Annotated in this window: 55 protein-coding genes (2 of these 55 cut by a window edge); 28 read left to right on the top strand and 27 right to left on the bottom strand. The window is 70.9% G+C overall.

Going from position 1 to position 56,551, the window contains the following annotated elements; translation table 11 throughout:
• The 6 genes from yidC to F5972_RS11855 form a co-directional block, all read left to right on the top strand.
• Window positions 1-183 carry the 3' portion of a membrane protein insertase YidC gene (gene yidC / locus F5972_RS11880; protein WP_150933532.1) on the top strand. Its footprint begins 771 nt before the window's first position, so 183 of the gene's 954 nt are visible here — the last part of the coding sequence; its start codon lies beyond the left edge, outside the window; the stop codon is at window positions 181-183.
• An 18-nt stretch (window positions 184-201) separates the two neighbouring features.
• Window positions 202-696: a Jag family protein gene (locus tag F5972_RS11875; protein WP_150933531.1), complete on the top strand. Its 495-nt coding sequence runs from the start codon at window positions 202-204 to the stop codon at window positions 694-696.
• A 304-nt stretch (window positions 697-1,000) separates the two neighbouring features.
• Window positions 1,001-1,681: a 16S rRNA (guanine(527)-N(7))-methyltransferase RsmG gene (gene rsmG / locus F5972_RS11870; RefSeq protein ID WP_150933530.1), complete on the top strand. Its 681-nt coding sequence runs from the start codon at window positions 1,001-1,003 to the stop codon at window positions 1,679-1,681.
• A gap of 320 nt (window positions 1,682-2,001) precedes the next feature.
• A complete protein-coding gene (locus F5972_RS11865; protein WP_150933529.1) occupies window positions 2,002-2,775 on the top strand; it encodes a ParA family protein in 774 nt (257 codons plus the stop codon).
• 225 nt (window positions 2,776-3,000) lie between these two features.
• Window positions 3,001-4,020: a ParB/RepB/Spo0J family partition protein gene (locus tag F5972_RS11860; RefSeq protein ID WP_150933528.1), complete on the top strand. Its 1,020-nt coding sequence runs from the start codon at window positions 3,001-3,003 to the stop codon at window positions 4,018-4,020.
• Between the two features lie 111 nt (window positions 4,021-4,131).
• Window positions 4,132-4,587 carry a VOC family protein gene (locus F5972_RS11855; protein ID WP_150933527.1) on the top strand — a complete coding sequence of 152 codons (456 nt, stop codon included), beginning with the start codon at window positions 4,132-4,134 and terminating at the stop codon, window positions 4,585-4,587.
• Between the two features lie 83 nt (window positions 4,588-4,670).
• Here the strand turns inward: F5972_RS11855 and F5972_RS11850 are convergent, their stop codons facing one another.
• Together F5972_RS11850 and F5972_RS11845 are read right to left on the bottom strand one after the other, a co-directional pair.
• Window positions 4,671-5,621 (bottom strand): D-alanine--D-alanine ligase family protein, encoded by a 951-nt coding sequence (locus F5972_RS11850; RefSeq protein ID WP_150933526.1) that lies wholly within the window; start codon window positions 5,619-5,621, stop codon window positions 4,671-4,673.
• A 410-nt stretch (window positions 5,622-6,031) separates the two neighbouring features.
• Window positions 6,032-7,264 carry an aminotransferase-like domain-containing protein gene (locus tag F5972_RS11845; protein WP_150933920.1) on the bottom strand — a complete coding sequence of 411 codons (1,233 nt, stop codon included), beginning with the start codon at window positions 7,262-7,264 and terminating at the stop codon, window positions 6,032-6,034.
• 352 nt (window positions 7,265-7,616) lie between these two features.
• On the opposite strand from F5972_RS11845, the gene F5972_RS11840 reads away from it, so the two are divergent.
• Window positions 7,617-8,234 carry a GNAT family N-acetyltransferase gene (locus F5972_RS11840; RefSeq protein WP_111700089.1) on the top strand — a complete coding sequence of 206 codons (618 nt, stop codon included), beginning with the start codon at window positions 7,617-7,619 and terminating at the stop codon, window positions 8,232-8,234.
• Between the two features lie 102 nt (window positions 8,235-8,336).
• Here F5972_RS11840 and trxA read toward each other — a convergent pair whose 3' ends face one another.
• From trxA to F5972_RS11800, 8 genes are all read right to left on the bottom strand, one after another.
• Window positions 8,337-8,660 carry a thioredoxin gene (trxA, locus tag F5972_RS11835; protein ID WP_150933525.1) on the bottom strand — a complete coding sequence of 108 codons (324 nt, stop codon included), beginning with the start codon at window positions 8,658-8,660 and terminating at the stop codon, window positions 8,337-8,339.
• A gap of 102 nt (window positions 8,661-8,762) precedes the next feature.
• Window positions 8,763-9,692 (bottom strand): thioredoxin-disulfide reductase, encoded by a 930-nt coding sequence (trxB, locus tag F5972_RS11830; protein WP_150933524.1) that lies wholly within the window; start codon window positions 9,690-9,692, stop codon window positions 8,763-8,765.
• Window positions 9,693-9,903: 211 nt separating this feature from the next.
• Entirely contained in the window at window positions 9,904-10,863 is a 960-nt protein-coding gene (locus F5972_RS11825) for a zf-HC2 domain-containing protein (RefSeq protein ID WP_191910070.1), read from the bottom strand.
• Window positions 10,853-11,506: an RNA polymerase sigma factor SigM gene (sigM, locus tag F5972_RS11820; RefSeq protein WP_150933522.1), complete on the bottom strand. Its 654-nt coding sequence runs from the start codon at window positions 11,504-11,506 to the stop codon at window positions 10,853-10,855. The genes F5972_RS11825 and sigM overlap by 11 nt, the downstream gene beginning before the upstream one ends.
• 9 nt (window positions 11,507-11,515) lie before the next feature.
• Window positions 11,516-13,018, bottom strand: a complete 1,503-nt coding sequence (locus F5972_RS11815) for a protein kinase family protein (RefSeq protein ID WP_150933521.1) — start codon at window positions 13,016-13,018, stop codon at window positions 11,516-11,518.
• Between the two features lie 385 nt (window positions 13,019-13,403).
• Window positions 13,404-15,002, bottom strand: a complete 1,599-nt coding sequence (gene murJ, locus F5972_RS11810; protein ID WP_150933520.1) for a murein biosynthesis integral membrane protein MurJ — start codon at window positions 15,000-15,002, stop codon at window positions 13,404-13,406.
• 73 nt (window positions 15,003-15,075) lie between these two features.
• The gene (locus tag F5972_RS11805; protein ID WP_150933519.1) at window positions 15,076-17,307 is read right to left on the bottom strand and encodes a hypothetical protein; all 2,232 of its coding nucleotides are present in this window, start codon (window positions 17,305-17,307) and stop codon (window positions 15,076-15,078) included.
• Between the two features lie 46 nt (window positions 17,308-17,353).
• Complete coding sequence (locus F5972_RS11800) at window positions 17,354-17,890, bottom strand: aminoacyl-tRNA deacylase (RefSeq protein ID WP_150933518.1); 537 nt, start codon at window positions 17,888-17,890, stop codon at window positions 17,354-17,356.
• Between the two features lie 182 nt (window positions 17,891-18,072).
• On the opposite strand from F5972_RS11800, the gene F5972_RS11795 reads away from it, so the two are divergent.
• Window positions 18,073-19,470: a CCA tRNA nucleotidyltransferase gene (locus F5972_RS11795; protein WP_225311384.1), complete on the top strand. Its 1,398-nt coding sequence runs from the start codon at window positions 18,073-18,075 to the stop codon at window positions 19,468-19,470.
• A gap of 7 nt (window positions 19,471-19,477) precedes the next feature.
• On the opposite strand, the gene F5972_RS11790 is transcribed toward F5972_RS11795, so the two are convergent.
• Both F5972_RS11790 and F5972_RS11785 read right to left on the bottom strand, forming a co-directional pair.
• Window positions 19,478-20,734, bottom strand: a complete 1,257-nt coding sequence (locus tag F5972_RS11790) for an adenosylmethionine--8-amino-7-oxononanoate transaminase (RefSeq protein WP_150933516.1) — start codon at window positions 20,732-20,734, stop codon at window positions 19,478-19,480.
• A gap of 47 nt (window positions 20,735-20,781) precedes the next feature.
• Window positions 20,782-22,080 (bottom strand): MFS transporter, encoded by a 1,299-nt coding sequence (locus F5972_RS11785; protein WP_150933515.1) that lies wholly within the window; start codon window positions 22,078-22,080, stop codon window positions 20,782-20,784.
• A gap of 101 nt (window positions 22,081-22,181) precedes the next feature.
• On the opposite strand from F5972_RS11785, the gene idi reads away from it, so the two are divergent.
• Window positions 22,182-22,772, top strand: coding sequence for an isopentenyl-diphosphate Delta-isomerase (gene idi, locus F5972_RS11780; protein ID WP_150933514.1), 591 nt, complete (start codon window positions 22,182-22,184; stop codon window positions 22,770-22,772).
• 92 nt (window positions 22,773-22,864) lie between these two features.
• Here idi and F5972_RS11775 read toward each other — a convergent pair whose 3' ends face one another.
• Complete coding sequence (locus F5972_RS11775) at window positions 22,865-23,944, bottom strand: inositol-3-phosphate synthase (RefSeq protein WP_150933513.1); 1,080 nt, start codon at window positions 23,942-23,944, stop codon at window positions 22,865-22,867.
• Between the two features lie 13 nt (window positions 23,945-23,957).
• Complete coding sequence (locus F5972_RS11770; protein ID WP_150933512.1) at window positions 23,958-24,596, bottom strand: PadR family transcriptional regulator; 639 nt, start codon at window positions 24,594-24,596, stop codon at window positions 23,958-23,960.
• A gap of 125 nt (window positions 24,597-24,721) precedes the next feature.
• Between F5972_RS11770 and F5972_RS11765 the strand changes: the two genes are divergently transcribed.
• The 4 genes from F5972_RS11765 (at window position 24,722) to F5972_RS11750 (ending at window position 31,135) form a co-directional block, all read left to right on the top strand.
• Window positions 24,722-25,105, top strand: coding sequence for a DUF5318 family protein (locus F5972_RS11765; protein ID WP_150933511.1), 384 nt, complete (start codon window positions 24,722-24,724; stop codon window positions 25,103-25,105).
• Window positions 25,106-25,189: 84 nt separating this feature from the next.
• Window positions 25,190-28,246, top strand: a complete 3,057-nt coding sequence (locus F5972_RS38800) for a transglycosylase domain-containing protein (protein WP_150933510.1) — start codon at window positions 25,190-25,192, stop codon at window positions 28,244-28,246.
• Between the two features lie 128 nt (window positions 28,247-28,374).
• On the top strand, window positions 28,375-29,775 hold the full coding sequence (locus F5972_RS11755; RefSeq protein ID WP_150933509.1) for a glycosyltransferase family 87 protein: 1,401 nt from the start codon (window positions 28,375-28,377) through the stop codon (window positions 29,773-29,775).
• Window positions 29,776-29,899: 124 nt separating this feature from the next.
• Window positions 29,900-31,135, top strand: a complete 1,236-nt coding sequence (locus F5972_RS11750) for a glycosyltransferase family 87 protein (RefSeq protein WP_150933508.1) — start codon at window positions 29,900-29,902, stop codon at window positions 31,133-31,135.
• A gap of 46 nt (window positions 31,136-31,181) precedes the next feature.
• Here F5972_RS11750 and F5972_RS11745 read toward each other — a convergent pair whose 3' ends face one another.
• On the bottom strand, window positions 31,182-31,970 hold the full coding sequence (locus F5972_RS11745) for a deoxyribonuclease IV (RefSeq protein WP_150933507.1): 789 nt from the start codon (window positions 31,968-31,970) through the stop codon (window positions 31,182-31,184).
• A gap of 178 nt (window positions 31,971-32,148) precedes the next feature.
• On the opposite strand from F5972_RS11745, the gene F5972_RS37145 reads away from it, so the two are divergent.
• Window positions 32,149-32,325: a hypothetical protein gene (locus F5972_RS37145; RefSeq protein WP_191910069.1), complete on the top strand. Its 177-nt coding sequence runs from the start codon at window positions 32,149-32,151 to the stop codon at window positions 32,323-32,325.
• A gap of 90 nt (window positions 32,326-32,415) precedes the next feature.
• Here F5972_RS37145 and F5972_RS11740 read toward each other — a convergent pair whose 3' ends face one another.
• A complete protein-coding gene (locus F5972_RS11740; protein WP_150933506.1) occupies window positions 32,416-32,748 on the bottom strand; it encodes a hypothetical protein in 333 nt (110 codons plus the stop codon).
• A gap of 180 nt (window positions 32,749-32,928) precedes the next feature.
• Here F5972_RS11740 and rpsF point away from each other — a divergent pair, with 180 nt between their 5' ends.
• The 7 genes from rpsF (at window position 32,929) to F5972_RS11705 (ending at window position 37,425) form a co-directional block, all read left to right on the top strand.
• On the top strand, window positions 32,929-33,219 hold the full coding sequence (gene rpsF, locus F5972_RS11735) for a 30S ribosomal protein S6 (protein ID WP_117408411.1): 291 nt from the start codon (window positions 32,929-32,931) through the stop codon (window positions 33,217-33,219).
• A 91-nt stretch (window positions 33,220-33,310) separates the two neighbouring features.
• Window positions 33,311-33,853, top strand: a complete 543-nt coding sequence (locus tag F5972_RS11730; RefSeq protein WP_150933505.1) for a single-stranded DNA-binding protein — start codon at window positions 33,311-33,313, stop codon at window positions 33,851-33,853.
• 112 nt (window positions 33,854-33,965) lie between these two features.
• Entirely contained in the window at window positions 33,966-34,202 is a 237-nt protein-coding gene (rpsR, locus tag F5972_RS11725) for a 30S ribosomal protein S18 (protein ID WP_036324737.1), read from the top strand.
• Between the two features lie 17 nt (window positions 34,203-34,219).
• Complete coding sequence (rplI, locus tag F5972_RS11720; protein WP_150933504.1) at window positions 34,220-34,666, top strand: 50S ribosomal protein L9; 447 nt, start codon at window positions 34,220-34,222, stop codon at window positions 34,664-34,666.
• Between the two features lie 184 nt (window positions 34,667-34,850).
• Complete coding sequence (locus F5972_RS11715) at window positions 34,851-35,738, top strand: ABC transporter substrate-binding protein (protein WP_150933503.1); 888 nt, start codon at window positions 34,851-34,853, stop codon at window positions 35,736-35,738.
• Window positions 35,735-36,685 (top strand): amino acid ABC transporter permease, encoded by a 951-nt coding sequence (locus F5972_RS11710; protein ID WP_225311383.1) that lies wholly within the window; start codon window positions 35,735-35,737, stop codon window positions 36,683-36,685. The genes F5972_RS11715 and F5972_RS11710 overlap by 4 nt, the downstream gene beginning before the upstream one ends.
• A complete protein-coding gene (locus tag F5972_RS11705) occupies window positions 36,682-37,425 on the top strand; it encodes an amino acid ABC transporter ATP-binding protein (RefSeq protein WP_150933502.1) in 744 nt (247 codons plus the stop codon). Before F5972_RS11710 ends, F5972_RS11705 begins: the two co-directional genes overlap by 4 nt.
• Before the next feature lies 1 nt (window position 37,426).
• Here F5972_RS11705 and F5972_RS11700 read toward each other — a convergent pair whose 3' ends face one another.
• Window positions 37,427-38,755, bottom strand: a complete 1,329-nt coding sequence (locus F5972_RS11700; RefSeq protein WP_150933501.1) for an MATE family efflux transporter — start codon at window positions 38,753-38,755, stop codon at window positions 37,427-37,429.
• A 392-nt stretch (window positions 38,756-39,147) separates the two neighbouring features.
• On the opposite strand from F5972_RS11700, the gene dnaB reads away from it, so the two are divergent.
• Window positions 39,148-41,916, top strand: coding sequence for a replicative DNA helicase (gene dnaB / locus F5972_RS11695; protein ID WP_150933918.1), 2,769 nt, complete (start codon window positions 39,148-39,150; stop codon window positions 41,914-41,916).
• Window positions 41,917-41,946: 30 nt separating this feature from the next.
• Here the strand turns inward: dnaB and F5972_RS11690 are convergent, their stop codons facing one another.
• A complete protein-coding gene (locus tag F5972_RS11690) occupies window positions 41,947-42,891 on the bottom strand; it encodes an SDR family oxidoreductase (RefSeq protein ID WP_150933500.1) in 945 nt (314 codons plus the stop codon).
• A gap of 173 nt (window positions 42,892-43,064) precedes the next feature.
• On the opposite strand from F5972_RS11690, the gene F5972_RS11685 reads away from it, so the two are divergent.
• Window positions 43,065-43,658 carry a TetR/AcrR family transcriptional regulator gene (locus F5972_RS11685; protein WP_150933499.1) on the top strand — a complete coding sequence of 198 codons (594 nt, stop codon included), beginning with the start codon at window positions 43,065-43,067 and terminating at the stop codon, window positions 43,656-43,658.
• Between the two features lie 51 nt (window positions 43,659-43,709).
• On the opposite strand, the gene F5972_RS11680 is transcribed toward F5972_RS11685, so the two are convergent.
• A complete protein-coding gene (locus F5972_RS11680; protein ID WP_150933498.1) occupies window positions 43,710-44,315 on the bottom strand; it encodes a PadR family transcriptional regulator in 606 nt (201 codons plus the stop codon).
• A gap of 96 nt (window positions 44,316-44,411) precedes the next feature.
• Here F5972_RS11680 and F5972_RS11675 point away from each other — a divergent pair, with 96 nt between their 5' ends.
• The gene (locus F5972_RS11675) at window positions 44,412-44,987 is read left to right on the top strand and encodes a hypothetical protein (RefSeq protein WP_225311381.1); all 576 of its coding nucleotides are present in this window, start codon (window positions 44,412-44,414) and stop codon (window positions 44,985-44,987) included.
• 41 nt (window positions 44,988-45,028) lie between these two features.
• Window positions 45,029-46,327 (top strand): carotenoid oxygenase family protein, encoded by a 1,299-nt coding sequence (locus F5972_RS11670; protein ID WP_150933496.1) that lies wholly within the window; start codon window positions 45,029-45,031, stop codon window positions 46,325-46,327.
• 97 nt (window positions 46,328-46,424) lie between these two features.
• Here F5972_RS11670 and F5972_RS11665 read toward each other — a convergent pair whose 3' ends face one another.
• The 5 genes from F5972_RS11665 to F5972_RS11645 all read right to left on the bottom strand — a co-directional run bounded on the left by F5972_RS11665 (window position 46,425) and on the right by F5972_RS11645 (window position 50,555).
• Window positions 46,425-47,159 (bottom strand): metallophosphoesterase, encoded by a 735-nt coding sequence (locus F5972_RS11665; protein ID WP_150933495.1) that lies wholly within the window; start codon window positions 47,157-47,159, stop codon window positions 46,425-46,427.
• A gap of 166 nt (window positions 47,160-47,325) precedes the next feature.
• Complete coding sequence (locus F5972_RS11660) at window positions 47,326-47,778, bottom strand: SRPBCC family protein (RefSeq protein ID WP_150933494.1); 453 nt, start codon at window positions 47,776-47,778, stop codon at window positions 47,326-47,328.
• A gap of 89 nt (window positions 47,779-47,867) precedes the next feature.
• Window positions 47,868-48,659, bottom strand: a complete 792-nt coding sequence (locus F5972_RS11655; RefSeq protein WP_150933493.1) for a helix-turn-helix domain-containing protein — start codon at window positions 48,657-48,659, stop codon at window positions 47,868-47,870.
• Window positions 48,660-48,840: 181 nt separating this feature from the next.
• Complete coding sequence (locus F5972_RS11650) at window positions 48,841-49,602, bottom strand: ABC transporter permease (protein ID WP_150933492.1); 762 nt, start codon at window positions 49,600-49,602, stop codon at window positions 48,841-48,843.
• Entirely contained in the window at window positions 49,599-50,555 is a 957-nt protein-coding gene (locus F5972_RS11645) for an ABC transporter ATP-binding protein (RefSeq protein ID WP_150933491.1), read from the bottom strand. The genes F5972_RS11650 and F5972_RS11645 overlap by 4 nt, the downstream gene beginning before the upstream one ends.
• Window positions 50,556-50,687: 132 nt before the next feature.
• Here F5972_RS11645 and F5972_RS11640 point away from each other — a divergent pair, with 132 nt between their 5' ends.
• The 3 genes from F5972_RS11640 to dnaN all read left to right on the top strand — a co-directional run bounded on the left by F5972_RS11640 (window position 50,688) and on the right by dnaN (window position 54,037).
• The gene (locus tag F5972_RS11640; protein WP_150933490.1) at window positions 50,688-52,187 is read left to right on the top strand and encodes a sensor histidine kinase; all 1,500 of its coding nucleotides are present in this window, start codon (window positions 50,688-50,690) and stop codon (window positions 52,185-52,187) included.
• The gene (locus tag F5972_RS11635) at window positions 52,178-52,831 is read left to right on the top strand and encodes a response regulator transcription factor (RefSeq protein WP_150933489.1); all 654 of its coding nucleotides are present in this window, start codon (window positions 52,178-52,180) and stop codon (window positions 52,829-52,831) included. The genes F5972_RS11640 and F5972_RS11635 overlap by 10 nt, the downstream gene beginning before the upstream one ends.
• 114 nt (window positions 52,832-52,945) lie before the next feature.
• Window positions 52,946-54,037, top strand: coding sequence for a DNA polymerase III subunit beta (gene dnaN / locus F5972_RS11630; protein WP_150933488.1), 1,092 nt, complete (start codon window positions 52,946-52,948; stop codon window positions 54,035-54,037).
• 35 nt (window positions 54,038-54,072) lie between these two features.
• On the opposite strand, the gene F5972_RS11625 is transcribed toward dnaN, so the two are convergent.
• The 3 genes from F5972_RS11625 to F5972_RS11615 form a co-directional block, all read right to left on the bottom strand.
• Window positions 54,073-54,762 (bottom strand): FadR/GntR family transcriptional regulator, encoded by a 690-nt coding sequence (locus tag F5972_RS11625; protein WP_117408393.1) that lies wholly within the window; start codon window positions 54,760-54,762, stop codon window positions 54,073-54,075.
• A 99-nt stretch (window positions 54,763-54,861) separates the two neighbouring features.
• Window positions 54,862-56,139 (bottom strand): helix-turn-helix domain-containing protein, encoded by a 1,278-nt coding sequence (locus F5972_RS11620; protein ID WP_263641818.1) that lies wholly within the window; start codon window positions 56,137-56,139, stop codon window positions 54,862-54,864.
• Between the two features lie 182 nt (window positions 56,140-56,321).
• A protein-coding gene (locus F5972_RS11615) for a PH domain-containing protein (protein WP_150933486.1) crosses the window boundary here: on the bottom strand, window positions 56,322-56,551 show its 3' end. It continues 301 nt past the right edge of the window; only the last 230 of its 531 coding nucleotides appear in the window; its start codon lies off the right edge, out of view; the stop codon is at window positions 56,322-56,324.

Raw genomic sequence — 56,551 nt, 5'->3', positions numbered from 1 at the left:
CCCGTGGTAGACGAGAAGGGCAACGTCACCACTCCCGAGCCGACGAACGGGATCTTCACCAAGCTGGTGGGGAAGCCCAAGACCACCACCCCTGAGGTCGAGCCCGAGCCCGCCCCCAAGATCGTCCGCCAGCAGCCGGCGCGCCAGCCCCGCAGCAAGCGCACCGGCAGCAAGAAGTCGTAGGAGAAGGAGAGTCCGGACGTGACCGAAGCTGGGGAGACCCTCAAGCCTGCTCCCGACCTCGATGCCCTTGAACAGGAGGGCGAGATCGCGGCGGACTACCTGGAGGGCCTGCTCGACATCGCCGACCTGGACGGCGACATCGACATGGACGTGGAGGGGGACCGCGCCATGGTCTCGATCGTCGGGATCAAGGGCGACGATCTCGTGGGTTCCGGCGGGGAGGTGCTGGAGGCGCTGCAGGAGCTGACGCGTCTCGCCGTGCACCGCCAGACGGGGGAGCGTTCCCGGCTGATGCTCGACGTGGGCGGTTACCGGGAGCGGCGCCGCGCCGAGCTGACGAAGGTGGGCTCCTCGGCGGCCGAGGACGTCAAGCGCACGGGCGAGCCGAAGGCGCTCACCCCGATGACGCCCTTCGAGCGGAAGATCGTGCACGACGCCGTCGCGGCGGCGGGCCTGCGCAGCGAGTCGGAGGGCGAGGAGCCCCGCCGTTTCGTGGTGGTCCTGCCCGCCTGATCGTTCCTCCCGGTTCCGACTCCGCACGACTCCGGTCCCGCGCGGTTCCACGTCCGCACGGTTTCGAGTTCGTACGGATCCGGGACGTACGGGTCGCAAGCTCCGACGTGGGAAGCCGTCGGTCCCGATCTTCGGGGCCGGCGGCTTTTCCCGTCCCGGCGTCCTGCCACGCCGCGGATGAAGTGACTCGCCGCCCCGTGCGGCCGGGAGCGGGCGGACCCGCCGCCCGTATCCGCGGCTGACCATCCCCGGCCGGGGAATGACGACTACCCTTGGCCCCAGAGCGTTCCTGGATGAGTGAGTGATGACGGAGAGCAACGACCTGCCCGAGGCGCCCCCGGTGGCGCGTGAGATCTTCACCGGTGAGGCGCTTGAGAGGGCCCGGGTGTTCGCCGAGTTACTCGCCGGTCCCGGAGTGGTGCGAGGGCTGCTGGGGCCGAGAGAGGTGCCCCGGATCTGGGATCGCCATCTGCTCAACTGCGCCGTGGTCGAGGAGGCGGTTCCGCCGGACTCGACCGTCGTCGACATCGGTTCCGGCGCCGGTCTGCCCGGCCTGGTGCTCGCGATCGTCCGGCCCGACGTGACGGTGACCTTGCTGGAACCACTGCTCCGCCGCACGGTCTTCCTCTCCGAGTGTGTCGAGGCGCTCAAGCTCGACAACGTGGAGGTGTTGCGCGGACGCGCAGAGGAGATCGCGCACAAGAGGATCTTCGATGTCGCGACCGCACGGGCGGTGGCGCCGCTCGACCGCCTGCTCTCATGGTCGATGCCGCTGCTACGGGAAGGCGGCGAACTTCTGGCGATGAAGGGGGAGCGGGCGCAGGAGGAACTGGAGGCCGCCCGTCCCCACCTCCAGTCGTACGGAGTGAGGCACGTCGAACTCGTGACAGTGGGGCACGGTAGGGTCGAGCCGCCCGCGACCCTTGTTCGCGTCGTCGCAGGACGACCCCCGCGAGCGGACACGCGGAGGCGACGGAAGAGGTGAGCCGCGTGGCGGACGCCGGATCAGGCGATGTGAAAGCGGGACTGGGTTGGCCGGAGACCCGGCTCCCCCTACGCTGGGAGATCGCGACAGCAGGCCGGTCCTCCGGGGTTGGCTGGCCTCGTCTCCCTGCTTCGCCGGTCGAAAGGACGACGACCGTATCCCCGAGCCCCCTTAGCCCTGGCGATTCGCCGCTGGTACGAGAGGCACTGAGTTCTGTGGTTTCACGTGAAACAGCCGCGCCCCCGCAGGCGGCTGCGCCTTCCGTCGGTTACTCGACGCGTGACGAGGGGAGCTGGCCCCGGCCTCCTCGCTGTCGGGTGATGACGGTGGCCAACCAGAAGGGTGGCGTGGGCAAGACCACCACGGCCGTCAACCTGGCGGCGGCACTGTCCATGCATGATCAGCGCGTTCTCGTGATGGACCTGGACCCGCAGGGAAACGCGTCGACCGCGCTCGCGACCGAGCACCGGTCGGGGATGCCGTCGGTTTACCAGGTCCTGGTGGACGACATGCCGCTGTCGCAGATCGTGAACCCCGTTCCCGACATGCCGAATCTCTACTGCGCCCCCGCCACCCTCGACCTCGCGGGTGCGGAGATCGAGCTTGTCCCCATGGTCGGCCGTGAGACCCGTCTGCGGAGGGCGCTGGCGGCCTTCGACGCCATGGAGTTCGACTACATCCTCATCGACTGCCCGCCGTCGCTGGGCCTGCTGACGGTGAACGCCATGACAGCGGCGCAGGAGGTGCTGATCCCCATCCAGTGCGAGTACTACGCCCTGGAGGGTCTCACCCAGCTCATGCAGAACGTCGAACTGGTGCGTGCGCACCTGAACCAGACGCTCGCGGTCTCGACCATCCTCCTCACCATGTACGACGGCCGTACCCGCCTGGCGTCTCAGGTGGCGGAAGAGGTGCGGTCCCACTTCGGCGACACGGTGCTCGACGCGGTCATCCCCAGGAGCGTCCGCGTCTCCGAGGCGCCCAGCTATGGCCAGTCGGTCATGACGTACGACCCGGGATCCAGCGGCGCGCTCGCGTACATGGGGGCCGCCAAGGAGATCGCCTATCGTGCGGCGGCCCTCGCCGACGCCTGACAGCCGAGGTCGGAGAGTCCGGGCTGAGGGGACATCCGGCGGCCGGCGGTCTCTTTCCGGGGCAGGGACGGCGGCCCGATCGCGGGTTATGCACAGCTCTATGTCTGAGGACTCGTGCGGAGGCGCCGCAGCGGTACTCTCTCCTGGTGTGTGCGTGCCGGTGCCCAGTGACCCCGAGTCGCTGGGCACCGCCTTCTTTGCGGGTGTGGGTATGAAGGAGCAGCGGTGAGCCAGCAGCGTCGGGGACTTGGCAAGGGTCTTGGGGCACTGATCCCCACGGGACCGATCGTCGATCCGTCGCCTGTGGCGAGCGTGCCGTCCACTGCCGGTCTGCCGTCACCCGCATCGGGTGGCGGCGTGACAAACGGTGGGATGACAGGTGCCGGCGAAACGGGCCTGCGGCCGGTGGAGGGCGCGTACTTCCAGGAGATCGAGGTCGGGTCGATCTCTCCCAACCCCCGCCAGCCGCGAGAGGTGTTCGACGAGGATCGTCTCGACGAACTGTCCGCCTCCATCAAGGAGGTCGGCCTGCTGCAGCCGGTCGTCGTGCGGGCGGTGCCGGACGGCCGCTTCGAGCTCATCATGGGGGAGCGGAGGTGGCGCGCGTCCCAGCTCGCGGGCCTCGACCACATCCCCGCGATCGTCCGCAGCACGCAGGACGACGAGATGCTCCGCGAGGCGCTCATCGAGAACCTCCAGCGCGAGCAGCTGAACGCGCTGGAGGAGGCGGCGGCCTACCAGCAGCTTCTGGACGACTTTGGCGCCACCCACGAGGTGCTCGCCAGGAAGGTGGGGCGGTCCCGCTCGCACATCAGCAACACCCTGCGGCTGCTGAACCTACCGCCGGAGGTGCAGCGCAGGCTGGCGGCGGGGGTCATCAGCGCCGGGCACGCGCGTGCGCTGCTGACGCTCAGCGACCCGGCCGCCCAGGAGCGCCTGGCGAGCCGAATCGTGGCGGAAGGACTGTCGGTCCGGACCGTCGAGGAGATCGTGGCGCTGGGGGAGGCGACTGCGGGTCCGGCTCCCCGCAAGCCGCGGGCGAAGAAGCCGACGGCTCCGGCGCTGCGGGACTTGGCCGACCGGCTCTCCGACCACTTCGAGACGAAGGTGAAGGTCGATCTCGGCAGCCGGAAGGGCCGCATCGTGGTCGAGTTCTCCACCATCGACGATCTGGAGCGCATCATCGACACGATGGCTCCGGAGGCCGCCAACGCGATGCGTGGCGCGGGGATCGCCACCGAGTAGCCCCCACTACCCCCGAAGTAGCCGCTGTTTCACGTGAAACAGTGCCACTGCCGACGCGTGAACCGCCTTCGATGTGCTCAGGGGTAAGCGACGACGAACCGTAGAGGCGAGATGACCGGCGAGGCTCCCTTCCGGGTAGGGCTTCGGGTCGAGGACGTGAGTGCGGCGGCCGCGTTCTACGAGGGGTTGGGGTTCAAGCAGACCGGAATGCTGTCCAGCCCCGACGGCTGGCCAATCATGGCGATCCTGCGGCGCGGCGATCTCCAGCTACTCGTCGACGCCCTGACGGGCATGCCGTTTCCCGACAGCGAGCGTGAACGAGGCACCCTGGCCGGTCCCCGAGGTTTGGGCGTGGTCATCGGTGTCGCGGTGGACGACGTGGGAGCGGCCGTGGACTACTGCCGATCGGCCGGTTGTGAGATCGCTACCGACCCCGTAGACGCCCCGTGGGGGGAGCGGTACGCCGAGGTCGTCGATCCGTACGGTTACGCGTGGAAGTTCTTCCAGGTGCTTCCGGATCCGCCCCACGACAGCTTGGGTAGCGCTTACGACGACTGGTTCGGCTGACCCCGTCGCCTCGGCCGCCGCATGCGTGCCGGTAGACACGCATGCGGGGGACGCTCTGTCGTGTGTTTCACGTGAAACAAGGCTCAGCGGCGAGCCGCGGCGAGCTCCAGGAGTCCCTTGCACAGGGTTCCCAGGTCTCGATGGGCCGCTTCGGCGGCCATCGGCAGCAGGGAGGTCTCCGTCATGCCGGGGGCGACGTTCACCTCAAGGAAGTACGGCTTGCCAGTGGCGTCGACGATGATGTCGGTGCGGGAGACGTCGCGCAGGCCCAGCGCCGTGTGCGCGGCCACGGCCATCCCCGCGCACGCCTCGGTGGCCTCGGGGGAGAGCCGGGCAGGCGCGAAGAACTCCGTCTGGCCGGCCGTGTAGCGGGCGGCGTAGTCGTAGACGCCGCGGTCGGGCACGATCTCCACCGGAGGCAGGGCGACCGGGCCGTCACCGAGATCCACCACGGAGACGGCGACCTCCACGCCCTGCACGTACTGCTCGATCAACGCGGTGTCCCCGTAGGCGAAGCAGCCGACCATCGCGGCGGGCAGCTCCTCGGCGCTGCGGACGATCGACGCGCCGAGCGCGGACCCTCCACGTGAGGGCTTCACGAACAGCGGCAGTCCGAGGCGGTCGACGATGCGGGCGAGCACCGCGGTCGCGCCGAGGTCGTGGAACGTCTCCTTGGGCAGCGCCACCGAGTCGGGGGTGTTGAGCCCCCAGGATCGGACGACCGCCTTGGCCGTGGGCTTGTCGAAGGCGACCCGGCAGGCGTCCGGCGTCGCGCCGACGTAGGGCACGTCGAGCAGCTCCAGGACGGACCGGATGGCCCCGTCCTCCCCGGCGCCGCCGTGCAGGGTGACGAACACCGCGTCCGGCGGGTCCGACAACACGGCGGGCACGAGGGTGGCGTCGGTGTCGCGCGTCTCCACGTCCACGCCGGCCGCCCGCAGCACCTCCGCCACCCGGCGGCCGGAGCGCAGGGAGACCTCACGCTCGTAGGAGAGCCCTCCGGCGAGGACGAGCACGTGACCCAGATCGCTCATGCCGCCTCACCACCGATGCGGGCGAACACGCCGCCAGTCTGGATCAGGTCATCCCGCAACGCACGCGCACGCAGGCCGGGAGACGCCGCGGGGCTCTCGGAGGCACGACCCCCGATCCGCCGGCGATCGGCGTTGCCCGGCCCGAGGCGCGTTCCCCTCCGCGGATGTGCGGGGGGTGATCCTGCGATCATCGTTCGCTCGCTCACGAAGAGGGCCTTTCTCGCGTCGAGGAGTCGGTACGGCCAGCCTGAACAGGCTAGTGCCCCTCCCGCCAATCTTTGCCCCGTCGCGCCGCCGCCCGGGCCTGACCACGACGGGAGGGGCCGAAGGCGACGACGTCCCAGTAGGAGAGGCTACGCCGGTTCAGGCGCGGGCCGTACCGCGCCTGAGCGAGACAGGCCTGGTGCTTCCTAGGCGAGGTCCGGGCCGGGGGTGTCCACGCCCCCCTGCCGCGGGATGGAACCGGTGCCGAACGTGTCCCGCATCCTGAGCTCCTGCTCGATGACGCCGGCGAGGCGGCGTACGCCTTCCTTGATGCGGTCCGGCTCCGGGTAGCAGAACGACAGCCGCATGTTCCGCGTGCCGCCGCCGTCGGAGTAGAAACCGGTGCCGGGCACGAAGGCGACCCGTTCGGCGATGGCGCGAGGGAGGAGGGCCTTCGAATTGAGCCCCTCGGGCAGCGTCATCCAGACGAAGAAGCCGCCGGCCGGGCGGGTCCACGTGCACCCGGGCGGCATGAACACCTCGAGCGCGCTCAGCATCGCGTCACGCCGCTCCCGGTACAGCTCCCGGAACGTCTTGATCTGCTCCCGCCACGGCTGGGTCGTGAGGTACTGTCCCACGGCGAGCTGAGTGAACGTCGAGTGCGACAACACCGCCGACTCCATGGCGAGGACCAGCTTGTCGCGGATCGCGTGAGGGGCGACGGCCCAGCCGACACGGAAGCCCGGGGCCAGGGTCTTGGAGAACGAGCCGAGGTAGACGACACCGTCGGGATCGTCGGCCCGCAAAGCCCGCATCGGCTCTCCGTCGAACCCGAGCAGGCCGTACGGGTTGTCCTCGACGACGAGCACGCCCGCCCGGCGGCAGATCTCCAGCACCTGACGGCGGCGCACCTCGTTCAGCGTCACGCCGGCCGGATTCTGGAAGGTCGGGATCGTGTAGAGGAACTTGATCCGGTTGCCCGCCGCCTGGAGGGCGTAGATGGTCTGCGCGAGCGCCTCGGGGATCAGGCCCTGGTCGTCCATCGCGATGTGGACGACCTTCGCCTGGTAGGCCGCGAACGTGCCGAGGGCCCCGGCGTAGGACGGCCCTTCGGCGAGCACGACGTCACCGGGGTCGATGAAGATGCGGGTGATGAGGTCGAGCGCCTGCTGGGAGCCGACGGTGACCATGATGTCGTCGGCACCGGCTTCGATGCCCTCAAGACGCATGACCTCGCAGATCTGCTCCCGCAGGGCGGGGTCGCCCTGGCCGCCGCCGTACTGCAGGGCGACGGAACCGCGGGTGGCGACCAGATCGGCGACGAGATCGCCCACCACGTCGAGGGGAAGGGCCGTGATGTACGGCATGCCGCTGCCGAGCGAGACCACCTCGGGCCTCGAGGCGACGGCGAAAAGAGCTCGGATCTCGGAGGCGACCATCCCGGCGGCGCGGGCGGCGTACCTGTCGACGTAGGCGTCAATGCGCGACCCGTGAGCCGCGTTCGTCCGACCGTGATCAAACTCATGCGTCACGGTCCACCTCCGATCACATAGCCGAGAAATCCAGAGTACGGTAACGCGCCACGCTGCTCACAACAGGGTATTGACCATCACAGACCCCTTTTCCTGCTTTCCTGTCTCACTGGTTTCACCGTGAGGACGGAAGTAAACGGTCAGCTGTGGCTCTTGTGGCGTACGCGCTCCCGCCCTGCCGCTGAGTTACGATGCGTGCAGTAGACGCCGTATTCGCGCGCTTTTCTGGCGGGACCGCTAGCGGGGATTGGGGCATCACGTGTCGCGTCGGCTGGTCAATGTCACCCTCGACAACCTCGATGACCTGCCGCGCCGGTGCCGGCGATGCGTGTTCTGGGAGCTCGACCCCGTCAGCGGGGAGCGCGCGGTGGAGGCGGGCGACCCCGGCCTGGAGAAGGAGGCGTGGATCTCCGCGACCCTCCTCGAATGGGGGAGCTGCGGCAAGATCGCCTACGTCGACGGCGTGGCGGCCGGCTTCGTGCTCTACGCGCCGCCGCTGTACGTCCCCCGATCGGTGGCGTTCCCGACCTCTCCCGTCAGCTCCGACGCGGTGCTGCTGATGACCGCGCACATCGTGCCGGAGTTCTCCGGAGGCGGGCTCGGCCGGATGCTCGTGCAGGGCGTCGCGAAGGACCTGACCCGCCGCGGCGTACGCGCGATAGAGGCCTTCGGCGACCTCAAGTGGGAGCAGCCCGGCTGCCTGCTCCCGGCGGACTATCTGCTGTCGGTCGGGTTCAAGACCGTCCGCCCGCACCTGCGCTTCCCCCGGCTCCGCCTTGAGCTCAAGACCGCCGTCTCGTGGCGTGAGGACGTCGAGGTGGCGCTGGAGCGCCTACTCGGCTCGATGTCCCCGGAGCGGGCGCTGCGGCCCGTCTGAGACGATCTCAGGCCCACAGCGGGCCTCCCAGGTGATCCCAGGACACGACGGAGCCCCCCACGCGAGGCGTGGGGGGCTCCGGCCGGCTTCGCCCGGGGCGCGTCAGAGGACGCCCTCCAGCTCGCGCAGCAGCATGGCCTTCGGCTTGGCGCCGATGATCTGCTTGACGACCTCGCCGCCCTTGTAGACGTTCATCGTCGGGATCTGCAGCACGCCGTAGTCGCGCGGCGTGGCCGGGTTCTCGTCGATGTTCAGCTTGACGATGGTCAGCTTGTCCGCGTTCTCGGCGGCGATCTCCTCGAGGATGGGCCCGACCTGGCGGCACGGACCGCACCACTCGGCCCAGAAGTCGACGAGAACCGGCTTGTCGCTCTTGAGGACCTCGGCCTCGAAGCTCGCGTCCGTCACGCTCTTGATGGCGCCCAAGGTAACTCTCCCCTTGTGTCTGGTGTGGTGGGTGCAACCGCGGGAACGGTCACCGCATTCCCGCGGTCACCCGGAACTTCCCGCGGCCGCCCGGGAACGGGCTCAGGCGTTCAGCGTCAGCCAGCGCTCGGCGTCGAGCGCCGCGGAGCATCCGGTCCCGGAGGCCGTGATCGCCTGGCGGTAGATGTGGTCGACGACGTCGCCCGCCGCGAACACACCGTCGATGTTGGTCCGGGTCGTCGGCGACTCCACGAGGACGTACCCCTCGTCGTCGAGATCGATCTGGCCCTTCAGCAGTTCCGTACGCGGCTCGTGGCCGATGGCGATGAACAGCCCTCCGACCGGCAGGTCGGTCTCCTCACCGCTCTTGAGGTTGCGCACGCGCACGCCGGAGATCCGGTCCTCGCCGAGCACGTCGACGACCTCGCTGTCCCAGACGAAGCGGATCTTGTCGTTGGCGAACGCCCGGTCCTGCATGATCTTGCTGGCACGCAGCGTGTCCCTGCGGTGGATCACGGTGACGGTACGGGCGAACCGGGTCAGGAAGATGGCCTCCTCCATCGCCGTGTCACCGCCGCCGACGACCACGATCTCCTGGTCGCGGAAGAAGAACCCGTCACAGGTCGCGCACCACGACACGCCCCGGCCGGACAGCCGCTTCTCGTTCTCCAGGCCGAGCTCGCGGTAGCGCGAGCCGGTGGCGATGATCACGGACTTGGCCAGGTAGGTGTCGGTGTACGTCTTGACGACCTTGGGGTCGGCCTTCAGGTCGACCTCCACGACGTCGTCCGCCACCAGTTCGGCGCCGAAGCGCTCGGCCTGCTTGCGGAAGTTGTCCATCAGGTCAGGACCCATGATCCCGTCCGGGAACCCGGGGAAGTTCTCCACGTCGGTGGTGTTCATCAACGCACCACCCGCGGTGACCGAGCCCTCGAAGACGAGCGGCCGCAGGTCCGCCCGCGCGGCATACACGGCCGCCGTGTAGCCGGCGGGGCCCGATCCGATGATGATCACGTTACGGACGTCGCTCAACGGACTCGCCTTCCGATCCCGGTGTGATGTGCAGTCGCGTCAACAGATCCTAGGCCCCGGCGATTCCCGCGGCCGACCCCCGGCACACGAAGCACAGGGAGCCCTTCATACGCGAAGCCCCCCGGAGGTCGCGGGGGGCTTCGTCACTGCCGATGGTACGGCTCGCGCCGTACGCCGTGCGCCGCCGGGTGAGGCCCCGGGCGGCGCCGGGTCACCTCCAGCTGGCCAGGCCCTCCGGCCGCAGGCGGCGGCACTCGGAGTCCACGACGACCACGCGTACGGCGTTGATGTTCTTGTCCTCCCAGAACGCCATGATCGTGGCCTCGTTGCCGTTGTACAGGGCCTTGTCGACCCCGATCGGCGTGCGGTCGAGCTCGGTGGAGAACTGCTTGACGCAGCTGTCGAGACCCTCGTCGCTCGAGGACGCGCCGTCCACGCCGGGGCCGACGCCGAAGTAGCCCAGCAGCGGCCCGCGCAGTTCCCGGCTGGTGTAGTTGTGGCCGCTGGCGTACGTCGAGTAGGTCAGCGCCTGCGCGCGGGTCTTCTCCGGGCTCTGGCTCGCGTCACCCTGGCTCAGCGCGGACTGCGCCTGCGTGCCGCCGCCGGACCAGAGCAGGCCGGTGGCGGCGACCCCTCCCCCGACCACGACGGCCGCCGCTGCAGCAGCGGCCACCGCGGGCATCGCCCACGCACGCCGTCTGGCGGGCCTAAGGCCCCCCGTACGCGTCCGGCGCCCGGCCGGTGTGATCGTCCCGTCGCCGGACACGACGCCCAGCGGCCCGGTCGCCGCGGCGATCGGCGCGAGCTCGGGCTCCGGCGCAGGCTCGGGTACGAGCTCCGGCCGCGGCGCCCCGGCAGGGACGATGGATTCGACCGGAGTCTCGACGGTCTCCCACGGCGCGTTCTCCCAGGGGGAGTCACGCATGACGCGGTCCCAGTCCGGGGCCTCGGCGGCCAGCGCCTGGTCGATGCGCTTGGCGACGCCCAGAGGCATCGCCGGCACCGGCACCGCCGCCAGGACCTCGCGGACCGCGGCCAGGTCGGCGAGGCTCTCCCCGCAGGGGTCGCAGACCGCGAGGTGCTCGCGGACCCGCCGTGCCGTGGTTTCGTCGAGGAGACCCTCCGCAAGTTCGGCGAGAATCTCCAGGTCGTAGTGCGTGTCACCCGTCACGAAGTTCTGCTCCCTTCCCGGATGAGACGCGAGTGAGGTCTGATCGGTTCCGTAGGTGAGAAAGAATCGGGGCGAGTTTGGCGCGGCCCCGCGCACAGCGGCTTTTCACCGTGCCGGGCGGGACGCCCAGGACCGCGGCGGCGTCGTCCACCGCGTAGCCCATCATGTCGACGAGCACGAGCGCGGCCCGCTGGTCGGGCGGCAGCAGCTTGAGGGCCGCCGTCACCTCCAGGGAGACCTCCCGCTCGCTCGACTGGTCGGTGGCCGGAGCCTCCCGCTCGGCGGCCTCGATGAGTTCGTCGTCGGCGACGGGCCGCACCGACTTGCGGCGCATGCGGTCGAGGCAGGCGTTCACCACGATGCGGTGCAGCCACGTCGTGACCGCCGCCTCGCCGCGGAAGCTGTCCGCCTTGCGGTACGCCGAGACGAACGCGTCCTGCACCGCGTCGGCGGCCTCGTCGGGATCGCCCAGCGTACGCAGGGCGACCGCCCACATCCGGTCGCGGTGCCGCCGGACGATCTCGCTGAACGCGTGGGGATCGCCGCCGAGATGGCGGGTCAGCAGATCGGCGTCGGACACAGCGTCGGACACGGCGTGCCGCGCGTGCTCAGCCGTCGGGGGTGTGTCTGGTGGGGAGTTCACAGGTCCCTGCTATGCCGATCCGGGGGAGTGCACCGTTACTTCGTAGATGGTGCCACGATACTTCCCGAGATAGGGCGGAAGCCGGGTGAACCAGATCAAAACGTACTGACCTGTGGTGGCCTTGCTCGGGGTGAGCGTGACCGTGCCCGAGGCGCCCTTCGCCTCCGCGACGGTCTTCAGCGAACCGAGATCCGCCGCGTCGCCCACCTTGAGCTGCACGGTCGCGCCGGCGGAGTCGCCCAGGGAGACGGCCACGTCGGCGATCGGGACCGGCTTGCCCATGTCGAGGACGAGCCCGACCCCGTCCTTGAGCCCGCCCAGGTCCGCGCCGAGGTAGCTGTCGGTGTGCCACTCGGTGGACGGCTTGCCGTCGACGGCGAGGCCGGCGATCTCCGGCTTCTCCGCGCCGTCGCCCAGGGGGTCGAACCCGGTCGCGCTCACCGGCTTGACGGCGACCGGCTTGGCCGTGGGGGACGGCGACTCGGCGACGTCCGGCTGCGTGACCCGGGGGGTGTTGCCGAGGTTCTTGCCCACCGTCCAGGCGCCGACCCCGACGGCCGCCATCACGAGCAGCACGATGACGGTCAGCAGGATCCTGCTCGCCGCGCCGGTCTGCGGACGCGGCGGCTGCTGATGCTGATGCTGCATCGGCCTCTGCGGCGGCATCGTGGTCACGCCCATGCCGAGGCCGTCGGGCGCCTCGGAGCGCAGGTTCAGCGCGGGCGGGGCGGTGTTGACCGGGACCGGCGTCGGACGCGGCACCTCGGCGAGGGCCTCGGCCACCTCGGCCGGGGTCGTCAGCGGAGGCTGGCCCCGCCTCGGCTCCTGCAGCAGGGCCCGGCAGGTGATGGCGTCGAGATAACCCGGCACGCCGGCGGTGACCTGCCGGGGCGTGCAGACCTTGCCGTCGTCGAGGGGCGCGGAGGGCAGGCCGCAGTCGGACTCGCCCGGCCAGTGCCCGGTCAGCGCGGCGTACAGCAGGCGGCCCAGCCCCTCGGCGTCCTCGCGGGCGGGTTCCTCGCTGCGGAGGTCGAGGATCGCGGCGTCGACGGCGAGCCCGAGGAGCTTGACCGTCCCGCCGCTCGTCCAGACCAGGCGGCCAGGGGTGAGATGGAGATGGGTGAGGCCCGCCGCATGGGCGTGCGCCAGCGCCTCGGCGGCCTCGGCCACCAGGGCGGCGCCACGCTCGGGGTCGACCGGCCCGCTCTCCAGCAGGTCGAGCAGCGAATCACCGCTGACCCACTCGCTCACGACGTACGCCGTGCCGTCCTCGTCGGCCGCGTCGAAGACCTGGGTGAGACGCGGGTCGGTCAGCCGGCTCGCCAGCCGGGCGGCCGTGACGACCTCGGTGACCCGCGGGAAGTCCGGCGCGAACGTGTGGACGGCGACCGGCCGGGCGAGGATCTCGTCCAGCGCCTTCCACAGGGTCGCGCCCGCGGACTCGTGGACCCGGTCCTCCAGGCGGAACCGGTCCGCCAGCCGGGTCCCCGGTTCGACCGTGGACATGCTCATGCGGCCGCCCCGCTCCGCGGCCTGTCGGCATGCATCAGCCGATGCCGGGTGGTTCCGCCCACGCCTTCCCGCTTCCGCTCGCCGATCCTGACTCCAGGTCGCGCCCCCGGGATCTCGTGCCTGCCGCGGCACCGGACGGAGCACCGCCGGGCCGGATTTCTCCGGTAGGGCAAGATCCGCGGGACGTTTCGCTGGAAGGTGTATCAAAAGTGATGCCCTGCCGCGCCGAATCCCACCGGATTCCCGCTCGCAACGGACGCCGCTTCATCAACACTCCCTGGCGCACCATGCTAGTGCCGTGCCGCTTGTGCCCGCCTTCCCGATTGAAGACGTCCGAATCGGACTTCTGGGTTACCTTCGAGTTGCCGCTTGGTCGTGAGAACTCCTACCGTCCTACCCTGCCCGCCACGAGTCCAATGATGGAACGGACCTCGGGAACCCGCAGCCGGTGCGCGGCCAGCATGTAGAGCATCAGTCCGGCCCCGCCGCCGATGACGAGCACGACGGCCGAGCTCACCGGCGTGATCGCGGTGAGCTCCCGGGCCAGCCACAGCACCGCCAGCGCGAGCGCGGCGGCCGGGATCGCCGCCGCGTACATCCGGCCCAGGCCGGCGGTGACCTCCCGGCCGGAGAGGCCGCCGATCTTCCGGCTCGCCAGCACCCACGCGACGCCGCAGAGCACGACGTATGTGGCCAGGTAGGCGAAGGCCATGCCGATGACGATGTACCGGTCGGGCAGCGTGAAGTACGCGACCAGGCTGAGCGTCGCGTTGATGGCCACGTTCACCGCCGCCATGATCGCTGGCGTGCGGGTGTCGCCGAAGCTGTAGAAGACCCGCAGCAGGAGCTGGAAGACCGAGAACGGCACCAGCGCCAGGCCGAACACCTGGAGGACATGGCCGATGTAGATCGCGTTCGCCGCCGTCATGTGGCCCCACGAGAAGATCAGCGTGGTGACCGCCGGGCCGAGCACCATCAGCAGCAGGCTCGCCGGGACGATGACGGACGAGACCAGCCGCACCGCCGAGGCGAACTCCGTGCGCACCTCGTCCAGCCTGCCCTCGGCGACGGACCGGCTCATCCGCGGCAGCATCGCCGTGATCACCGACACCGCGATGATCCCGTACGGGAGCTGGAAGAGCTGGAACGCGTACGCCCAGGCGCTGTTGCCGGCGCCCGGCGCCCGGTCGCCCGCACCGGTGGCGAGCTTGGTGGTGACCCAGAACCCGATCTGGGTGATGCCGGTGTAGCCGAACGTCCACACGGCGGCCCTGGCCGCCTCCCCCAGCCCGGTGCCGCGCAGCCCGAAGCGGGGGCGGAACCGGAACCCGGCCCGGTGCAACGCGATCACCAGCACGATCGCCTGGGCCACGATGCCCGTGGTGGTGCCGAGGCCGAGGAGCGTGAGGTCGCGCTCGCTCACCTTCTCGATGTCGGACGACCCGACGGCGTAGTAGGCGGCCAGGACGCCCATGACCACGATGTTGTTCAGCACCGGCGCCCACATCGGGGCGGCGAACCTGTCCCTCGTGTTGAGGATCGCCCCCGCCAGCGAGCCCACCCCGAAGAACGCGATCTGCGGCAGCATGAACCTGGCCAGCGTGGCGGCGACCTCCACCTTGTCCTCGGTCCAGTTCGAGGCGGTGTAGAGCTCCATGATCGGCTTGGCCAGCAGCACGCCGAGCAGCGCGACGGCCGTCAGCACCACCACCGCCAGCGTCATCAGCCGCTGCTCGAACGCCTGACCCCCGTCCGGGTCGCGGTGCTGAGCCCGTACGATCACCGGCACGACCACGCTGCTCAGCACGCCCTGGAGCAACAGGTCGAGCAGGATGTAGGGAATCATGTAGGCCGCGTTGTAGGCGTCGCCGAGGGCGAAGGTGCCGATGGCCGCGGCGAGCATCGCCGTCCGGACGAAGCCGGTGAGCCGCGAGACCATCGTCCCGGCCGCCATGATCGCGCTGGCTCGCAGCATCCTGCTCATGGATGTCCTTCGGGTCACGACGGCCGCGCTCGCACGGCCGCCTCACTCGGGGTGGGCCGGACCAGGGGTCCGCCTACGGTGACTGCGTCCGCTCGGCCGGGACGGCGTCCGGCCGGTCCTCCGGCGGGCCCCCGCCGGCGGTCGTGCCGTCGAACGGGAACGCCCTCCTCGACCTGCGGCGCAGGACGCGCATCACCACGGCGGCGAGCATGATGACCAGGGCCGCCCCGACGATGACGACGGCGATGCCGGTGTAGCCCGTCGCGCGCACGACGACCCGTACGGCGTTGCCGTACGCCACGTCGCCGTCGGTGAGAAGCTGCACCGAGATGCTCGCCTCGCCGCCCCCGCCGCGTACGATCACCGGCACGTTGACGAGCTGGCTCCGGCCGGCGAGGACCCTGGTCGGCTGGGTCCGGTAGGTCCCGTCGGGCGCGTCGATCGCGAGGCGGGACTTGTTCCCCGAGGTGACCCGGATCCTGATCTCGATGTCCTCGTCCAGGTTGTTGGCCACGCTGACCGGCACCTGGCCGTTGCTCCCCGCCACCGAGCGCGGGCTGTCGAGCACGGACACGCCGGTGATGCGCTGGTCGATCGTCTCCTTCACCCGCTGCGCGAAGGAGGCGGCCCGCTTGGCGTCACCCCGGAAGGACGCCGAGGCCAGCCGGAGTATCGCGGCGTGGAAGAGGTCGGTGTGCTCCACCGTGACGGTGGCGGCGGCCTCCGCCTTGCGCTCCAGCTTCCGTACGGTCGCGAGATGGGAGCGGCTCAGCTCCGACTGGCGGTCGCGCTCGGTGTAGGCCAGGTCGTCCCGCGGCGCCTCGCCCCGCCCCGGCGTCACCGAGTCGAGTGAGGTCATGCGCAGCCAGGGGGCGGCCGAGGCGGCCTGGAGAAGGCCGGAGACGAACGCGGGGTCGGGCGTCCAGAGGTGAGAGCCGGGCACCGCGATCACGGTGGGCGACGACGTCTTCGCCGATCCGGTCGATCCGCCCGGCCCGCCCCGCGTTGACCGGTCCGGCAGGCCCGGCTGCGCGGTCGCGCGCTCGAAGGCGATCATCGCGGTCTCGGCGAGGAACCGCTGCCGGGCCAGCATCGCCGCGCCAGGGGCCGAGACGTTTCCGCCGAGGACGGCGCTGAGCGTGGGGTCGGCGAGCAGCGCGGTCAGCGGCTTGTCCGCCACGGAGTAGAGCGTGGTCGCGCCGTCGGGGGTGACCTGAGTGGACGTGAACGCCGCCGGGTCGTCCGGCGCAGGGGCCCTGACCGGCAGCGAGTCCCCGGACAGCAGCACGGACGTCACGCCCGAGATCGCCAGTTCGTCCAGCGTGTCCCGGTCGATCCGGCCGCCGGCCGGCCAGGCCGTGCTGCCGTGGATCTCCCGGCCGAGCACCTCGCTCGCGAGCGCGGCCCCGCGCTGCACCGACGCCGCGGCCTGCTTGTCGAGGCCGAAGTGGACCAGCGCGGTCATGTCCGGATCGGCGTACGGCGTGGCCACGACGGGCTTGCCGGTCAGCGCGCCGCGCAGGCCGTTCAGCCACTGGCCCGCGGCCGGGTCGGCCTCCTTGCGCACGCCGCGCACGCTCCGCGCGCCCGCGGACAGGACGCGGACGTCGTCGAGCAGGGCGGGGTCGACGAACCAGGTGACCTTGTCTCCGGTGTCCTGGGCGGTCTGGAGCAGCGCGGCCAGGCGGCCGGACGCGAGCGACGGGGACAGGTCGTCGTCCATGAACGTCGCGTCGTCGGCGCGGTGCGGCCGGTCCACCAGGGGAAGGGCGAGCGCCAGCTTCACCTTGGGGATCTGCTCGCCCTTAGGGGCGTACGTCAGGAAGGTGCGCTCGATCGCGATCCGCTGACCGGTCGCCGCGTCGGTCACCTCGACCGCGAAGGGGTAGACGCCCGGCCGGGACATCCCCAGGTCCTGGGGCGTCACGGTGAACCGGAAGGGCAGCTTGCCCGCCTGGTCGAGCGGCGTGGCCTGGACCTTGGTGTTGTAGTTGGAGGGGGCGTATCCCTGCTCGGACAGGTAGGCCGCCATCTCGCCCCGCGAGGCGAGCGGCCGGTTCGGCGAGTAGCGCACCACCACCTTCACGTAGGAACCCGGTGCGCCGGCGACGGTTCCCGCGATCGTCACGGGGGCGGCGGCGTCGCGGAGGACCTCCGGCGTGATCTCGTTCACGACCAGCGGATCGGCCGGAGCGGCGGCGGCCGCGACGGGACCCGCCGGTACGGCGGCAGCCGTACCGGCCATGCCCGCGGGGGACGCGAGCAGGGCGGTCAGCAGGGTCAGCAGTGCGGCCTTGCGAATCATGTGCGGGCCAGCGGTGAGGAACGGCGCACGCCCAGAATGCTATGGCCTAAGCGGTCCGCATAGGACTCGCGAGGCTCGCCGCGCCCCTTCGGGGGATCGTCCTGATGTCCACGGCCTTGGCCGCGACCAGGTCGAACAGGTGGATCGCGCGCAGCCGCAACGCGGTGCGGCGCTCGCCGGTCGCAGTGTGGACGACCTCGTCGGGATCGAGGCGGTCCCGCAGTCGCTGGTCCACCAGCACGGTCAGCTCGTCGGGCAGCAGCAACGGGCAGACCAGCCCGTCGGCGTAGTCGGTCGCCGAGTTCACCGTGAAGGACGAGGCGGGGCGTACCCTGGGGGTACGCAGCAGGGAGGCCACCGCCGCGGGCGTGGGAGAGCGGCCGACCGTGCTCACCACGGCCACCGCCTGGGTGCCCGCCCGCGCGGTCACCTCGAACAGCGACACGCACAGGCAGGTCTCGGGGGCCACCCCCAGGACCTCGGGCAGCTCGTCGGCGCAAGTCAACGGACGCGGAAGACGTACGATCTCATGGTGGATCTGGTGGGCGAGGAGCCAGCGGTGAATCGCGAGAGCGTCTTTCATCTCTTGTGCTCCTTGCGTCGTCCAGCGCCCCCGAACCGTCCGTGGCCTGGTGATCGCTAGGCGTGTCTCCCCCTGGGTGACACTCCGGCACCTGGGCCATCGGGGGAGAGTCTCTGTTCCGTGACCGAAGGACCTACCCAGCCTTGTCCGTTTCAAATCTGAGCGACAGCCAGCAGCACGCCGTGAACGAACTGTTCCGCCGGATCGCCCCGGTCGCCGACGAGCTCGGCGAGCTGTTCGCGGCCCGGGGACACGAGCTGGCCCTGGTCGGCGGATCCGTCCGCGACGTCTTCCTGGGCCGCGTGGGCAAGGACATCGACCTGACGACGGACGCCAGGCCCGACCGGGTGCTGGAGATCGTCAAGGACTGGGCGGACGCCGTCTGGACGATCGGGATCGAGTTCGGCACGGTCGGCGTCCGCAAGGGCGGCTGGCTCCTGGAAATCACCACCTACCGCAGCGAGTCGTACGACCCGGCCTCCCGCAAGCCGGACGTGATGTACGGCGACTCGCTCGACGGCGACCTCGCCCGCCGCGACTTCGCGGTCAACGCGATGGCGGTCCGCCTGCCCGGCCACGAGTTCGTCGACCCGTACGGCGGGCTGCCCGACCTCGCCGCCAAGGTGCTGCGCACGCCCGGCGCCCCCGAGCAGTCGTTCGACGACGACCCGCTGCGGATGCTGCGCGCCGCGCGCTTCGCCGCGCAGCTCGGGTTCGCGGTCGCCCCCGAGGTGGTCGAGGCCATGACCGCGATGGCCGGCCGCATCGAGATCGTCTCGGCCGAGCGCATCCGCGACGAGCTCGACAAGCTGGTCTGCGGCACGCACCCGAGGGCAGGCCTCACGCTGCTCGTGGACACCGGGCTCGCCGCCCACGTGCTGCCCGAGCTGCCGAAGCTGCGGCTGGAGATCGACGAGCACCACCGGCACAAGGACGTCTACGAGCACACGCTGATCGTGCTGGAGCAGGCGATCGGGCTGGAGACGGCCGGGCCGGACCGCGTGCTGCGGTGGGCCGCCCTGCTGCACGACATCGGCAAGCCGAAGACCCGCCGCAACGAGCCGGGGGGCCGGGTGTCGTTCCACCACCACGAGGTGGTCGGGGCGCAGATGGCCAAGAAGCGGCTGACCGAGCTCAGGTTCCCCAAGGACGTGGTGTCCGACGTGTCCAAGCTCGTGGAACTGCACCTGCGTTTCCACGGGTACGGCACGGGAGAGTGGACCGACAGCGCCGTGCGCCGCTACGTCCGCGACGCCGGGCACCTGCTGTCCGGCCTGCACAAGCTGACCAGGGCCGACTGCACCACCCGCAACAGGCGCAAGGCGCAGGCCCTGTCGCGCACCTACGACCAGCTGGAGGTGCGCATCGCCCGGCTGGCCGAGGAGGAGGAGCTCGCCAAGATCCGGCCCGAGCTGGACGGCAACGAGATCCAGGAGATCCTCGGCGTGCCGCCCGGCCCGGTCGTCGGCCGGGCGTACAAGCACCTGCTGGAGATCCGCATGGACCACGGCCTGATCGGCAAGGAGGCGGCCGGGGAGGCCTTGCGCACCTGGGCCCGCGAGAACGGTCTCCTGCCCTGAGCTCGGTTCACCGCGGCGTTCGGCTCGTGGCGGCGGCGACCATGGCGCGGGTGATCGCGGCGATGTCGCCGGGCTCGCAGGCGTACGGCGGCATCGTGTAGATCAGCCGGCCGAACGGCCGGAGCCACACGCCGTGCCGCAGCACCACGTCCTGGACGCGCGGCACGTCGACGGGATCGTGCATCTCGATCACCCCGATCGCGCCGAGGACCCGCACGTCCCGTACGCCGGGGTGGCCGGCGGCCGGAGCGAGGCCGTCGAGGAGCCCGGCCTCGATCCGCTTGACCTCCTCCCGCCAGGGACGCTCGGCGAGCAGGTCGAGTGAGGCGCCCGCGACCGCGGCGGCGAGCGGGTTCCCCATGAAGGTCGGCCCGTGCATCAGCACGCCGACCGCGTCGGCCACCCGCGCCGTGCACAGGGTGGCCGCCAGGGTGAGGTATCCGCCGGTGAGCGCCTTGCCGACGCACATGATGTCCGGCCGGATCCCGGCGTGGTCGCAGCCGAACAGCTCGCCGGTGCGCCCGAAACCCGTCGCGATCTCGTCGGCGATGAGCAGGACACCGTGTTCGTCGGCCAGCTCACGCAGCCGCCGCAGATAGGCGGGATGGTAGAAGCGCATGCCACCGGCGCCCTGCACGACCGGCTCGACGATGATCGCCGCCAGCTCCGCCGCGTGCGCCCCGACCAGCGCCGACAGATCCGCCAGGTACGCCTCGTCGGGCGGCGTGCCGTATCCGGCGGGCGGGAGCGGAGCGAAGACATGCTGAGGCAGCACGCCGGAGAACAGGTGGTGCATGCCGTTCACCGGGTCGCACACCGCCATCGCGCCGAACGTGTCGCCGTGGTAGCCGCCCCTGACCGTGAGCAGCCTGGTCCGCCCGGGTCCCGCGGCCTGCAGGGCCATCTTGATCGCCACCTCGACGGCCACCGAGCCGGAGTCGGCCAGGAACACCCGGTCGAGCCCGGTCAGCTCCGCCAGCCGCTTCGCGAGCCGTACGGCGGGCTCGTGCGTGAGGCCGCCGAACATCACGTGCGCCATGTCGTCGAGCTGGTCGCGGGCGGCCTGGTTCAGCCGGGGATGGTTGTACCCGTGGATCGCCGCCCACCAGGACGACATGCCGTCGACGACCTCCCGCCCGTCGCCGAGCGTGAGCCGTACGCCGTGGGCCCGCCGGACCACCTGCGCGGGCGCCGTCGAATGTACCGCCGCGTACGGATGCCAGACATGCTCCCGATCCAGCCGCGAGATCTCCTCAGCCTCCACGCCCCGGACCCTACGCGACCGACGACGCCGCGAGCCGGTTGCGGATGTCAATCGGAGGCGGCGACGGGGTGGCGGGGGGTGGAGGAGGGGAGGACCACGCGGTAGACCACCGCGCCGAGCACGTAGCCGGCGGCGATCACGCCGAGCGCCGGGTAGGACCTGCCGTCATGGGGCAGCAGAGCCGCCGCCAGCACCGCGCCGAGGACCGTCATGCCGTTGAACAGCATGTCGTACACCGAGAAGGCGCGGCCGAGGTAGGCGTCCTCGACGTCGCGCTGCACGACGGTGTCCGCGCAGATCTTCACGCTCTGTCCCGCGATGCCGATCACGAACCCGGCGCCGAGGAACCCCCACTCGCGGAACGTCACGCACAGCGCGAACTCCAGGATTCCGCAGGTGACCAGCATGGCCGGGACCCAGGTCTCGATGCGAACGCGTTCGGTGGCCCACGGGGTGACCAGCACCGCGGCGAAGCTCCCGGCGCCGACGGCGCCCAGCACGAGCGCGATGCCCTTCAACGCGTCGTCGGGGTCGGTGGTGAAGGAGTAGCGGTAGATGAGGACCACCGCCGCCGTCGAGATGCCGAACATGAGGCGGTGGGCGGCCATGCCGGTCAGGGCGGCGGCCGCCGGCCGCCGGTGCGCGACGTGCCGCGCGCCGTCCACCAGCCCGGTCAGCACGTGCCGTACTGCCTCGCGGGCCTGCGGGCGGTCCGGGTCGTACGCGGGGCCGAGCAGGGAGCGCTCCATCGTCCGGGCGATCAGCGCGCTCAGCCCGAAGACGACGCCGGAACAGATGAGCAGCACCGCCACGCCCCGGTCGTCCGATCCGGCGACGGTGCGGAGCGCCATGGCCGTGCCCATCCCGACGAACGTCGCGACCGTGCCGGAGGTGGGCGTCACCGCGTTGGCCATCATCAACTGGTCGCCCGGCACGACGTGGGGCAGCGACGCGCCCAGGGCCGCCAGGAAGAAGCGGTTGACCGCGAGCACGCCGAGCGCCGCCACGTAGAAGACGACGTCGGAGGTGCCCGCCGCGACGAGGCAGGCGGCCAGCACCAGCAGCGTCCCGCGCACGATCGGCGCGATCACGAGGATCTGCCGTCGCGACCAGCGGTCGATGAACACCCCGACGAAGGGCCCGAGCACGCTGTACGGCAGGAGCAGCACGGCGAGGCCCGCCGCGATGTCGGCGGCGTTGGCCTGCCGTTCCGGGCTGAAGAAGGCGTACCCGCCGACGGCGAGCTGGAAGATCCCGTCCGAGAACTGCGAGACGAGCCTTGTGGCGAAGAGCCGCCGGAAGTTGCGACCCCGCAGGACCACCCGCAGATCGGACACGTAGGACACGGCGACAGCCTACGCGGACGATCTCCGAGAGGCATCAGGATCAACCCCGATAAAACCCCCTGCCACTGACCGGCGACAGCCTGACACCGTACTCTCTGACGGTGACCTCACCGGAACATGTCGTGCTTGTCGACGTCGAGGGCAACCCGATCGGCACCGCTCCCAAGTCCACCGTCCACGGCGCGGACACTCCGCTGCACCTGGCGTTCTCCAGCTATGTCTTCGACCGGCAGGGCCGGGTGCTGCTGTCGCGGCGGGCTGGCCACAAGCTGACCTGGCCCGACGCGTGGACCAACAGCTGCTGCGGCCACCCGCTGCCCGGGGAGCCGCTGTCGTCGGCGGTGGTCCGCCGTCTGGCGTTCGAGCTGGGGCTGGTCGTCGAGTCCGTCGACCTGATCCTGCCGCGCTTCGCCTACCGCGCGGTCATGGACAACGGGATGGTCGAGCACGAGCTGTGCCCGGTCTACCGGGCGGTGGTGACGGGAGAGGCCGTGCCCAACGCCGAGGAGGTCGGCGAGGTCCGCTGGGAGCCCTGGGCGAGCTTCGCGGCCGGCGTGATGAGCGGAGAGCTGGACATCTCGCCCTGGGCCCGGGAGCAGGTGCCGCAGCTCGTCGCGCTCGGGCCGGACCCGCTGGCCTGGCCGGTGGCCGACCCGGCCGCCCTGCCGCCGGCCGCGCTCCCGGTTTCCTGAGTCACGGTCGCCTGAGCCGAGGAACGCGCCCTGGGAAGACCACCGCCCCGGTCCGACACGGAACCGGGGCGGGACACGGGGAGAAGAGACCGTCAGCGCTCGTTCTCGCCCCGGATGAACTTCTCGACGGCCTCGCGGGCGGCGTCGTCGGAGTACTGCTCCGGCGGCGACTTCATGAAGTACGACGAGGGCGACAGCAGCGGGCCGCCGATGCCCCGGTCCAGGGCGATCTTGGCCGCGCGGACCGCGTCGATGATGATGCCGGCCGAGTTGGGCGAGTCCCAGACCTCGAGCTTGTACTCCAGGTTCAGCGGGGTGTCGCCGAACGACCTGCCCTCAAGGCGGACGTAGGCCCACTTGCGGTCGTCCAGCCACGGCACGTGGTCCGACGGGCCGATGTGGACGTCGGCCTTCCCCATCTCGTGCGGGATCTGCGAGGTGACCGACTGGGTCTTGGAGATCTTCTTGGACTGGAGGCGGCTGCGCTCCAGCATGTTCATGAAGTCCATGTTCCCGCCGAAGTTGAGCTGGTAGGTGCGCAGCAGCTCCACTCCGCGGTCCTCGAACAGCTTGGCCAGCACGCGGTGCGTGATCGTGGCGCCGACCTGCGACTTGATGTCGTCGCCCACGATCGGCACGCCGGCCTCGGTGAACTTCGCGGCCCACTCGGGGTCGGAGGCGATGAAGACCGGCAGCGCGTTGACGAAGGCGACCTTGGCGTCGATCGCGCACTGCGCGTAGAAGCGGTCGGCCTCCTCCGAGCCCACCGGCAGGTAGGAGACGAGCACGTCCACCCGGGCGTCCTTGAGCGCCTGGACGACGTCCACCGGCTGCTCGTCGGACTCCTCGATGATCTCGCGGTAGTACTCGCCCAGCCCGTCGAAGGTGGGACCACGCTGCACGGTGACGCCGAGCGGCGGCACGTCGCAGATCTTGATCGTGTTGTTCTCGGAAGCGACGATGGCCTCCGACAGGTCGCGACCGACCTTCTTGGCGTCCACGTCGAAGGCGGCGACGAACTCCACGTCACCGACGTGGTAGTCACCGAACCGCACGTGCATGAGGCCCGGCACACGGCTGCCCGGATCCGCGTCCCTGTAGTAGTGGACGCCCTGCACCAGCGATGAGGCGCAGTTGCCCACACCGACGATGGCTACGCGCACCGAACCCATAGCACTCGCTCCTTTACCTATCTGCCTCGGGCGTGTCCGCCCTCTGGGTCTCTTCCTGTACGGCCTGCGCGGGACCCCGGGGGTGATCCCCCTCGCCGGGAGCCGACCGGCTCCGCCGTTCCGAGTCGATCAGCTCGTTCAGCCAGCGAACCTCGCGCTCGACCGACTCCAGTCCGTGGCGCTGGAGCTCCAGCGTGTAGCTGTCCAGTCGCTCCCTCGTGCGGGACAGAGCCTCGCGGACGCGGTCGAGGCGTTCTTCCAGGCGGCTGCGGCGGCCCTCCAGGATGCGCAGCCGCACCTCGGCTTCCGTGTGGCGGAAGAAGGCGAAGCGGATGCCGAAGCTCTCGTCCTCCCAGGAGGACGGGCCCGACTGGTTGAGCAGCTCCTGCAAGCGCTCCTTACCCTCCGCCGTCAGCCGGTAGACGATCTTCGACCGGCGGCCGAGGACCGTGTCCTGCGGGGGCTCCTCCTCGACGATGAACCCGTCGTTGAGCAGGCCCCTGAGGCAGGGATACAGCGAGCCATAGGAGAACGCACGGAACATGCCGAGCAGCGTGTTGAGCCGTTTGCGCAGCTCGTAACCGTGCAGAGGTGTTTCGTGCAGCGACCCCAGGACGGCGAGCTCCAGCACACCTCCACGAGAGCCCGTCACTGGAACCACCTCCTGTGTCCGACTGATGTATCGACTCGATACATCAGCAGGATACGTCGGGGTGTCATATATGGCAACGGGTCAACAGTTGGGCAAGATTTGGCAAAGGGCCGTAATCTGGCCACATGTGCTCACAGCGATCGGTCGAGGCCCGTGGCTTCGCCAGGCGGGCGGCCGTATGGTCCGTCCGCGCCGATCGCACGCGGGCGCGGGACGTCTGGGACGCCCGCCCTCCACTCCCATGTGCGGCCCGGCCTCACGCTGAGCCCATGCCTCGCATCTGCCCCACGCGCGGGCGAAGGAACGTGACCAACGTCACACCTGCGTACGGGGCCGAACGGGGACGAGCGGCGGGACGGACCAGGGGGAGGGCGGAGCGCGCCGCGACGGCCCGGGAATACGGCGAATCCCGGGTCTGCGTGGGGGAGGTCTGCCAAGGTTGTACCTGGAACCACCTGGCGGTGTCGTTCGTCCACGGAACAGCCGATCCCCCGGGCCCTTCCCTGTAGGGCGACCTCCACCTTTCCAGGAGGAACGCTCCCGGCCTGCCGGCCGACGTCGATCAGTTTCCCGAGAACATCTGACGAGGACGTGTGACTTACAGCAGCTACGGACCGGAATCGTCCGGCCGCCCCGAGGACGCCTCGGGCTCCGGTGGATCATCCCGCCCTGGGCGCCGCCGTCGCTCGCCCCGGGAATCCGACGAGTACGGCGCCTATGGCGACCACGGGGGCGACTACGGCGAGCCCGCCCCGCCGCGGCAACGCGGCCGGGGGCCCGCGCCGCAGCCGCCCCGTCCCGAGCCGGACCCGCGCCGCCGTGAGGCGGCGGCCTTCGAGGACACGGCGGCCATGGGCGCGGTGCCGCCGACTCCGGCGCCGGGCCCGGCACAGGGTTCGCCCCAGGGTCCGCGGGGTCCCGTGGGCGGCGGCCGCCCGCCGGGAGGCCGCGACCCGCGCTACGGCGCGCAGGGCCCCGGCGGTCCGGGTGGCCCCGGCGGTTTCGGTGGTCCGGCTGGTCCCGGTGGTCCGGGAGGTCCGGGACGGCCGGGGGCTCCGGGCGCAGACGAGCGCACCCAGGCGCTGGGCATGCCGGCGGGCGGCCCCCGCCGCGACGCCGAGGGGCAGCCCACCGAGTCGATGCAGACCGGCGGACGCCGCCGCAGGCCGCCCGGCCGCGGCGGACGCGGGCCCGGCGGCCCCGGCGGCCCTGGAGGCCCCGGTGGTCCGGGGGGACCGGGTGGGCCCGGTGGTCCGGGAGGACGTGGTCCGCGTGACCCGCGCGACTTCGACGACGACGACTTCGAGGAGAACGACAAGCCCCGCCGTACGGGCTGGAAGCGGTTCGTCCCGAGCTGGAAGATCCTCCTCGCCAGCCTCACCGTGCTGTGCGCCGGCCTCTTCGGCATGATCGCGGTCGCCTACGCCAACACGGATCTGCCCTCCGAGCACGACGCGCAGGAGACGGCCAAGGCCCAGGGCAGCACCTTCTACTACCGCGACGGCTCGGTGCTGGCCCGCCTCGGCACCAAGCGGGTGGCGGTCACCATCGACCAGGTGCCGCAGCACGTCCAGGACGCGGTGGTGGCGGCGGAGAACCGCTCGTTCTGGGAGGACGGCGGCATCGACATCGCCGGCCTCACCCGGTCGGTCTGGATGACCGCCACGGGCCAGCAGACGCAGGGCGGTTCGACCATCACCCAGCAGATGGCCCGCAACTACTTCAACGGCCTCAGCACCGAGCAGACCATCAAGCGCAAGGTGAAGGAGATCTTCATCGCGGTCCGGCTCGACAAGGACTGGTCGAAGAACAAGGTCCTCGAGTACTACCTGAACACGGTGCCGTTCGGCCGCAACACCTACGGCATCGAGGCGGCGGCCCGCGAGTTCTTCAACGAGCCCGCCAAGAAGCTGACCGTGGCGCAGGGGGCCTACCTGGCCGGGCGCATCCAGCAGCCGAGCAACTTCGACAAGGCCGAGGCCGACGGCAACTACGCGGGCACCGAGGAGCGCTTCAAGTACGTCCTCAACGGCATGTCCCTCATGACGGACAAGGACGGCAAGCCCAAGTATCCGAACGTCGCGGCCACCGCGAAGTTCCCCAAGCCGAAGCCGCATAAGAATCCGCAGGAGTTCAGCGGGCTCAAGGGCTACATGCTCAGCCAGGCGCTGCACGAGCTGGAGGGCCGCAAGCTCAGCCGCGAGCAGATCGAGAGCGGCGGCTACAAGATCTACACCACCTTCGACAAGAAGCTCATGCAGGCGGCGAAGAAGGCGGTCCTGAACACCACGTCGTCGATGTCGAAGGAGTTCCACACCGGCCTCGCGGCCGTGGACCCGACGAACGGCCGGGTGATCGCGTTCTACGGCGGCAGCAACTACCTCAACGAGACCTGGAACGAGCCCTTCGACTCCAGGAAGCAGGCGGCCTCGGCGTTCAAGCCGTACGTGCTGGCCGCCTGGCTCGACGCGGGCTACAGCCTCAACAGCTACGTCCCCGGCAAGGAGACGATGCCGAAGGAGCTGCCCGGCACCACTCCGATCACCAACGGGCACTCCGTGCCCGCGTCGATCGACGTGATCTACGCGACCGCGCACTCGATCAACACGGCGTTCGCCTCGATGGCGTTCAAGTTGCCCGGTCAGCTGGACGACCTGCGGTCGCTCACCGAGGCCGCCGGCATCAGCAAGCGAGCGCTGGAGGAGGACAAGAACGGCGTCGGCGGCCAGAGCGGGCACGGCTACCAGCTCGCGATCGGCAGCGTCGGCGTCACGCCGGTGGAGCAGGCGGCCGGCTACTCGATCTTCGCCAACGCGGGCAAGCACGTCGACTACCACGTGATCAAAGAGGTCAAGCAGGGCAAGACCGTCGTGCTGACCGAGGCCCGCGAGGTCAAGCAGGTGATCTCGCCGGAGGCGGCGGCCGACGCGACCTACGCCATGGAGCAGGTCATCAAGTCCGGTACGGCCAGCCGCTGGGGTCCCATCGGGCGCCCCGCCGCCGGCAAGACCGGCACCAACAACGACGAGAAGGAAGCCTGGTTCGTCGGCTACACGCCGCAGCTGGTGACCGCGGTCGGCATGTACCGCGAGCAGTGCGTGACCAAGAGCGGCAAGATCGTGCAGCCGCGCTACTCCAACTGCCCGATCACGCCGAACGGCAAGGAGCACCCGAAGTACAACGGGAACAACCCGTACACCCGCGTCAAGGAGGTGTCGCTGGGCTTCGAGGGCGCCGACGCCCCGACGCACATCTGGCACGACTTCATGGTCGCGGCGCACGAGGGCAAGCCCGTCGAGCAGTTCCCGGCGAAGGCCGGCATGGGCAGCCCGGAGAACATCGTGCCGAGCCCGACGCCCACCCCGTCTCCCAGCCCGGAGGACGGCGGCGGCGGGTTCCCCAACGACATGCCGACCGACTTCCCGAACGGCGGCGGCGACGGCAGCGGCGGCGACGGCTCCTGTCTCCCCGGCGACCTGTCCTGTGACGGCGGCGCCGGCGGTGGCGACGACGGCGTGGGTCTCGACCTCGGCGAGGACGGCCCCGGACAAGGGGGGCCGCCGGGAGGACCGGGGGGACAGGGCGCTCCGGCCGACGGCGGCGGCGCCCCGGCGTCGGCGCCCGTGCCGCAGTCCGGGACCAGTCCTTGATCCCGTCCCGGGTCGTCCCGAAATCACGGCCCTGAGACCGTGACGAGAGGGCCCGCGGCGACACGCCGCGGGCCCTCTCGACTCGCCGGAGTCGCCAACTCACGGCGTTCGATGGTGCAATACCCACCATGACGACCCGGACCACGAACGACTCCGCCCCGATGCCCGGGGTCGCCGCGCGCTCGGTGCCGTACCTGCCTCTCGGGCTCCTCGCGGGACTCGGCGCCGTCCTCGCCTATCTGTGGAAGTATCCCTGCCGGTTCGGCGGCGCCTGGGACGGCGGAATCGGGCAGTACACGCACTTCTGCTACACCGACATCTATCCGCTGTTCTGGGCGGAGAAGCTCAACGAGGGCAAGGTCCCGTACGTCGACTACCCGGTCGAATATCCGGTCGGCATCGGCGGGATCATGGAGTTCGCCCGGCGTCTCGCCGGCGGCGACGGGGTCGTGTTCTACGACGTCACCGTGGTCCTGATGGGTCTCGCGCTGGTCGCGGGCGTGCTGCTGACGGCCGCGCTCGCGGGCCGCCGCCCCTGGGACGCCCTGTGGTACGCCATCGGCCCGGCCGTCATCCTCTGCGCGTACATCAACTGGGACCTCGCCGCGGGCGCGCTCGCGCTGGGCGGCCTGCTGGCCTGGGCCCGGAACCGGCCGTGGCTGGCCGGCGTGCTGCTGGCCCTCTCCGTGGCCACGAAGTTCTACCCGCTGATGTTCTTCGGCGCGTTGTTCCTGCTCACCCTGCGTACGGCCAGATGGGTTCCGTTCCTGAAGACCGTCGCGGGAGCGGCGGGCGCCTGGCTGCTGGTCAACGTGCCGATCATGATGGTCAACTTCGAGGGCTGGCAGCGGTTCTACGCCTTCAGCAGCGAGCGCGGCGCCGACTGGGGCGGCCTGTGGTTCTTCTTCCAGAAGACGCAGTGGTTCGGCCACGACCGGCCCGAGTTCCTGGCCTTCCTCGGGGATTCCGAGAAGCTGAACACGATGGCCATGGCGGCGCTGGCGGTGCTGCTGCTGGGCGTGGCCGTGCTCGCCCTCGTCGCGCCGCGCCGGCCGCGCCTGATGCAGCTGTGCTTCCTGGCCCTGGCCGCCTTCATGATCACCAACAAGGTCTGGTCGCCGCAGTACGTCCTGTGGCTGGTGCCGTTCGCGGTGCTGGCCAGGCCGAGGTGGGGGGCCCTCGCCGCCTGGCAGGTGGCCGAGTGCTGGTACTTCTTCTCGATCTGGCTCTACCTGATCACCCAGATCCCCGACCAGGCCTCGCTCGGCATCGGCGACGACCCGTACTTCCTGTCGGTCTGGGCCCGGCTGCTGACGATCGTCGTCCTCATGGGGCTGGTCGTCTGGGAGATCCTGCGCCCCGAGCACGACGTCGTCCGCCAGGGGGATGTGGACGATCCGTCCGGCGGCCCGTTCGACCAGGCGGAAGACCGTTTCGTACTGCGCCGCGCGTTCCTCGTCCGGGGCGGGAGCGAGGAGCGTGGCGGATCGGAGGAGCGGGGCGGGGAGGCGCAGCCCGAACCGGTCTGAGGCATGAATCTTTCATCGGATTTCGCGGCCCGTTCGCGCCCTCGCCGGACCTCCCCGGGAGACGCGCGCACGGGCTTCGCGTAACGTCGCTCGCAAGCGTGCGGCGAACGGGGAGGAGACGGTGATGCGCCGGAGGCCGCCATGGCTTCTGCTGCTCGTGTGGACGGTGACCCGGGCGGGGCTGTTCCTCGTCGCGACCCAGACCATCCCGACCGGCCACGGCGACTCCTTCAGCAACGACGTCACCCTCTACCAGGGCTGGTCGGACGTCCTGGCGCGCGGGGAGTTCCCCTCGGGGGACGACAAGTGGCAGTACCCGCCGTTCGCGGCGCTGCCGATGCTCCTCCCCAGGCTGCTGCCGTTCGAGTATCACGTCGCCTTCTACCTGCTGTCCCTGCTGTGCGACCTCGCGATCCTGTTCCTGGTGTGGCGGTTCTCGCGCTCTCCGCGCGGCGGAGGCCGCACCGGCCCGTGGGCGTGGACCATCGGCGCGGCGCTGCTCGGGCCGGTGCTCCTCGGCCGGTACGACCTGATGGTCACGCTGGTGGCGGTGCTGGCGCTGACGGCCTCGGCGCACCCGGTGGTGCGCGGGGCGCTGATCGGCGTCGGGCTCATCGTCAAGGTGTGGCCGGTCGCGCTGCTCACCGGCCTGCGGCGGTGGCTTGAACTGCTGACCGCGACAGGCTCCACGATCGTCGTCGCGGTGGCCGGCTGCGGCATGGCCGCGCTGACCCTGCCGCACGCGCTCGACTTCCTGACCGCGCAGCAGGAGCGGGGGCTGCAGATCGAGTCGCTCGCCGCCACGCCGTTCGCGCTCGCCCGGGCCGTCGGTTGGTGGGACGGCTTCACCACCTATCAGCACGGCTCGATGGAGGCCGTGGGCCCCGGCGTGGACACCGCGATCTGGGTGAGCCTGGCGGCCACGCCCGCGGCGCTCGTGCTGATCGGGGTGTGGTGGCTGCGCGCCGCCCCGAGCCCACGGTCCTACTACGACGCCGCCCTCACCACCGTGCTGTTCCTGGTCGTCACCAGCCGGGTGCTGTCACCGCAGTACTTCGTCTGGGTGATCGGCGTCGCCGCCGTCCTCCTGTCGGTGCGGCGCGCGGAGCCGGGCCCGACGCAGCGGCCGGCCGCCTGGCTCGTCGTGGTCGCCGCCCTGCTCACCGGGATCATGTACCCGTGGGTGGAGCAGGACTACAGCTGGGAGGGCGCGCTGCCCGGCACGGTGGTGCTGACCCTCCGGAACCTGGTCTTCCTGGCCGCGGCGGTCACGTCGTACGTGCAGCTGTGGCGGGCCACGCGCAGGCCGAAGCCGGCGAAGGACGAGCAGGACGTTCCAGAAGCCCTACCCGTTTTCTGAGGTTCGCAATCCGCAGATTTATCCACAGGCTGTGGACGGCTGTTCTCTACAGGTGCTTGCGCAGGAACGCGATGTCCTCGGCCTGACCCTCGAAAGGCGTCTCGACCACGATCGGCGCCCCGGCCGCGCGGCAGACCGCGAGGATCAGCTCGGGGTCGATCCGGCCGGCGCCGAGGTTGGCGTGCCGGTCGGCGCCCGAGTCGAACGCGTCCCGCGAGTCGTTGCAGTGCACGAGGTCGATCCGGCCGGTGATCGCCCTCACCCGCTCCACCAGCCCGGCGAGCTCCTCGCCGCCCGCGTGGAAGTGGCAGGTGTCGAGGCAGAAGCCGACCATCGACGGGTCCGGCGCGCCCGCCGTCGCGGCGTCCCACAGCCGGGCGATCCGCTCCAGCCGGCGCGCCATCGCGTTGCCGCCGCCCGCGGTGTTCTCGATCAGGACGGGGATCGGGCACTCGGTGCGCTCGAAGACCTTGCGCCAGTTGTCGAACCCGGTCTGCGGGTCGTCTCCCGCGTTGACGTGCCCGCCGTGCACGATCAGCCCCTTGGCGCCGATCGACGCCGCCGCCTTGAGGTGCGCGTCGAGGAGCTTGCGGCTCGGGATGCGGATGCGGTTGTTCGCGGTCGCCACGTTGATGACGTACGGCGCGTGCACGTAGACGTCGACGTCCGACGCGCGCAGGGCGTCGGACGTGGCCGGGAGCACCGGGCTCTTCCAGCCCTGCGGGTCGCCGAGGAAGAACTGCACCACCTCGGCGTCGCGGGCCGCCGCGTGCGCCAGCGGGTCGTCCTGGTCGACGTGGGCCCCGATCCGCGGGCCGGCGCTGTGGCTGTCCATGGAGGTCCTCCAACACATGCGTGCCTGGTGAGCGGCTGCCGGACGCGGAGGGCGAACTGTAGGCGCTCTCCAAGAGCGTTTCAAGAGGGCGTGCTGTTTCAAGAGAGCACGCAGGGGAAGTCGCGTGTCACGCGCCCTGAGACCCGCGCGCCGATCCTACTTCGTCAGGGAGACGAGCATGAGATATCGCTTAGGCAGCTTCATCCTTCTCATCTACATCCTCGTCGGCCTCTACGTGGCCTGGATCCACCACTACATCACCCCCACCCTCCTCAAGCAGGTCGCCCAGGCCCTGATCGCGGTCTTCCTGTGGTTCCTCGTGCTCCTCGGCGTCGACCTGCACATCGGCGGCTGAGGCCTCCCCGGTCGGAGCGGCGCCGCGGAGACGAGCCCGTCGCGCAGGGTTCGGCGGGGTTCGTTCGCGCGGGGTTCTCCTGCGCAGTGGTCAGTTGCGCAGGGTGAACCCGCGTGGGAAGAATCCGCCGTGCGCGATCCCCAGCGCCGCGCCGACGAACGACCCCACGATCCCCACGATGATCAGTGCTCGTTGCCTGCTGGTCGACGAGACGAACTGCGCGTAGAGGCCGCCCCAGAACCCGGCCGCGCCGACCCATGACGCGACCATGTGCGCCCGCACGACGAACCCCGTGACGAACGCCACCAGACCACACGCGAGCGTGGCGATCGTCATCGCGTTCTCCCGCGGGTGCGGCCGCCCGTCGGTGTTCAGCGTCAGGCGAACGGGGCGCCTCTTTCCCCGGCCGATGACACGTGGCATCGCGCCTCCCCCCTCTGACCTCCAGTTTCGCTCTTCGTCCGGCTCACGGCCAAGGGGCTGGTAGCCTTGTTCGACTGCGTCTGACACAGCGCGGGCGGCTGACCGCCCGGCATCGCGCAGGGTCCTCCTGTCACGGCAAGGTGTCGTGACCGCAAGAGTCCAGAGGAGGTTGGATAACACATGCGTCGCTACGAGATGATGGTCATCCTCGACCCGTCCCTCGACGAGCGCACCGTGCAGCCGTCGCTCGACCAGTTCCTCGCCGTCGTCCGCAATGACGGCGGAAGCGTGGAGAAGGTCGACGTCTGGGGCCGTCGCCGCCTGTCCTACGACATCGAGAAGAAGTCCGAGGGCATCTACGCGGTGGTCGACCTGACCGCCGAGCCCGCCACCGTGAAGGAGCTGGACCGCCAGCTCAACCTGAACGAGGGCATTCTCCGCACCAAGGTCATCCGCCCCGAGCTGCACTAGACGGCTCCGAAGCCCGGCGGTTTGTCGGGCCCGAGCCGTACTCTGAGCCCTTGACGGCTCAGCTGACGGGATAGGAAGGCGAAAGCGACCGATGGCAGCAGGCGACACACAGATCACCATTGTCGGCAATCTTGTCGACGACCCGGAGCTGCGCTTCACCCCGACGGGGCAGGCCGTGGCCCGGTTCCGCATCGCGTCCACTCCGAGGTTCCTGGACAAGCAGACCAACGAGTGGAAAGACGGCGAGGGCCTGTTCCTCACCTGCAACGTCTGGCGGCAGGCGGCGGAGAACGTCGCCGAGAGCCTCCAGCGCGGCATGCGGGTGATCGTGCAGGGACGGCTGCGCCAGCGTTCGTACGAGACCAAGGAAGGCGAGAAGCGCACGGTCTACGAGGTCGAGGTCGACGAGGTCGGCCCTTCGCTGCGCAACGCGACGGCGAAGGTCAACAAGACCTCGCGTCAGGGCGGAGGCGGCGGCTTCGGCGGCGGCCCGGCCAACGACCCGTGGGCGTCCGCGTCTCCCGCTCCGCAGGGCGGCTACGGCTCCGGCGGAGGGGGCGGCGGCGGCTTCGGCGGCGCTCCCCAGGGTGGTGGCGGCTTCGGCGGCGACTTCAGCGACGAACCGCCCTTCTAGGAAATCGCCCTTCCAGGGAACGACCCGGTCCCGGGCCTTCCGGTCCCACTCACCGTAAACACAACCGAGCGACCATTCCCGCGAAACGCGGGGCTCTGAAAGGAGCACCACGATGGCGAAGCCGGCAGTGCGCAAGCCGAAGAAGAAGGTTTGCCTCTTCTGTCACGACAAGATCTCCTACGTCGACTACAAGGACACGGCGCTGCTGCGGAAGTTCATCTCCGACCGCGGCAAGATCCGTGCCCGCCGGGTGACGGGCAACTGCACTCAGCACCAGCGCGACGTGGCCACCGCTATCAAGAACGCTCGTGAGATGGCCCTGCTGCCGTACACGAGCACCGCGCGCTGAGAAGGGAGACCCAGGACATGAAGCTCATTCTCACCACTGAGGTCTCCGGGCTCGGCGCTCCCGGCGACGTTGTCGAGGTCAAGGACGGCTACGGCCGCAACTACCTCATTCCCCGTGGCTTCGCCATCCGCTGGACCCGCGGCGCCGAGTCGCAGGTCGCCTCGCTGAAGAAGGCCCGCGCCTCCCGCGAGATCCGCGACCTCGGCTCCGCCAAGGAGGTCGCCGGCCAGCTCGGCGCGCTCAAGGTCAAGCTGAAGGTCCGCGCCGGCGAGTCCGGCCGGCTGTTCGGCTCGGTCACGACCGGTGACATCGCCGACGCCGTCAAGGCCGCCGGTGGTCCCCAGCTCGACCGCCGCCGCATCGAGATCGGCAACGCGATCAAGAGCGTCGGCACCCACAAGGTGAGCGTCCGGCTGCACCCGGAGGTCGCCGCCACCATCGATGTCGAGGTGGTCGCGGGCTGACACCCGCAGCACGTTCGTCGAGGGCCCTTCTCCGTCCGCGGAGAGGGGCCCTTCGTCGTCCCGGCCGTTCCGGAGAGCCGGGATATCCGCGATATCCCCAGGTAAAGGGGGGTTATGCGGAACGCTAGTATCGTCCCATCCGTTTCGACGGATTTCGTGGAAAGACCCTCTGATGGAGGCTGTGATGCGCCGTCCCTCTCTCCTGCTGGCGTCAGGTGCCCTCACGCTGGCGGCCGCCGCCTGCGCTCCGGCGAACGACGCCTCCACCACCGCGAGCTCTTCGGCGGGCACGTCGGCGGGCGCCTCCACCGGCGCCGACGCCTGCGCCAAGGAGAGCCTGAAGCTCACCACCCCGGGCAAGCTCACCGTCGGCACGGACAAGCCGGCGTACGAGCCGTGGTTCAAGAACGACGACCCTTCCAGCGGCCAGGGGTTCGAGAGCGCCGTCGCCTACGCGGTGGCCGGGCAGCTGGGCTTCACCCGGGACGAGGTCGCCTGGACGGTCGTGCCGTTCGACTCGTCGTTCGCCCCCGGGCCCAAGCAGTTCGACTTCGACGTCAACCAGATCTCCATCACCCCCGAGCGGGCCAAGGCGGTCGACTTCAGCCAGGGCTACTACACGGTCAAGCAGGGCGTGGTCGCCCTGGAGAGCGGCAAGTACGCCTCCGCCACCAGCCTCGCCGATCTCAAGGACGCCAAGATCGGGGTGCAGGCGGCCACCACCGCGCTGCAGGCCGTGCGGTCGGTCATCCAGCCGGCCAAGGACCCGAGCGTGTTCAACCAGCAGGTCGACGCGATCACAGCGTTGAAGAACAAGCAGATCGACGCCATCGTCGTCGACCTGCCCACCGCCTTCTACGTCACGGCCGCGCAGGTGAAGGGCTCGAAGATCGTCGGCCAGTTCGCCGCGACCGGCGGCGAGCCGGAGGAGTTCGGCCTGCTCTTCCAGAAGGGCAGCTCCCTGGTGAGCTGCGTCGACAAGGCGCTCGGCGAGCTGCGGAGCTCCGGTGAGCTGGCGAAGATCGAGGGCGAGTGGCTGACCGCCGCCGCGGGCGCGCCGGAGCTCAAGTGACCGACGGGCACGCGGCGGCGCCGGGCGCCGGCCCGCCGTACGGGCCGCCCGGCCGCGAGGCGGATCCCGATCTCGACCCGGGGGAGCCGGAGGGGCCGCCGGAGTGGGTGAAGAGCGAGCGGCAGCTTCGCCGGGAGGCGGAGCTGCGCGCCCGCGGGCGACGGTCGATCTCGGCCGCCACCGCGTCCACCCTGGTCGTGGTGGTCACGCTGGTCGTCGTGATCACCGCCTCGCCCGGGTGGCCCCGGGTCCAGGAGACCTTCTTGAGCCCCGAGGCGTTCGTCGAGGCGCTGCCCGACGTGCTGCGCGGCTTCCTGCTCAACATCAAGATCTTCCTCATCGCCGAGCCGCTGATCCTGGTGCTGGGGCTCATCGTCGCGCTCGTACGCGGCCTGCGGTCGCCGGTGTTCTTCCCCATGCGCGCGCTCGCGGTGCTCTACACGGACGTCTTCCGGGGCATCCCGACCATCCTGCTCGTCTACCTGGTCGGGTTCGGCGTTCCGGCGCTCCAGTTGCAGGGCGCGCCGAGCGACCCGGTCACGCTCGGCATCATCGCCCTCGTGCTGTCCTACGGCGCGTACGTCGCGGAGGTGTTCCGCGCGGGGATCGAGTCGGTGCATCCCAGCCAGCGGGCGGCGGCCCGGTCGCTCGCCCTCACCCATGGCCAGACGATGCGCTACGTGGTGCTGCCGCAGGCCGTCCGCCGGGTGGTCCCGCCGCTGCTCAACGACTTCACCTCGCTGCAGAAGGACACCGCCCTGGTGGCCGTGCTCGGACCGCTTGAGGCGCTGCGGCAGGCGCAGATCCACGCTGCCATGTCCTTCAACTACACGCCCTACCTGGTCGCCGCGCTGCTGTTCATCGCGCTGACCGTGCCGATGGCCCGGTTCACCGACCATGTCGCCGCGCGGGCGGCCCGGCGCCGTACGGGAGGCGGGGACGCATGAGCCTGCTGAAGATCGAGGGAGTCTGGAAGCATTACCACGGGCAGGGCGTGCTGCGCGGCGTCGACCTGGAGGTCGCCCCGCACGAGGTGGTCTGCCTGATCGGCGCGTCCGGCTCGGGCAAGTCGACGCTGCTGCGCTGCGTCAACCTGCTGGAGACGATCGACGACGGCGCGATCCACCTGGACGGGACGGAGATCACGGACCCGCGGACCGACGCGGACGACGTCCGCCGCCGCATCGGCATGGTGTTCCAGGCCTACAACCTGTTCCCGCACATGACCGTGCTGGAGAACATCACGCTCGCGCCGCGCAGGGTCCACGGCGCACGGGCGGAGGAGGCCGAGGCGCGGGCGCGCGAGCTCCTGGAGAGGTTCGGGCTGGCCGGCAAGGCGGATGAGTATCCCGACCGGCTCTCCGGCGGACAGCAGCAGCGCGTCGCCGTGATCCGCGCGGTCGCGACCGGCCCGCGCCTGCTGCTGCTCGACGAGGTGACCTCCGCGCTCGACCCGACGCTGGTCACCGAGGTGCTGGGGATCATCCGCGAGCTCAAGGACACCGGGATGACCATGATCCTGGCCACCCACGAGATGGGCTTCGCCCGGGACATCGCCGACAAGGTCTGCTTCCTCGAAGGCGGCGTGCTGCTGGAGAGCGGCCCGCCCGGGCAGATCTTCACCGAGCCCCGGCACCCACGCACCCGCGCGTTCCTCCAGCGGGTGCTGGAGGCGCGCCGCATGTGAGTCAGGTCGCCGTCCGCGAGGTGCCGGTGACCATCCAGGCGGTGCCGTACGCGCGGACGCCGAGCGTGACCAGCCGGGCGGCCATCCAGGCGCCGAGCGCGAGCCACAGGGCGACCAGGGTGTCCGCGACCATGGCGAACGGCAGGAAGGCCAGCGTCGTCCACAGCCCGGCGTGGGCGAGGTAGCGCTGGTCGCCGGCGCCGATCAGGACGCCGTCCAGCACGAACACGACACCCGCGACGGGCTGGAGGAGGGCCACCGGCCACAGCACGGCCAGCAGCTCGGCCGCGGTCTCGCCGCGTGCGTCGAACAGGGCCGGGACCAGCGGCCGGGCGGCCAGCACGAGGGCCCCGAACACCACGCCGCAGGCGACGCCCCAGATCAGCATGCGCCGGGTCGCCGCGCGGGTGCCCGAGGTGTCTCCCGCGCCCAGCGCCCGGCCGGTGATGGCCTGACCGGCGATCGCGATGGCGTCGAGGGCGAAGGCGAGGAACGTCCAGATCCGGGTGGCGATCGTGTGCGCGGCGATCCGCTCGTCGCCCATGCGGGTGGCGATCGCCGCGGCGACGAGCAGCACCGCCTGCAGGCACGCCGTACGGACGACCAGGGCGAGCCCGGCCGTTCCGGCGGCGCGCAGCCCCGCGAGATCGGGCAGCAGCGAGGCGCCGTGCGCGCGGGCGGCGCGCACGACCATCACAAGATAGGCCGTCGCCGCGAGGGCCTGGGCGAGGACCGTGCCCCAGGCCGACCCGGCGAGCCCCCAGCCGAGCCCGAGCACGAACCAGGCGTTGAGCAGACCGTTCAGGGCGAAGGACGCCACGGAGACCACGAGCGGCGTGCGCGTGTCCTGCATCCCGCGCAGCACGCCGGTGCCGGCGAAGACCAGCAGCATCGCGGGGACGCCGATGAGGCTGATGCGCAGGTAGGTGACGGCCTCCGTGGCGAGCTGGCCCACCGCTCCGAACAGGTGTACGATAAACGGAGCAAGAGGCCAGCACGCCACACCGACGGCCAGGCCGATGATCGCGGCCAGCCACAGGCCGTCCATCCCCTGGCGCATCGCCTGCCTGACGTCCCCCGCCCCGAGCCTCCGCGCGACCGCGGCCGTGGTGGCGTACGCGAGGAACACGCACAGCCCGACGAGAGCCGACAGTGCCGCGCTGGCCACACCGAGCGCGCCGAGCGCAGGATCGGGGAGGTGGCCGACGATGACGGAGTCGGTGAGCAGGAAGAGCGGCTCGGCCACGAGTGCCCCGAATGCCGGGATCGCGAGCCTCAGGATCTCCCTGTCGTGGGCGCGTCCGTGTCCTGTTCTGGGGGTAAGGGACATACGCCTATTTTGCGGCTTACGAGGTCATGCTCGACCGGCATCGCGAATCCGTCTGCGACTTTCTTTCCTCCACAGGCGGTGGACAGCGAAACCGCAGGTGATGCGGGATTTCCGTGATGAGGCCGCGACTGTGTCCACAGGCTCGTCCCCAGGCTTCCCACATGTCACGGCCGTGCCTGCACACGTTGTCCACAGGCTTGTCCACCGGCCGGGTTGCCGCCCTGCCCCGAGGTTGGGGAGACTGTCGCACCGGGTTGGGGATGCTGTGACCGCTGGGCAGGGGGTGTGAGGTGAGCGTGCTCGACTTCCCGGGAGGCCCGGGAGGCTCCGAATCGTCGTTCGAGCGGACGCCGCCGCACAACATCGAGGCCGAGCAGTCGGTGCTGGGCGGCATGCTGCTGTCCAAGGACGCGATCGCCGACGTCATCGAGGTGCTGCGCGCCGACGACTTCTACCGTCCGGCCCACCAGATCGTCTTCGACGTGATCACCGACCTGTACGGCCGGGGCGAGCCCGCCGACTCGGTGACCGTCTTCGACGAGCTGCAGAAGCGCGGCGAGGTCGCCCGCGTGGGCGGCGGCGCCTACCTGCACACCCTGACCGCGATCGTGCCCACCGCCGCGAACGCCGGCTACTACGCCAAGATCGTCCGGGAGCAGGCCGTCCTGCGGCGCCTCATCGAGGCGGGCACCCGCATCGTCTCCTACGGCTTCGGCGGCCAGGGCGAGGAGGTCGACGACCTGGTCGACCGCGCCCAGGCCGAGATCTACAAGGTCACCGAGCGCCGCACGTCCGAGGACTACCTCCCGCTGTCGGACATCATGCCCTCCGCCCTGGACGAGATCGAGGCCATCGGCAGCCGCGGCGGCCAGATGGTCGGCGTCCCCACCGGCTTCCAGGACCTCGACGCCCTCACCCACGGCCTCCACCCCGGCCAGATGATCGTCGTAGCCGCCCGCCCCGCGATCGGCAAGGCCCTCGCTCTCGACACACCCCTGCCCACGCCCGGCGGATGGACCACGATGGGGGAGGTGCGGGTCGGCGACCGCCTCATCGGCGCCGACGGCCGCCCGACACGTGTGGTGGCCGCGACGGACGTCATGGTGGACAGGCCCTGCTACGAGGTCGAGTTCAGCGACGGCACGGTCATCGTGGCCGACGCCCAGCACCAGTGGCGTACGAGCACCCGGGCCAGTCGCCGGCAGCGCTCCGAGAGCAGGACTGGTTTCCACTGGCCACAGGAGTCGCTGCGGCGCGTACAGGGCGCCTGCGGCGACTCGTCGGCCCGCCCCGACGAGCTGATCACGTACCAGGAGGCGCTGGCCGTGGTCGGCTCGGAGTTCCGCAACGCGCTGCACACCGTGCAGCGCGTGGTCGGATCGGAAGGAAGGGCGCCGCGCCCGGTGGGCGGACCGGCCCGGAGCTACGTCTGGAACACGCCCGTGTACTCCCGCAGGCGACTCTTCGAGGCTCTGAACGACCACGTGAGCAGGCCGAGGAACGCCGCCCTCACCATGGTGCACGACGACGTCGTGACCACCGAGCAGATCGAGGCCACCCTGCGCTGCACCTCGTCGGACAACCGTCCGAACCACGCGGTGGCCGTGGCGGCCGCGTTCGACCTGCCCGAACGAGATCTGCCACTCTCTCCGTACGCGCTCGGGGCCTGGCTGGGCGACGGCCACAGCGACAGCGCGAGGATCACCGCGGTCGAGCCCGAGATCATCGCCCAGCTGGAGGCGGAGGGACTACAAGTCGTCCGGCTGAACTCCGGTATTCTCCACACTCTCAAACTCCCCGAGGCAGAGCTTCGGCCGGAGCGTCCCTGCGTCGTCTGCGGAACGCTGTTCGTGCCCAAGACATCTCAGGTGCGTATGTGCGGGCAGTCCTGTGGTGGCAGGGCCCGCTTTTTTTCGGCTCCCGTCGCCCCGACGACCTGCGCCGACTGCGGCAGGCCGTCCTCCGGCGGGAGGCGATGCCAGCGGTGCCGCGACCACCACGGCACAGTGCAGGCGATCCTGCGCAGCTTGGGGGTGCTCGGGGACAAGCACATTCCGGCGGTATACCTGCGTGCGTCCGAGCGCCAGCGACGGGATCTCCTCGCCGGGCTCCTGGACACCGACGGCTATGTGAACCGCAGTGGCCAGGTGCAACTCGCTCTCACGAACCGCAGGCTCGCCGAGGACGCGTTCGAACTCGTGCTCAGCCTGGGCTACAAGGCGACGATGAGGACGAAGGCGGTCAAGGGCAGGACCGATGAGTCGTCCACCTGTTACATGATCAACTTCACCCCGGCGGAGAAGGTCTTCCGTCTCCCGCGTAAGGCCGACAGGCAGGTGGCGAAGGCTCACGCGTCCACCCGGGTGCGATACATCGTGGATGTCCGTCCGGTGCCTTCCGTGCCGGTCAGGTGTGTGGAGGTCGACAATGCCGACCACATGTACCTCGCCGGCAGGTCATGCGTCCCCACCCACAACTCGACGCTGGGGCTGGACTTCGCCCGGTCTGCGGCTATCAAGCATCAGATGACCACGGTCATCTTCTCGCTGGAGATGTCGCGCAACGAGATCACGATGCGTCTGCTGTCGGCGGAGGCGCGGGTCCCGCTGCACACGATGCGCTCGGGCTCGATGAGCGACGACGACTGGACCCGGATGGCCCGCCGGATGGGGGAGGTCGCCGAGGCGCCGCTGTTCATCGACGACTCCCCGAACATGTCGATGATGGAGATCAGGGCCAAGTGCCGCCGCCTGAAGCAGCGGCACGACCTGCGCTTCGTGATCGTCGACTATCTGCAGCTCATGAGTTCGCCGAAGAAGACCGAGAGCCGCCAGCAGGAGGTCTCGGAGCTGTCCCGGGCGCTCAAGCTGCTGGCCAAGGAGCTGGAGGTGCCGGTCATCGCCATCTCCCAGCTCAACCGTGGTCCCGAGCAGAGAACGGACAAACGCCCCCAAGTGTCGGACCTGCGTGAATCCGGCTCCATCGAGCAGGACGCCGACATGGTCATCCTGCTGCACCGGGAGGACGCGTACGAGCGGGAGTCGCCGCGCGCGGGCGAGGCGGACCTGATCGTGGCCAAGCACCGGAACGGCCCCACGGCCACGGTCACCGTCGCCTTCCAGGGCCACTACAGCCGCTTCGTCGACATGGCCACCCACTAGCGTGTCGCCCCGCGATGGGTGCCGAGTGTCTCAGCCGGTGGGGAACGACACCTTCGTCAGTTCTTCGGAGACTCGCCGGACGCGCCGGGCGTCCTCGGCGCCGCGCAGGCGGGAGTAGAGCTGCTGCTCGGCGGGCGGGCCTCCGAGGTGCCCGAGCCCGCTCGGCCCGTAGAGGCCGCCGGGCCGGGCTTCGGGGGCCGTCGCGGCGTACAGGGCGGGGAGCGCCGCGGTCTCGGCGGTCCCGAGGAGGATGCCCCGGCGGGACAGGGCGCCGATGAGTTTCCTGCCTCCGGTCTCCGTGTCGCGGCCGACCTCGGGGCGCGCGGCGAGCAGGTTGGTCGGGGCGATCCCGGGGTGGGAGAGGTTGCTCGTGATGCCCCAGTCATGGGCCCGGCTGAGCCGGTCGAGTTCGAGGCCGAAGAGCCCGAAGGCGATCTTCGACTGGCTGTACGCCTTCATGCCGTCGTAGGAGCGTTCCCAGTTCAGGTCCTGCCAGTTGATGCCGCCCCGGTTCGCGGCGACGCTGATCTGCGAGGTCACGCGGGCCTGTCCGGCGCGCAGCAGCGGAAGCAGGTGGGCCACCAGGGCGAAGTGGCCGAGGTGGTTGGTGCCGAACTGAAGCTCGAACCCGTCGGTCGTCGTCTGGCGGTCGGGCGGGGTCATCACCCCCGCGTTGTTGATGAGGATGTGGATCGGGCGGCCTTCCTCGCGCAGGGTGTCGCCGAGGGCCGCGACGGAGGCGAGTGACGACAGGTCGAGGGCGTGGAGCGAGACCTCGGCTCCGGGGGCCGCCTGCGAGATCCTGTCGACCGCCGCTCTGCCCTTGTGTGGGTTCCGTACCGGCAGGAGCACCTCGGCCCCGGCCGCGGCGAGCCTCGTCGCGAGTCCGAGGCCGATGCCGTCGCTCGCTCCGGTGACGAGCGCGCGCCGCCCGGTGAGGTCGGGCACGTTGATGTCGATGGATCTGCGCGGCATGCGCTCCTCCTGGGGTCGTTTTCGTGAACCGTCGGCGCTGCCGGGGACCGCCCGGGTGAGGGGAACGGGACGTCCGGCGGACCGAGGGGCCTACGGGCTTCGTTCCAATGTATGCAACGATTACAATGTAAGCAATGCCTACAACGCAAGGGTGATCGGATTAGGCTGACGGCGTGAAGAAGCGCCCCTACCACCACGGAGACCTCCGCGCCGCCCTGCTCGAACGTGCCGAGCAAACGCTGCGCGAGCGTGGATCGGGCGCGCTGTCACTCCGGGAACTCGCCCGCGAGCTCGGTGTGAGCCCGGCGGCGCCCAGTCGCCACTTCAAGACCAAACAGGCGTTGCTGGACGCGCTGGCCCTGGACGGCTTCGAACGGCTCGTCGAAGTCACCGCAGCCGCCCAGGACGGCGCCGGTGAGACGTTCGGCGAGCGCCTGAACGTCATGGCCCGGGCCTACGTGGGCTTCTCCGTGGCGAACGCCGCCCTGCTCGACCTGATGTTCTCGACCAAGCACAGCCCGGAGGCGTCACAGGCGCTTGGAGCGGCCGCCGGCCGGTGGATCGAGCAGAGCCTGGAACTGGTCAGCACCGGGCAGCGCCGGGGCGAGGTCCGCGAAGGACCGCTGGACCGTATCGCCCTGACGGTGTTCGCGCCGCTGCACGGATACGTCGGCCTGGCGGTGAGCGGCGTGCCGCTGCCCGAGACGGACGAGCACGGACTCGACGACGTCATCGCGTCCATCATTCGTGCGTGCAGGCCGGAATGAGCCGGGCCGGCCGTGGCCACGGCGCCGGGTCTGTTCGCGGTTACAGACGGTTCATGCGGGCCGCGGGCCGGGCGCGGTGGTTCCGTTCAGCCCCGTGGTTCCGTTGAGTTCGGTGCTCTCGGGTGAGCTCTGGTGGGGCAGGGCCGCGATCCGCCCGGCGGCCCATTCGGCCCAGTCGCGCTGGGCGGCGGTCAGGCGCAGACCCCACTCCAGGGCGAGGTCTCCGTACAGCCGCAGCGCGTCCTCGCCCTGGCTGATGACCTGTTCACGCACCTCCCGGAGCGCGGCGTGCTCCTCGCGGGCCTGGACGGCCAGTCCCTCCAGATAACCGTGGGCCTCGTCCGGCGTGACCGTGTCGAGGAAGAACACCCGCAGCAGCATGTCGCTGCGCCGGTTCTGGGTGGGCGGCTCCTCCACCAGCCAGCGGCGCAGCTCGGCGAGACCGTCGCCGGTGATCCGATATTCCTTGCGCCCGCGGGGGCCCTCGGCGGCGACCTCGATCAGATCCTCGCGGGACAGGCGGCCCAGCTCCGAGTAGAGCTGGCTCTGGGTGGCCGGCCACACGTTGGCCAGCGATATCTCGAACGTCTTCAGCAGGTCGTATCCGCTGGCCGGGCCGGCCGACAGGAGCCCGAGAAGTGCGTGACGAAGACTCATGCGCCAGATCCTACATTCCTGTGTTGACATGTCATCTCTGGAGCTTCTACTTTTGACATGTCACACATGGAACGTCGTCTCTCGAAGGAACTCCCCGTGCTCCGTTATGTCCTCACCTTCCTCCCCTGGATCGTCTTCTCCGTGCTCAGCACGAACGGCGAGGCGAGGTACGGAGCCGGAGCCGGTCTCCTCGTGTCGATCGTCCTGCTGGTCGCCGACCGGCGCGCCGGGCGGGGCTGGGACGAGATCGTCCTGGAGCTCAGCTCGGGCGTCTTCTTCGCGGCCCTCGCGCTCGTCGCCTTCACGGTCACCCCGGCGCCGTTCGGCGCGTACGGGCCGGCCGTCTCGGTCGGCTGGCTCGCTCTCACCGCCTGGGGGTCGCTGGCGGTCCGCAGGCCGTTCACGCTGGGCATGGCCCGCCGTTCCACCACTCCCGAGGTGCACGCGACCGAGATCTTCTACCGGGTCAACGCCGTCATCACCACCGTCTGGGCCGCCGCGTTCACGCTCAGCGCCGTCGCGCTCGCCCTGCTCCTCGCCTTCGAGCCGCAGGCCACCGCCGCCCTCGTCACCGTGAAGGTCTGCGGTCTCGCCCTGCCCGCGCTCTTCACGGTCCGCTACCCCCGGATCGTCCGCGCCCGCTACAACGCCGCCCGCTACAACGCCGCCTGAAAGCCGTCGTACGAAAGCCGCCCTGAAAGGAGCCACGAGACATGACCACCGCCTCCTACCTCTCCGGCCGCCTCGCCCCCGTACCCGACGAGATCGACGCGCTCGACCTGCCCGTGGAGGGCGCCCTGCCGCCCGAGCTGACCGGCCGCTACTTCCGCAACGGGCCCAACCCCCGCCCCGGCGACGACCCCGGCCACTGGTTCGTCGGCCACGGGATGATCCACGGCATCCGGCTGCGCGACGGCCGCGCCGAGTGGTACCGCAACCGGTGGGTGCGCACCACCCGCCTCGACGGCGCGTCCTACCTCGGCGACAGGGGCGTCGACCTTGCCGCCGTCCCCGCGAACACCCACGTCATCCGGCACGCCGACAAGATCCTCGCGCTGGTCGAGAACGGCCTGCCGTACGTGATGACGCCGGAGCTCGACACGGTCGGCCCCTGCGACTTCGGCGGCCGGCTCGCCACCGCGATGACCGCGCACCCCAAGGAGGACCCGGTCACCGGGGAGCTGCACTTCTTCGGGTACGGCTGGGCGCCGCCCTACCTCACCTACCACCGCCTGTCGGCCGCCGGTGAGCTGGTGGAGACCCGTGAGGTCGAGGTGCCCGGGCCCACGATGGCGCACGACTTCGCGATCACCGCGAACCACGTCGTGTGGCTCGACCTGCCGGTCGTCTTCGACCTGACCATGGTGGGCCGGGGTATGCCGTACCGGTGGGACGACCTGTACGGCGCCCGGCTCGGCGTGATGAGCCGGAGCACCGGGAAGGTCCGGTGGTTCGAGATCGACCCCTGCTACATCTTCCACGTGGGGAACGCGAGCGAGGACGAGCACGGGCGGATCGTCGTCGACGCGGTGCGTTACGCACCGGAGGCGTTCCAGGCCTTCTGGCCGACCATCGGCGGCAAGGCCAATCCCGCCGCGCACACCGGCGGCGCGGCGCTGCACCGCTGGGTGCTCGACCCGGCGACCGGCGTGACGAAGGACGAGGCCCTCGACGACCGGGAGGTCGAGTTCCCCACCGTCAACGAGACGCTGACCGGGCTGCGCAGCCGCTACCTCTACGCGGTCACCAAGGGCGCGGTCGTGAAGTACGACACGGGCACCGGCACGAGCCTGGCCCACGAGACGGGAGACCGCACGCCGGGCGAGGCCGTGTTCGTGCCCGCCGCCGGCGCAACCGGCGAGGACGCGGGCTGGCTGCTGTCGATCGCCGGCACCGACGACAGCGCCGAGTTGCTCGTGCTCGACGCGTCGGACCTGTCCCAGGTGGCGTCGGTGCGGCTGCCGCGGCGGGTGCCCGCGGGATTCCACGGCTCGTGGATCCCCGACGCCTGAGCACCGCCGGCCTGAGCACCGCCGGCGCCTGAGACCGCCGGCACGTCCGTACGGCCCGCGCGGAAGGTCCCCGCGCGGGCCGTACGGGCGCCCGCACTCAGGGAACGGGGCGGAAGTGGGTGGTGACCCGGCCGTCGTCGAGCACGTGCAGGGCGACGGCGGGAGGCAGGTCGTGGTCGACCGGCGGGTGCGCGGAGGTCTCGGACGGCAGCAGCGCCGTGCTGACCACGCCCGGCGCGACCAGCAGCGGCAGCCCGGCGAACGTCGTGGCCGCGGCGGTGTGGGCGTGCCCGGCCAGCACCGCGATGGCGTGCGGGTGGCGGCCGAGGACCTCCGCCAGCCCCTCCGGCCGCCCGAGCCGGATGCCGTCCACGTACGGGATGCCGAGCGCGACCGCCGGATGGTGCATGCCGACGAAGGCCGGCACCCCGGGGGTCGCGGCGAGCACCGAGTCGAGCCAGGCCAGCGTGTCGTCGCTCAGCTCACCCTCGGGCCGCCCGGGGACGCTGGAGTCGCACAGCGCGATCGTCGCGTGGTCGAGGTTGAGTGCCTGGTTGACCGGGTGGTCGCCGTCCTGCTCCAGCAGGACCTTGCGGAGGTGGGCACGGGTGTCGTGGTTGCCCGGGCACAGCACGAGCGGCACGTCGTCACCCGAGACGAGCTCACGGACGATCTCGTACTCCTCCATCGCGCCGTTGTCCGCGAGGTCACCGGTGAGCACGATCGCGTCGGGCCGCAGCGACCTCGCGTACGTGAGCGCGCGTGCGGCGCGCGAGGTGTTCCGCTCGCTTCCGTCGATGTGGATGTCGCTGACGTGCGCCAGCACGAGCATGTGATACCTCCGGCCATGGATGGGGGGCTACAGCTTCTCATGCGAGAGCGCGGCAGACGTGATCAAGAGACGCGGCCCGCGTGCATGTATCGCGAGCCGCCGCCCGTGAGCCGTCACCGGCGGGCCGCCGTCCGCGACCGCGCCGTACGCCGTGGGGCCGCTTCCGTCACGGCTTCAGGGCGGACCCCTCCGACAGCCGTCCGGCGAGGATCCGGGCCCGCGCGAGCTGCACCTTCCGCGCCTGACCCGCCGCGAAGCCCAGCAGGAACCACGCCGCGCTCACGTCGAGCCGGTCGTCCACCCGGGTCCCCGTCCCCTCCGGGGACAGATCGAACCGGTAGCCGAGCCCGACGCCGCCCGGGCTGCGCACCTGCCCGCGTACGGACAGGCCCTCGGTGAGGAGCGTCACGGCGATGGGGTTGTCGTACTTGAGGCCGAGGAAGCGGAACCGCTCGACGGAGGTGTACCGCACCACCCCCGGCTCGGACCGGTCGACGTCGCGTACGGCGACCACGAGCGGCGACAGGCCGACATAGCTCTCGGGCGTCGTGAGATGCGCGAAGACCTTCTCCGGCGCGGCGTCCACCTGGAACGTGTTAAGCAGCACTCGTGTGGGCATTCCGGCTTCCTTCGGCTCAGGCGCGGCCAAGGCACGTGTCGATGCACGAAGTGTGACAGAACGCCGGACGCCAGATGATCTCCGGACGATCACGAAGACGTGTCGCGCAGGAAGGCGGCGGTCGCGGCGTCCGCCGGGTAGAACGACTCGATGGCCAGCTCGGAGACCGTGATGTCGAGCGGCGTGCCGAAGGTGGCCACGATGCTGAAGAACGACAGCTCCCGCCCGGCCCGCCGCACCCGCAGCGGCACCATGATGTCTCCGGGCCCGGGCAGCTCCACCTCCGGCTCGGGCTGGTCGCAGGGGTAGCCGCGCAGCTCGGCGTACAGCTCGGTGAGCCGGGGGTCGGCGGTGTGCGTGATCTGCCGCCGCAGCCGTCCGAGCAGGTGCGCCCGCCACTCGCCGAGGTTCAGGATGTGCGGCGCGAGGCCCTCCGGATGCAGGCTCGCCCGCAGCACGTTGCCCAGCAGGTCGGGATCGACGCCCTCGGCGAGCAGCGCGATCCCCTCGTTGGCGTCGACGAGCTCCCAGGCCCGGTCCACCACCACGGCCGGATAGGGGTCGTGGGCCGACAGCAGCCGGCGGATCGCCTCGCACACCGCCGCCATCCCCGGCGAGTCGAGCGGCGACTGGGCGTAGACCGGGGCGTACCCGGCGGCCAGCAGCAGGTGGTTGCGCTCGCGCAGCGGGAGGTCCAGGTGCTCGGAGAGGTGGAGGACCATGTCGCGGCTCGGCGTGGCCCGGCCGGTCTCCAGGAAGCTGATGTGCCGCGTGGAGATCTCGGCCCGGTTGGACAGGTCGAGCTGGCTCAGCCGCCGGTGCTCGCGCCAACCGCGCAGGAGCTCACCGAACGGCCGCTGGTGGATCTGGGCGACGGTCACGTCCCCGACGCTATCCCCGTCCGGGCGGCCCGGCGATTACCCCTGGGGTAACCGCCACGCCGCATCGGTCACGGGCTCGCCCCCGCCCCTGCCCCTGCGACGGGGCAGGGACGGCCCGCGTCTCACCGCCACCGGCCTCAGTGCCACCGGTCTCACCGCACCGGTCTCGCTGCCCCCGGTCTCACTGCCAGCGGAACAGCCGCGCCGCGGCGAGCCCGGCGGCCAGCGCCCAGCCCGCCAGTACGGCGAGGTGGAGGGCCTGGGGACCCCCGCCGCCCAGCGCGTCCGTGAGCGCCTGCCCGAAGGCCCCGGTGGGAGTGAAGTCGCTGATCCGGCGCAGGATCTCGGGCATGAGCGGCCGGGGGAGCCACATCCCGGCCAGGAACAGCAGCGGGAACATGAGCGCGGCCCCCGCCCCCTGCACGACCTTGGAGTTCGGCGCCACGGCGGCGAGGAGGAGCCCGATGGCGAGCATCGTGGTCGAGCCGAGGACGAAGACCCCCGCGAACGCCCAGGGCGAGCGGGGCGGCGGCACCCCGAGGAACACGTGCCCGAGCCCCAGCGTCAGCGCCGTCGCTACGACGGCCACGCCTACATTGATCAGCAGTTGCGCCGTCAGCAGGGCGCCCGGCCGTACCGGCGTCGTGGACAGCCGCCGCAGCACGCCGCGCTCGCGGTAGGCCACCAGGACCGCCGGCAGTGCGCTGAGCGCGAGCGTCACGACCGACAGCAGCACCATCATCGCGGTGAAGGGCGCGTCCACGAAGCGCTGTCCGCCGAGGGACGGGTCCGCGTCGCGGAAGCCGGGGATCGTGGCGCCGAGGGTCAGCAGCAGCGCCACCGGCAGCACGACCGCGAAGAACACGGCGGCGGGCTCGCGGAGGAAGAGCCGGGCCTCCACGGCCGCGATCCGGACGAGAACCGGCGTACGGGCGGTGGTCATGATTCCTCCTGGGAGGGCGCGTGCGAAGGTGCCTGCGAGGGTTCGGTGAGGGCGAGGAACGCGTCGTCGAGGGTGGTGCGCTCCATGCGCAGGCCCCGCATCAGGGACGTGGGCAGCACGGCCGTGACCGCGCTCAGCAGGTCGCCGTCGCCGGCGATCGTGGTCTCCCCGCCCTCCACGGCGCCCTCGACGCCGCCATCCACGGCGCTCTTCACCGTGGCCGACGTCACCTCGGGCAGCGCCCGCAGCCTCGCGATCCGCTCGGCCGTCAGCGGCTTGTCCGTACGGAAGACCAGGCGCTGCTCGCCGCCGGCGCGGGCGACGAGCCCGGCGGGCGTGTCGACCGCGCGCACCCGGCCGCGCGAGATGACCGCGACCCGGTCGCACAGCCGCTCCACCTCCTCCATGAAGTGGGTGACGAGCAGGACCGTCACTCCCCGTTGCCTGATCCGGGTGACCAGTTCCCAGGTCTCCCGCCGGGCCTGCGGGTCGAGGCCGGTGGTGAGCTCGTCGAGGATCGCCACGCGCGGGCTTCCCACCAGCGCGAGCGCGACCGAAAGCCGCTGGCGCTGCCCGCCGGAGAGCGTGGCGAACGACGCGCGGAGGTCGAGCCCGGCCTCGGCGGCCAGCGCCCGCCAGTCGGCGGGCCGGCGGTAGAACGAGGCGTAGAGCGACAGCGCCTCCCCGACCCGGATCTTGTCCGGCAGCGAGCACTCCTGGAGCTGCACGCCGACCTGCTCCTTCAAATCAGCGCCCGGGCCGACGTCCAGTTCGATCATGCCCGACGTGGGGGTGCGCAGCCCGGCGACGCACTCGACCGTCGTCGTCTTGCCGGCCCCGTTGCGGCCGACGATGCCGAAGACCTCGCCCTCCTCCACGGAGAACGACACGTCCTCGACCGCCACGCGTGCCCCGTACGTCTTGCGGAGGTGGTCCACGGTGATGATTGCCATGCCGACGACGCTAGAAATCGGGCGGGCCGCCCGGAATGCGGCTGCCGACCCGGCGGGGGTGCACTTTTCCCCACCCCCGCCGGGTGCCCGGGGCCACTGTGCGGAACCGCCCGGAACTCGCAGACTGGACCCATGAACGCAGCTCGCCGGACCCTCGTCGCACTCGGCAGAGGCGCGGCCCTCACCGGCCTCGCCCTGCTGGGCCTGGCCGTCGCCCTGGTTATGCTGACGGCGGCGCTGCTCACCTTCATGGTCGGCATGGTCTTCGTCGTGTCCCCGGCCGTACGGCTCGTGCGGGCCGTGACCGGGCTGGCGCGCGATCTGTCCGGCCGCTGGTCGGGCATGCCGGTCGACGCTCCGTACCTGCCGGCGCCGCTCCCGCCGGTGCCGCAGGCGGACGGCTGGTACCGCGACGGCCGCACCTTGTACAAGAAGCCCACGATCCCGGCTTTCAACAAGCGGTGGAACTGGCTGATGAAGGACCCGGCGACCTGGCGCGACCTCGCCTACCTGCTCGCCGCGCCGGTGACCTGCGGGCTCGTGGCCGCCGCTCCGCTGCTCGCGACGGCGTACGGCGTCGTCCGGGTGGCGGGGGGCGATCCGCTGGGCGTGGTGTGGATCCTGCTCGCGGCGGGCGTCGCCCGCTGGTACGCGCCGTGGGCCCTGCGCGTCCACGGCGGCGTCGCCGCCGTGCTCCTCGGGCCCACCGAGAAGGCGCGGCTGGCCCGGCGGGTCACCCATCTGGACGCGGCGCGCACCGAGGCCGTCGACTCGCAGGCCGCCGAGCTGCGGCGGATCGAACGCGACCTGCACGACGGCGCCCAGGCCCGTCTCGTCGCGATCGGGATGACGATCGGCGCGGCCGAGCAGCTGCTGGAGACCGACCTGCGGGCCGCCCGGGCGCTGCTCGACAAGGCGCGCGACGCCTCGGCGGACGCGCTGCAGGACATCCGGCGGCTGGTGCGCGGCATCCATCCCCCCGTGCTCGCCGAACGCGGACTCGGTGACGCCGTACGCGCCCTCGCCCTGGACAGCCCGCTGCGCGCGCACGTGACCGTCGACGTGCCGGAGCGCGCGCCCGCGCCGCTGGAGTCCGCGGCGTACTTCGCGGTCAGCGAACTGCTGGCCAACGCCGCCCGGCACGGCGACGCGACCGAGGCGTGGGTGGACGTGAGCGCGCGGGGTCCCGCGCTGCGGGTCACGGTGACCGACGACGGCCGGGGCGGCGCGGACCCCGGACGCGGCACCGGTCTGCGCGGCATCGAACGCAGACTCGGGGCGTTCGACGGAGTGTTCGCGGTGAACAGCCCGGTCGGCGGCCCGACCACGGCGGTCGTCGAGCTGCCCCTGGCCTTCCCGCTGCGGGCGGCGCCCCGGTCTCCGTGGCGCATTCTCGGCGGCCTCTGCTGGGCGCTGTGGCCGATCGCGCTGTTCCCGCAGGGGCTGGTGGCGATGGTGCTCAAACTGCTCGGCTCGCCGGTGAAGTCCTGGTTCCTGGGGTTGCACATGCCCGAGCCCTTCCAGTGGCCGGTCATCGTCGGCATGATGCTGCTCGGCGGCGGCCTGCTGACCGTCGCGCTGACCACGACGGCGCGGGCCATGCGGGAGAAGGAGGGCGGCGGGTGCGGGTAGTCCTGGCGGAGGATCTGCACCTGCTCAGGGAGGGCCTGGTCCACCTGCTGCGCGCGCACGGCTTCGAGGTCGTCGCCGCGGTCGAGTCCGGCCCGGAGCTGCTCGCCGCGCTCATCGGTGAGCGCCCGGACGTGGCCGTCGTCGACGTACGGCTCCCGCCGACGTTCACCGACGAGGGGCTGCAGGCCGCGCTCACCGCGCGGCGGCGGGTGCCGGGGCTGCCGGTGCTCGTGCTCTCCCAGCACGTCGAGCAGCTGTACGCCAGGGAGTTGCTGGCCGACGGCTCAGGCGGGGTCGGCTACCTGCTGAAGGACCGGGTGTTCAACGGCGAGCAGTTCGTCGACGCCGTACGCCGGGTCGCGGCGGGCGGCACGGCGATGGACCCGGAGGTCATCGCGAGGCTCCTGGCGAGCAACTCCCGCAACGAGCCGCTCGGCCGGCTCACCCCCCGGGAGCGGGAGGTGCTGGAACTGATGGCGGAGGGCAGGTCGAACGCCGCCATCGGGCAGCGGTTGTTCCTCAGCGACAGCGCGGTGGGCAAGCACACCGCGAACATCTTCGCCAAGCTCGGCCTCGCGCCCTCCGACGACGACAACCGCCGGGTGCTCGCGGTGCTGGCCTTCCTGGGGAGCAGGCCCGGCTGAGCCGTATGCCCGACCCTGTGACCGACCCTGTGACTCGCCCGTGAATGTCGGTGCCGGGCGCTACCTTGGGAGTCGAGTCGTGGCACAGGCAGGTGGCACAGGCAGGAGGTCGGGATGAAATTCCAGGTGAACCGCGACGTTCTCGCCGAAGCGGTGGCGTGGGCGGCCCGGGTGCTGCCCGCCAGGCCCGCCGTGCCGGTCCTCGCGGGGCTGCTGCTGGAGGCGGCGGACGACCTGCGGGTGTCCGCCTTCGACTACGACGTGTCGGCGCGGGCCGACGTCGAGGCCGAGGTGGCGGAGCCGGGGCGGGTGCTGATCCCCGGGAAGGTCCTGGCGGAGATCACCCGCAGCCTGCCGGCGCGGCCCGTCGAGATCGTCACCAGCGGGTCGGAGGCCGTGCTCACCTGCGGCAGCGCCGAGTTCGGCCTGCTGACCATGCCGGACGAGGACTTCCCCGCGATGCCGCCGATGCCGCCGAGGATCGGCGCCGTGGGCGGGGGCGTCTTCGCCACCGCCGTCAACCAGGTCGCGCCCGCCGCGAGCCGCGACGACACGCTGCCCATGCTCACGGGCATCCGGATGGACATCGAGGACGTGCGCGTCTCCCTGGCCGCCACCGACCGCTACCGCATCGCGGCGAGCGAGTTCCTGTGGCACCCGGAGCGGCAGGAGGAGCGGCACGGAGTGGTCGTGCCCGCGCGGGTGCTGGTCGAGGTGGCGCGCTCGCTGCGCGGGGGCGAGGTGGCGGTCGGGCTCGGCGACAACGTGGCCGGCTTCGAGAGCCAGGGCCGCACCACCACCGTCCGGCTGCTCGACGAGCAGTTCATCGACTACCGGGCCCGGCTGACCGAGCACTGGCCGATCCACGCCGACGTCCCGGTGGGGCCGTTCGTGGAGGCCGTCAGGCGGGTGACGCTGGTCGCCGAGCGTAACACCGCGGTCCGGCTGTCGTTCTCCCCGGGACAGGTGCTGATCCAGGCCGGCGGCGGCGACATCGGCAGGGGCGCGGAGGTCGTCGAGGCCGAGCTGGAAGGCCCGGACATCCAGATCGCCTTCCAGCCCCATTTCCTGCTCGACGGTCTCGCGGGCGTCGGGACCGAGCGGGCGCGCGTCCACCTGGACTCGCCGACCCGGCCCGCCCTGGTCACGGACGAGGGCGACGACCCCGGTTACCGCTACCTGGTGATGTCCCTGCGGCTGGGCTGAGCTCCCGGTCCCGGTTCCGGGAGCCCGGGGGCGGCTCAGGAGGTGAGCGTCGCCGACTCGGTGAGGGCGATGAGGATGTGCTCCATGCACGCGTGACCCGCCCGCTCCGCCGCGGTGGCGTCACCGGCGACGATCGCGCGGACGATGGCGTCGTGGGGGATGTAGTTCTGCTCCAGCGAGCCGCCTGCCGCGGCGATGCTCGCCCGGAGGGCCGCCGAGAAGTCGACGTACAGGTCGATCAGCACGGTGTTGTGGGTGGCCTCGACGACCGCCACGTGGAAGGCGAGGTCGGACTCGACGAACGCCTCCGCGTCGCCGTCCGCCCACGCCTTCTCCCGCGCGGCCAGCGCGGCCTCGATGGACGCGATGTCCTGGTCGGTGCGCCGCGTCGCCGCGAGCCGGGCCGCCTCGACCTCCAGGGCGCGACGAACTTCGAGGATCTCCAGCTGCTCGGCTGCCCGCAGCCGCCGGGCCATGGCGCCCGACAGCTCGCTGGTGGCCCGCACGTACGTGCCGTCGCCCTGGCGGCACTCCAGCAGCCCGGCGTGGGTCAGCGCCCGTACCGCTTCGCGGACGGTGTTCCGGCCGACTCCGAGGTGCTCGGCGAGCACGGTCTCGGTGGGAATCTTGGCATGCATCTGCCAGGAGCCGGAGGTGATCTGCTCCTTGAGCTGGTCGATCACCTGGTCCACGAGAGACGCCCGCTGCGCCGTCCGCAGGCTCACAGTCAGCCTCCTTTGGGTAGCCAATCATCCGATGATGGAATGACTGGTCGACCCTAATTATTCCAGAGCTTCCGGAACAAATCCGGAGCTCCAGGGAGGCTATCGAGCGAGCGCCGCCGCGGTGGTGGAGCCCGGTATGTTCACGCGGATCCCCACGGCTTCCAGGGCTCTACGATATGCCTCCGTCTGCTGGTTGAGAGCACCGGCCTGGCCCCACAGGTCGCCGAGCATCCGCCAGGCCCGGGCGGTGTCCCGGTCCGGCGTCACGCCTCCCAGCAGGTCATGGGCCCGGGTGAGCGCGGGCACCGGATCTTCGGACCGTGCCAAAGCGATCTCGGCGAGCACCATGTTGGCGGTGGCCGCCGTGGTCCCCCGGGCGTCGCCCAGCAGAACCAGTGCCTCGTCGGCGAGTTCGAGTGCGGATTCCGTGTCTCCTGTCCGCAGCCGTACCGAACTCAGCACAACGAGGCCTCTCGCGTGCTCCTGCCGTTGGGCCGGGAATCGGGAGAAAACGCCCACAGCGGACGCCGCCAGGTCGTTGGCTCGATCCAAATCCGCACCTTCGGGATCCGCCGCTGTGATGCGGGCCCAGTGCATCGCGATGCGGGCGCACCGGACGGCGATCCGGGCCGGGCGGCCGGCCGCGAGGGCGTCCTCGGCGAGCTGCACGGCCAGCGCCGAGTCCTCGCCTTCGCCCGCCGTCACGCTCGCCTGCCACAGCGCGAGGATCTCTCCGCTGCGGTCGGCGGCCTGCGGCAGCCCCGCGTTCTCCAGCACCCGCTCGACGTACGGCAGGCCGGTCTCGGCCTCCACGAGCGCCAGCGCGAGCTCGACGGCGAGGTCGCCCTCGAGCACACCGAGCCGGTCGACCTGACCGAGCGCGTGGGCGCCGAGGTCACGGGCGCGCAGCCGGTCGCCGGCCCGCTGGTAGCAGCGGCACAGCGCGACGGTCAGCGGGAGGTCGGCGAGGCGCTCGGGGTGCGCGGCGGCCTCGCGGCGCAGCCGCTCGTACGCCTCGACGGCCCGGCCGATGCGGCCCTGGGCCTCCAGCGCCCGTGCCACGCCGAGCCGCGCGTGCGCGGCCAGCATCGCGTTGTCCTCGCCCGCGGCCTTGGCGATCTCGCCGAAGCGGTCCGCGGCCACGGCGGGGTCACCGTGGTACAGCTCCAGTTCGGCGTGCCGGAGGCCGAGCTCGGTGTCGATGCGCTGCCGAGGCTCTATCCCGTGGAGCAGGAACTCGGTGGTGCATCCGAGACGCTCGGCGAGCAGCCGGGCGACGACCGGCGTTGGCGTCCGCTTTCCGGACTCGATGAGTGAGACATAACTGTCGGATAGGTCGGGTCCGGCCAACTGGGCCTGCGACATTCGCCTGCTCAACCGCAGTCCGCGGACGCGGTCACCGATGGTTCCCTGACTCGGCATCTGATCTCTCAGGGCGGGGGAAGGGTCAATAGTGTCGCCATAATGGCACGAAGCGACCGATTCGTGTAACCCTCCGTCAAGAATCACGACGGTGAAGGTTCGATCACGGTGTCGAGATAACGGACGGCCGGAGGCCGTCAGTCGTCGTCCCCGTCCTTGCCAGGGAAGATCATCTGACAGACCTCTAGATAGAGGGTCTCCGGATAAGGGATGTGGGGGACGGTGCGGAAGGCCTGATCCTGGCCGGCCGACTCCAGTACGAACTCGCCGTAGCCGAGCATGCGGCCAAGGAGCGAGCGCTGGAAGCTCATGTCGGTGACCTTGCCCAGGGGCATCATCGCGACCTTGCGCGTGATGAGGCCGGTGG

This window comes from Microbispora cellulosiformans (assembly GCF_008728085.1).
Classification (GTDB): domain Bacteria; phylum Actinomycetota; class Actinomycetes; order Streptosporangiales; family Streptosporangiaceae; genus Microbispora; species Microbispora amethystogenes.
Note: the sequence above shows the minus strand (reverse complement) of the source record. Positions and strands in the feature narration are given on the sequence as shown.

Bases quoted from the DNA above. Each gene is read 5' to 3' on its own strand.
- rsmG (WP_150933530.1), top strand. From the start codon at position 1,001: ATGACGGAGAGCAACGACCTGCCCGAGGCGCCCCCGGTGGCGCGTGAG.
- F5972_RS11865 (WP_150933529.1), top strand. From the start codon at position 2,002: ATGACGGTGGCCAACCAGAAGGGTGGCGTGGGCAAGACCACCACGGCC.
- F5972_RS11855 (WP_150933527.1), top strand. From the start codon at position 4,132: ATGACCGGCGAGGCTCCCTTCCGGGTAGGGCTTCGGGTCGAGGACGTG.
- F5972_RS11850 (WP_150933526.1), bottom strand. From the start codon at position 5,621: ATGAGCGATCTGGGTCACGTGCTCGTCCTCGCCGGAGGGCTCTCCTAC.
- F5972_RS11845 (WP_150933920.1), bottom strand. From the start codon at position 7,264: ATGGTCGCCTCCGAGATCCGAGCTCTTTTCGCCGTCGCCTCGAGGCCC.
- F5972_RS11815 (WP_150933521.1), bottom strand. From the start codon at position 13,018: ATGAGCATGTCCACGGTCGAACCGGGGACCCGGCTGGCGGACCGGTTC.
- murJ (WP_150933520.1), bottom strand. From the start codon at position 15,002: ATGAGCAGGATGCTGCGAGCCAGCGCGATCATGGCGGCCGGGACGATG.
- F5972_RS11805 (WP_150933519.1), bottom strand. From the start codon at position 17,307: ATGATTCGCAAGGCCGCACTGCTGACCCTGCTGACCGCCCTGCTCGCG.
- F5972_RS11800 (WP_150933518.1), bottom strand. From the start codon at position 17,890: ATGAAAGACGCTCTCGCGATTCACCGCTGGCTCCTCGCCCACCAGATC.
- F5972_RS11775 (WP_150933513.1), bottom strand. From the start codon at position 23,944: ATGGGTTCGGTGCGCGTAGCCATCGTCGGTGTGGGCAACTGCGCCTCA.
- F5972_RS11765 (WP_150933511.1), top strand. From the start codon at position 24,722: ATGTGCTCACAGCGATCGGTCGAGGCCCGTGGCTTCGCCAGGCGGGCG.
- F5972_RS11755 (WP_150933509.1), top strand. From the start codon at position 28,375: ATGACGACCCGGACCACGAACGACTCCGCCCCGATGCCCGGGGTCGCC.
- F5972_RS11750 (WP_150933508.1), top strand. From the start codon at position 29,900: ATGCGCCGGAGGCCGCCATGGCTTCTGCTGCTCGTGTGGACGGTGACC.
- F5972_RS11745 (WP_150933507.1), bottom strand. From the start codon at position 31,970: ATGGACAGCCACAGCGCCGGCCCGCGGATCGGGGCCCACGTCGACCAG.
- F5972_RS37145 (WP_191910069.1), top strand. From the start codon at position 32,149: ATGAGATATCGCTTAGGCAGCTTCATCCTTCTCATCTACATCCTCGTC.
- F5972_RS11740 (WP_150933506.1), bottom strand. From the start codon at position 32,748: ATGCCACGTGTCATCGGCCGGGGAAAGAGGCGCCCCGTTCGCCTGACG.
- rpsF (WP_117408411.1), top strand. From the start codon at position 32,929: ATGCGTCGCTACGAGATGATGGTCATCCTCGACCCGTCCCTCGACGAG.
- F5972_RS11730 (WP_150933505.1), top strand. From the start codon at position 33,311: ATGGCAGCAGGCGACACACAGATCACCATTGTCGGCAATCTTGTCGAC.
- rpsR (WP_036324737.1), top strand. From the start codon at position 33,966: ATGGCGAAGCCGGCAGTGCGCAAGCCGAAGAAGAAGGTTTGCCTCTTC.
- rplI (WP_150933504.1), top strand. From the start codon at position 34,220: ATGAAGCTCATTCTCACCACTGAGGTCTCCGGGCTCGGCGCTCCCGGC.
- F5972_RS11715 (WP_150933503.1), top strand. From the start codon at position 34,851: ATGCGCCGTCCCTCTCTCCTGCTGGCGTCAGGTGCCCTCACGCTGGCG.
- F5972_RS11705 (WP_150933502.1), top strand. From the start codon at position 36,682: ATGAGCCTGCTGAAGATCGAGGGAGTCTGGAAGCATTACCACGGGCAG.
- F5972_RS11700 (WP_150933501.1), bottom strand. From the start codon at position 38,755: ATGTCCCTTACCCCCAGAACAGGACACGGACGCGCCCACGACAGGGAG.
- dnaB (WP_150933918.1), top strand. From the start codon at position 39,148: ATGCTGCTGTCCAAGGACGCGATCGCCGACGTCATCGAGGTGCTGCGC.
- F5972_RS11690 (WP_150933500.1), bottom strand. From the start codon at position 42,891: ATGCCGCGCAGATCCATCGACATCAACGTGCCCGACCTCACCGGGCGG.
- F5972_RS11680 (WP_150933498.1), bottom strand. From the start codon at position 44,315: ATGAGTCTTCGTCACGCACTTCTCGGGCTCCTGTCGGCCGGCCCGGCC.
- F5972_RS11670 (WP_150933496.1), top strand. From the start codon at position 45,029: ATGACCACCGCCTCCTACCTCTCCGGCCGCCTCGCCCCCGTACCCGAC.
- F5972_RS11665 (WP_150933495.1), bottom strand. From the start codon at position 47,159: ATGCTCGTGCTGGCGCACGTCAGCGACATCCACATCGACGGAAGCGAG.
- F5972_RS11660 (WP_150933494.1), bottom strand. From the start codon at position 47,778: ATGCCCACACGAGTGCTGCTTAACACGTTCCAGGTGGACGCCGCGCCG.
- F5972_RS11650 (WP_150933492.1), bottom strand. From the start codon at position 49,602: ATGACCACCGCCCGTACGCCGGTTCTCGTCCGGATCGCGGCCGTGGAG.
- F5972_RS11645 (WP_150933491.1), bottom strand. From the start codon at position 50,555: ATGGCAATCATCACCGTGGACCACCTCCGCAAGACGTACGGGGCACGC.
- F5972_RS11640 (WP_150933490.1), top strand. From the start codon at position 50,688: ATGAACGCAGCTCGCCGGACCCTCGTCGCACTCGGCAGAGGCGCGGCC.
- dnaN (WP_150933488.1), top strand. From the start codon at position 52,946: ATGAAATTCCAGGTGAACCGCGACGTTCTCGCCGAAGCGGTGGCGTGG.